The organism is Nonomuraea rubra (assembly GCF_014207985.1).
Classification (GTDB): domain Bacteria; phylum Actinomycetota; class Actinomycetes; order Streptosporangiales; family Streptosporangiaceae; genus Nonomuraea; species Nonomuraea rubra.
This window is the reverse complement of the sequence record NZ_JACHMI010000001.1, coordinates 7,678,792-7,736,106: the sequence shown is the minus strand read 5'-3', so window position 1 is coordinate 7,736,106 and position 57,315 is coordinate 7,678,792. Positions and strand designations below refer to the sequence as shown.

Below are 57,315 nucleotides of genomic sequence, written 5' to 3'. Positions count from 1 at the left end.
AGGCGGCGCGGGAGCTCGGACGGCTCGGCGCGGTCGTGCTCAACCCGCGCCGCCGCGACTTCCCGATCGGGGATCCCGCGCAGGCGCCCGTCCAGATCGCCTGGGAGCATCACCACCTGCACCTGCCGGGGGTGCTGACCATGTTCTGGTTCCCGCCGGGGGAGAGCACGCAGCCGATCGCGCTGCTGGAGCTGGGGGCGGCGCTGGACAACCCGGCGCGGCGGATCGTGGTGGGGGCCGATCCGGGTTATCCGCGGGTGGAGGACGTGCGCTGCCAGACGAGCCTGGCCAGGCCCGGCGAGGTGGTGCGCACGACGCTCGCCGCCACCCTGGCCGCCGCCCGCGACCTGCTCTGAGCGGCCGGCGGGCGACCTCGCGGCCTCCCGCCGGCGGGGGTCACGCCTGGACGCCGGACTCCTTGGCGGCGCGCTCGATGGTGGCCAGCTCGTCCTCGGTGAAGTCGAGCCGGTCCACGGCCGCCACGTTCGCCTCCAGCTGCTCGGGGCTGGAGGCGCCGACGAGCACCGAGGTGATCCGCGGGTCCCGCAGCGCCCACGCCAGCGCGAGCTGCGCCACCGTCTGCCCGCGCGAGTCCGCCAGCTCCGACAGCGACCGCACGAACGCCAGCACCTCGGGCGTCACCCGGTCAGGCGTCAGGAACCGGCCCTCGGCCGCCCGCGAGTCGGCCGGGATGCCGTTCAGGTAGCGGTCGGTCAGCAGGCCCTGCGCCAGCGGCGAGTACACCACGCACCCGACGCCCTCCTCCTCCAGCACGCCCAGCAGCGAGTCCTCGATGCCCCGGTTCAGCAGCGAGTACGACGGCTGGTGCACCAGCAGCGGCGTGCCGAGCGAGCGCAGCAGGCGGGCGGCCTGGGCGGTGCGCTCGGGGGAGAAGTTGGAGACGCCGACGTAGAGGGCGCGGCCGGTGCGGACCATGTGGTCCAGCGTGGCCACCTGCTCCTCCAGCGGCGTCTCCTCGTCGTCGCGGTGCAGGTAGAAGATGTCCACGTAGTCGAGGCCGAGCCGCTGCAGCGAACGGTCGAGGGTGGCCAGCAGGTGCTTGCGCGAGCCGCCCACGCCGTACGGGCCGTCCCACATGGGGTTGAAGCCCTTGGTGGTGACCACCACCTCGTCACGCAGCGAACGCGGCAGGAGCCTGCCGAAGGCCGCCTCGGCGGCGCCGATGGGCGGGCCGTAGCGGTCGGCGAGGTCGAAGTGGGTGATGCCGAGGTCGAAGGCCTTGTGCAGGATGGCGCGCTGGCCGTCGAGCGGCTTGCCCTCGCCGAAGTTGTGCCACAGGCCGAGCGACACGGCGGGCAGGAGCAGGCCGCTGCGGCCGCACCTTCTGTACGGCTGGCGTTCGTAATCCAAGGGGGACCTTCCGCAGAGATCGCAATGAAACGATTTACGACCCCAGTTAAGCACCTCGGAGCGTTACAAGAGGGATCCAAGTGACGTACTGCCCGGGTCAAGGCGAGCACCCGGTGACCTGCCGGTAACGCCCGGAAGGGTGGCGGCGCGGCCGCCGCCCTTCCCCGGCGGCTTCGCGGGCCGCCACTCTTCCCCCGGCGGCTTCGCGGGCACACAGTGAGAGGGACCGCGCGGCACCGGGAGTGTGGGATGGCCGATTCTTCGATGACCCGGTTCTACCGGGACCACGGTTACCTGCTGGTCAGAGGGCTGATCGGCAAGGACGAGGCGCGGGCCTACCGCGAGGAGTGCCACGCGGTGCTGTCGCGGTTACGCCCGTACGACCCCACCTGGGGCAGCGCCAGGCGGCTGGCCGGGATCGCCACCGAGCTGCGCCACTGCCACGACGCGCAGTTCCACTCGGCCGCGTTCGCCCGGCTCATGCTCGACCCGCGCTTCACCGACGTGGCGGCGGCCCTGATCGGGTCGGAGAACGTCCAGCTCCACCACACCAAGATCTTCGTCAAGCCAGCGGAGAAGGGCTCGCCGTTCCCGATGCACCAGGACGCCGCGCACTTCCCGCACACCCGCCACACGGTCGGCGCGGCCATCTTCCACTTCGACGACGCGCCCGAGGAGAAGGGCTGCGTGCGGGTCGTGCCGGGCAGCCACAGGGACGGGCCGCTGCCACACGTCGAGGAGGGCGGCTGGCACCTGCCGCCGGAGCGGTGGCCGCTGGAGAAGGCGGTGCCGGTCGAGGCGGAGGCGGGCGACGTGCTGTTCATCGGCTACCTGACCGTGCACGGGTCCGGGATCAACCGGTCGGGCGAGGCCCGTACGACGCTGCTCGTGCAGTTCCGCGACCCCGAGGACCGGCCCGCCGACGACGTGCACCGATCACGCGGCCAGGGCATGATGCTGCGCGGCTTCGACCCCCTGGCCGGGCGATGAGGGCCAGGGCAGCACTCGTGGCGGTGCTCGTGGTGGCGGCCCTGGGCTGCACACCCGCTCCGGCGCCGCCCGCGGCCCAGGTGGACGGCGCGCGGATCGTCGAGCGGGAGCCGGTGGGCGAGCGCGGGCAGGCGCTGACCGTGGCCTCGCGCGCGCTCGGCCGCGAGACCCCCGTACGCGTGCTGCTCCCGCGCGGCTGGACCCGCGGCTCGGGCCCCTGGCCGGTGCTCTACCTGCTGCACGGCTGCTGCGGCGCCGGCCACCTCGGCTGGGTGGACGAGGGCGGCGCGGAGCGGCTCACCGGCGAGCTGCCCGCCATCGTGGTGGTGCCCGAGGGCGGCCGCGTCGGCTTCTACTCCGACTGGGTACGCGGCCCGAAGTGGGAGACCTTCCACATCGAGGAGCTGATCCCGCTGATCGAGGCCGAGTTCGGGGCGAGCCCGGACCGGGCGGTCGCCGGGCTGTCGATGGGCGGGCTGGGCGCCATGGTGTACGCCGCCCGCCATCCCGGCCTGTTCCGCGCGGCCGCGTCGTTCTCCGGCGTGCTCGACACCACCGGCGACCGCTCCGGCGTGCGGAGGCTGCTCCGGGAGAACGGCGAGGACCCCGCCGCCCTCTGGGGCGAGCCAGACGGGCAGGCATGGGACGAGCACAACCCCGCCCGCCTCGCGGAGAGGCTGGGCGGAGTCCCGCTCTACGTGTCCTGCGGCGACGGCGAGCCTGGGCCGCTGGACCCGCCGGGCGCCTCGGGCGACTTCGAGGGCGCGCTGCTGAGCCAGGCGAAGGTCTTCGCCGAGCGGGCGCGGGCGGCGGGCGCGGAGATCACCACCGACTTCTACGGTGCGGGCACGCACACCTGGCCCTACTGGGAGCGGGCGCTGGAGCGGGCCTTACCGATGTTGCGCGCCGCCATCGGCGCCTGATCACTTCCAGGTGGCGTCGATGGCCGCGGCGGAGGAGAGCGGGATGGCCTCGGCCGGGTTCCGGTTCTTCAGGGCGCCGATGGAGCCGGCGAGATGGACGTTCGTGCCCCAGGTGGTGGTGGCGTGCACGCCGAAGGTGACGGGGACCTGGGCGGGCGGCGTGGTCGTGCCGCCGGCGACGATCGCGACCGCGCCCCTGGCGGGCACGGTGACCGCGGCCTGGCCGCCGCCGTTCACGGTGACCGTGCCGGTGCCGGTGCCGGTGCCGGTCAGGTCGGCGTACGTGCCGGCGGGCAGGCCGGTCGGGAACGTGCCCGCGTACGAGCCGGTGCCGTTGTTGATCACGATCCAGCCCGCGGCGCCGCGGCTGAAGGCGATCACGTCGGGGTTCGGGGAGCTCCAGTTGGCGACCGGGGTGCCCCTGACCGCGTTGTGGAAGCGGACCATGCCGGTGATCGCCGGGTCGCGGTGCAGGCACTCCCAGCCGCTCCCGCACACGGCGTCGCGGACGAACCCGTTCGAGTGCGGCGGCCCCGCCTCCCTGTCGCTCCAGGTGAAGCCGTCGTACACCTGCGGCGTGCCGTGGTTCCAGGCGAGCTGGAAGATGGTGGCCAGCCGGTACACCGGCCCGTCCTTGTAGCTCAGCGCGCTGGTGCCGCGCTCGGTGTCGTGGTTGGCGACGAACGTGACGGACCTGCCCGACGGCTGCATGCCGTTCCAGCTCTCGCCGAACGTGCGCAGGTCCGCGATGCTGCCGTGGAACTTCTCGCGCAGGTAGCGGCCGTACTGGAACTCCAGCACGTCGCCGATCCCGGTGTACTGGCCGGGCTGCACCGCCTCGCCGGGGCCGTAGATGACCTCCTGGTAGATGTACGGCGAGCCGTTCAGCCTGCCGTAGATGTCACCCAGGTCGGCCGGGCTGGTGTGCTTGGCGGCGTCGACGCGGAAGCCGTCCACGCCCAGCGCGATGAGCCTGTTGAGGTAGCCGGCGATGGCGCCGCGGACGTACGGCTCCTCGGTCTCCAGGTCGGACAGGCCGACCAGCTCGCAGTTCTGCACGTTGCGGGCGCTGCCGGCGTAGTCGCCGTCGTGGATGAGGTTGTCGGAGTTGCCGCAGTCCTCTGAGTAGTAGTGGAAGTCGGCGGGGGAGTACAGGCCCGGGTAGTTGTACTTGGTGAAGCTCGCGCCGCCGTAGCTGGTGCTGCCCTGGCCGGTCATGTGGTTGACGACGGCGTCCGCGTAGACCTTGACGCCCGCGTCGTGGCAGGCCCGCACCATCGCCGCGAACTGGTCCTCGTTGCCGAACTTGCTGGTCAGGGTGTAGCCGGCGGGCTGGTAGACGTCCCACCAGACGGCGCCGCCCCTGGTGAGGGAGTCCTGGGGCGGGGAGACCTGGACGCCGCCGTAGCCGGCGGGGCCGAGGTGGCCGGTGCACTCCCTGGCCACGGAGTTCCAGTTCCAGCTCCAGAGGTTGGCGATCACGTCCCTGTCGCCGGGAGGGGCGGCCTGTGCCGCGCCGGTGGTGTCCACGAGAACGGCCGCCATGGTGAACAGGGCGGCGAGGCCTGCCTTCAGTCGTTTCATGGTGCACTCTCTTGGAGTTTCGGGGGATTGCCCGGAAGTTACCTAGCGCATGCAGGCTGTGCAAGGATGTTGCGGAAACTTTCTGCAAGCATTCAAGCCGCTCGGGGATCGTGACCATTCCGTTATCTGCCGGTGCGTATCGGCGCCCCCGATCCGCTCTCGTAGGCCACAGAAGGGAAGAACCGGAGGCGGCGCATGACCATCGACTACACCCCCGAAGCTCCCAGAACCGGCCCCACCGAGAAATTCGGGCCGTCGTGGCAGGGCTTCACCCTTCCCAGGGAGATCCTGGACCGGCACGGAGCCAAGGTCCTCGACCCGTGGGCCGTCGGCCTGGACGACGGCGAGACCCGGCCCGACTCGACCGTCTACCGCGCGGACGTGCTCCTCGTCCCCGGGCACCTGCTCGTCAACCGGGACGACACCGACTGGATCAACGCGGCGCTGTCCGGCGTCGGCCTCAAGCTGTCGGAGGAGAGCATCGAGCGGGCCCGCCAGCGGCAGGACGGCCGCGAGACCGCCTGGCTGCCCGCCGTCCTGACCGTCGCCGAAGGAGCCCGCGACGTCAAGGCGGACGCCTGGCCGGCCCTGCGGGCCGTCCGCCGCGCGCTGCGCGAGGAGCCCGCCGCCCTGGCCGGCAGGGCGGACATGGAGAAGATCTCGCTGGACCACCTGTTCGTGGGCTCGGCCACCAGCGGCATCGGCTCGCTCGACCTCGGCGGCGAGCCCGCCACCAGCGGGCACGCCGTCACCGAGGAGCCCGGCGGGATCGGCCGCCCCGGCTACGGCCGCATCCCCGTCACCGTGGTGGCCGGGCCGCCGCGCCGCCGCACGCTCGACGAGCTCGGCGGGCCCAGGATCACCGTGGTCACCCTGGACACCGGCGTGACCGCGCACCCCTGGTTCAAGCCCGTCACCGACCCCGACGCGTTCCTCACCGTCGACCCGGCCGGGCAGCAGCTCATCGAGGACACCCACCCCGCCTACCAGGGCCGCGACATCGCCAAGCTCGTCGGCTACGAGGACCTCGGCCAGCTGCCGAACCCGCTGGTCGGCACCCTCAACTCGCACACCGGCCACGGCCTCATGCTGGCCGGCCTCATCGCGCAGATCGCGCCCGACGCCCGCGTCCTGATGTACAAGGTCATGCACAGCGACGGCGTGGTGCCGGGCGAGGCCGTGCACGCGGCGCTCGACCGCCTGCTGCAGCTCCTGGACGACGGGCAGGCCGTGGACGTGCTCTGCTGCTCCTTCGGCGGCTTCGCCGAGACCGGCGACGCGGCCATGCAGGCGCTGTTCGACAAGGTCAACCAGCTCAGGGCCCGCGGCGTCATCGTCGTCAACGCCGCCGGAAACTACGCCACCACCAGGCCGTTCTACCTCGCCGCCCTCTCCGAGACCGCCGTCCCGGGGCCGCCGCTCGCGCCCATGCTCGGCGTCGCCGCCAAGAACCCCGACGGCACGATCGCCATCTTCAGCAACGAGCACCCCGCCGTACGGTGGCGGGCGCCCGGCGCCATGGTCGTCAGCACGTTCCCGCCCCAGTTCCGCGGCGCCCAGAACGCCATGCTCAGCACCGGCGAGCGCGCCTCGCTCGACTCCGACGCCGTGGGGGCGCACTGCGCCTGGAGCGGCACCTCCTTCGCCGCGCCGATCGTCGCGGGCGCCATCGCCGCCGAGCTGACCAAGACGGTCCAGCAGGTGGGCGTCGACCGGGTCGAACGGGCCAGGACGGTCGTCGACACGATGATCAACGACAAGGTGGCGCGGCCGGAAGTCGTACCGATCTGATGACCCGCGACCCCGCACTCGACCGTGCGCCCACCACCCAGAACACCGCCCAGAACACCGCCCGGAACACCGCGCGCTCCCAGCGCCGCGACCGGCTCGCCGGGCTGCTCGTCGAGGCGCGGCAGGGCAACAGCGACGCGCTCGACGCCATCGTCGCCGAGCTCACCCCCGTGCTCTGGCACACCGCGCGCAACCAGGGCCTGACCCAGCAGGCCGCCGAGGACGTCATCCAGACCACCTGGCTCACCCTGCTGCGGCACCTGCACGCCATCTCCGTTCCCGGCGCGCTGATCGAATGGCTCGTCACCACGACCCGCCGCGAGGCGTGGCGCGTCAGCCGCGCCTCGCGCAAGGACGACCTCCCCGGGGACGACACGTTCGACGAGCTGCCCGACGGCGTGCTCACCCCCGACGAGCTGCTCGTGGACGACGAGCGGCGCCGCGCGCTCTGGCACGCGGTCGAGAGCCTGCCCAAGCGGTGCGCCGAGCTGCTCAGGATCATCGCCTTCGTGCCGCGGCCCCACTACGACGCGGTGGCCGCCGCGCTCGGCATGCCGATGGGCAGCATCGGGCCCACGCGCGGCCGGTGCTTCGCGAAGCTGCGCCTCCTGCTCGCGAAGGACCCGGATTGGAGTTCCTGATGAACACGGCCCAGGGGGACCACCCCCACTTCACCCCCGAGGACCAGCACCTCGTCGACGAGATCGCGAATGTCTACCGCGTCGTCGACCCCGTGCCCGCCACGCTCGTCGAACGCCTGCGGTTCGCCCTGGCCCTGGAATCGCCCGAGTTCGAGGTGCTGCGGCCGCAGGAGGAGGACGTGCTGCCCGCGGGCGTACGCGGTGGTGAGGACAGCCGGACGATCACGTTCGACAGCGAGATCCTCACCATCATGATCAGCGTCAGCGCGCGTGACGAGCACGCCGTCCGCGTGGACGGCTGGCTCGCGCCGCCCGGCGACCACCTGGTGGAGCTGCGCTGCGGCGAGGGCGCGCACGTCGTCAGGGCCGACGATCAGGGGCGGTTCGTGCTCGACGTGGTGCCGCGAGGGCTGTCGCAACTCGTGGTGCGCCAGGGACTTGATGATCCGGCGCAGGCGACGATACTGGCTGTGACGCCCTCACTCATCCTCTGACCACCGCGAGGCCGGATGCGCGACAGCGGGCGTGCGGGCACTCTCCGGGAGCAGGCGGAGCGCCTGCACAGGCTCAGCGTCGAGGCGACCGACAACGGCCGCCCGGCCCTTGCCGCCCGCAGGCTCCGCCAGGCCCTCACCCTGCTCGGCTGGACCACCCCTGCCGGCGGCACCCCCGGCGACGATGGCCTGCTCGCCCGTCTGCTGACCAGCCTCGCGCACGCCGAGGCCGAGCAGGGGCGCAGCGAGCTCGGGATGGAGCTGCTCGACGAGGCCCAGCGCCGCGCCCCCGCCGGAGAGCTGGCCATCGTGCACGCCCAGCGCGGCCTGATGCACCTGCGCATGGGCTCCAGCACCCAGGCGCTGCGCGAGCTGGACATCGCCGCCCCCATGCTGCAGCTCGACGGCGACCGCGTCGAGCTGGCCAGGGTGCTGCTCAACCGGTCGGTCATCCACATCGCCACCGGACGCATCCGTCAGGCCAGGGACGACGCCCGCAGGAGCGCCCAGCTCGCCCACGCCCACGACCATCCCGTGCTCGCGGCCAAGGCCCTGCACAACGACGGCTACTGCGACCTGCTGCTGGGCGACGTGCCGGCCGCGCTGAGCGTGTTCGCCCGGGTGGAGCGGCTCTACCAGGACGTCAACCCGGGCTTCCTGCCCGTGCTCGCGCTCGACCGGGCCCGCGCGCTGCTCGCCGTGGGCCTGACCGACGAGGCCGGGCACACGCTCGACCAGGCCATCGACGGCTTCCGCAGGCAACGCCTGATGCAGGACTACGCCGAGGCCGAGCTGGCCAGGGCCCAGTGCGCGCTCGACGCCGGGCGGCACGCCGAGGCCCGCGACTGGGCCAGGCGCGCGGAGACCCACTTCCGCCGCCGGGGCAGCGCGGCCTGGGCGCGGCGGGCGGAGCTCATGCGCCTGCGCTCCGACCTGGCCCGCGGTGCCGCTCCCCGGTCGGTGGCCAGGCGGGCCTGGGACCTGGCGGCCCGCTTCGCCGAGCTCGACATGCCCGACGACGGCGAGATGGCCCGCCTGGTCTCGGTACGCGCCCTCATCGCCGCCGGCCACCTCACCGCCGCCGCCTCCACCGCCACCGCCCCACCCCCGACCCCACCACCCCCCGATCCCGCGCCCCACGCCCCGGCCCCGCCACCCGACGCTCCACCGGGCGAGCCCCCGCCGCACACCCCGGCCTCTGCCTCGCGCGCGCCTTCGGGCGGGCCGCCCCTGGATGGGCCGCCGCCGGACGGGCCGCCGCCGGACGGCATACTGGCTGCGGGTGCGGGGCAGGGGCCGGCACCGTTGTCGCGTACGGGAGGGCGGCCGCGCGGGGAGCCGCTCGATGTGCGGCTGATGCGGCGGCTGGCGGAGGCCGAGCTGGCCGGGGCCCAGGGCCGGCGCGGGCAGGCGCTGCGCAAGGTGCGCGAAGGGCTGGCGCTCATCGACTCCCACCGCGGCAGGCTGGGCAGCCTCGACATGCTCACCGGCGTGGCCGCCCTGGGAGCCGACCTGGCCGCCCACGGGCTGAGGGCGGCCCTGGCGGGAGGCTCGCCGCGGCAGGTGTTCGCGTGGTCCGAGCGGTGCAGGGCGCAGGCGTTCAGGTTCCGGCCGACGCGGGCGCCCGAGGACGAGCGGACCGCCGAGGCGCTGGCCGAGCTGCGCCAGCTCGCCCAGCAGATGCACGCCGACGAGGCCGCCGGCCACCGCCGCCCGGCCCTGCGCAGGCGCTGCCTGGAGCTGGAGCAGGTGATCAGGGAACGCGGCTGGCAGCTCCCGGGCGTCGGCGAGCGGCTGGCCCCCGCCCCGGTCGCGGCGGTGCAGGAGGCGCTGGCCGACGACGGGTTCGCCATGGTGAGCCTGCTGAACGTGGGCGGCGGGCTGCTCGCCCTGGTGCTCGTGGACGGCCGCTGCCACCTGCACAGGCTCAGCGCGTACGAACCGGTGGCGGAGGCGGCGCGCCGCCTGGCGGGCGACCTCAACGCCCAGGCCGGACGCAACCTGCGGCCCGCGCTGAGAGCGGTGATCGAGGCGTCCGTCGAGCGCCAGCTCGGCGTGCTCGCCGCCGCGCTGGGAGCACCGCTGCGGCAGGCGCTGTCCGGCGCCAGGGGCATCGTGCTGATCCCGACCATGGGCCTGTCCGCCGTGCCGTGGGGACTGCTGCCCGGCCTGCGCGGCAGGCCGCTGGCGGTGGCGCCGTCCGCGCTGGTCTGGCTGGCGGCCAGGCGCGCCGCGGAGCCGTTCGTCCGGGACGGCAGCTCCTCCGTCCTGGTCGCCGGGCCCGACCTGGAGCACGCCGAGCGGGAGATCCAGCGGCTGGGCGCGGTGCATCCGAAGGCACGCACGCTGCGGGGCGAGCAGGCCACCGTGTCGGCCACCCTGTCCGCGCTCGACGGCGCGTCCTTCGCCCACTTCGCCGCCCACGGCCACCACGAGCGCGAGAACGTGCTTTTCTCCCGCCTGGACCTGGCCGACGGCCCCCTGATGGCCCACGACTTGCAGCGCCTGGACCGGACGCCGGGACACGTGGTGCTGTCGGCGTGCGACGTCGGCCAGGCGGTGGTCAGGGCGGGCGACGAGCTGCTGGGCTTCACCGCGGCCCTGCTCTACCTCGGCACGTCCACCGTGATCTCCAGCCTCACCCGCGTGCCCGACGCCGTGGCCGAGCGGGTCATGACGGCCTACCACCGGGGCGTGGCACTCGGCGCGTCCCCCGCCGACGCGCTCGCGGCGGCCGGGGAAGGGGAGCCCGCGTGCACGTTCGTCTGCTTCGGCGCGGGCTGACCGGCCGGCCGGGTCAGCCGGGCAGCAGGCGGCGCTGCTCCTCCTCGACCACCTGCCTGGCCAGTGACTGCTCCGAGACGTCCACCGCGTCGCCCGTGGACTCGGCCAGGTCGCTGCGCCTGGCGTACGCGTCGAACAGCGCCGACTTGCGGCGCAGGATGTCCAGCATGCGCTGGTCCACCGAGTCCACGGTGAGCAGCCGGTGCACCTGCACCCGCCGCACCTGCCCCATCCGGTGCGCCCGCCCGGCCGCCTGCGCCTCGATGCTCGGCTTGACCTGCGGCTCGCACAGGATCACCACCGACGCCGCCTGGAGGTTCAGCCCCACCCCGCCCGCCTGCACCTGGCTGAGCAGCACCGCGTGCCCGGCGGCGGCGGAGAACTCGTCCACCACCTGTTGCCGCCGCTCGGCGCTCACGTCCCCGGACAGCGGCCCGTGCGCCCGCCCGTCCAGCGCCGCCCCCACGGTGGCGAGCACCGCGCGGAAGTAGGAGAACACCACCACCTTCAGCCCGTTGGCCTCGGCGTCCTCCACCAGCTCCAGCAGCCGCTTGAGCTTGGCCGAGGTGGCCGGCTCGGCGTAGGCGGCGCGGCGCATGGCCATGAAGTTGCCCGCGGCCACCGCCTCCCTGTACGCCTCGAAGTCGGCCCCGCTGAACTCCACCCACTCGTCGGCCTCCACCCGCTCCGGCAGCTCGGCCAGCACGTCCTGCTGGTTGCGCCGCAGGTAGACGGGCGCGACCGCCTTGCGGAACGCCTGCGCCCCCGCCACCACGTCGCTGCTGCGCAGCCCGGCGGCCAGGTCGGGCCGCAGGTACGCGATCAGCGTCCGGAACTCCTCCACCCGGTTCTCCATCGGCGTGCCGGTCAGGAACAGCACCCGCCGCGCCCGCCCGCACCAGGCGGCGACCGCCCGCGACCGCTTGGTCTCGGGGTTCTTCACGTAGTGGGCCTCGTCCACGACCAGCATGCCGAGCTCCGAAAGCTCGATGCCGTCCAGCCGGTGCAGCCCGTCCAGGGTGGCCACCGCGACGCCGCCCTGCCGCAGCCACTCCCGCTGGGCCGCGAGCCGGTCGGGCCCGTGCAGCGGGTAGGCGTGCAGGGTGCTGCGCGAGCCGATCTCCCGCACCCAGTTGATCAGCACGCTGGCCGGGCAGACCACCAGGAAGTGCGTGCCGCCGGTGGCCCGCAGGTGCGCCAGCGCCGCGATGGCCTCGATCGACTTGCCCAGCCCCATCTCGTCACCGATGATCACGCGCTCCTGGACGAGCGCGAAGCGGGCCCCGAACGCCTGGTAGCCGCGCAGGGACACCCGCCGGTGGCTGTCGTCCAGCGGCTGCGCGGCGACCTTGGCCGCCAGGTCGTCCGGCAGCAGCCCCTGCCCGGTGCCGAGCGGCTCGCCCGCCAGCTCCGCCAGCAGGGCGAAGTACTCCGGAGAGCGGGTCTCGAAGTCCGCCCACGCCTCGAAGTCGCGGGCCGGCGGGCGCAGCAGGTCGGTCGTGACCTGGGCGAGCAGCAGCCGCGTCGCGGCGGCGCCGTCCAGCAGGGCCTCGAGGTCCTCGACCGCCTCCCGGGCCCGCCGGCGCCGCACGGGCAGCGTGAACATCATCCGCAGCCTGCTGCGCGCGGGCCGCGCCTGCGCCAGCAGCGGCGCCAGCCGTCCGGCCAGGTCGCCGGCGGCGTCGAGCGCCCGCGGCAGGTCCGGTCCCGCCCCCACCAGGCGGTGCAGCGCGACCACCAGCTCCGTGGTGTGGTGGTCGGGCCGGTCCACGTCCAGCCGCAGGCTCGCGGCCTCGGCGGCGGCCTGCTCGATCTGCCGGGCGGCCGCGTGGATCTGCCCCGCCGTCCGCGCCCCGATCCCCGGCAACAGCTGCAGCTCGTACGGCGTGGCCTCCAGCACCTGCCGCACCGTGGCGAGCCCGGCCTTCTCCAGCGTGCCGATGCGCAGCCGCCCGCCGGTCACGTCCTTCAGCCGCGAGACCGGCACCGTGTCCAGCCCGGCCCTGGCCACGTCGCGGCGCAGCGCGTCGAGGGCGTGCAGCGCCTGCGCGCGGACGGAGGCGTGCTCGCTCAGCAGGGCCCGCGCGTCGGCCAGGAGCAGATCGGCGTTCCTGAAGTCCACCGGACCAAGAATGCCCACTCTGCCGCTCAGGCGACAACGGGGCCGGTCAGCTCAGGTGCACGCCGATGAGGCAGGTGTCGTCGTCGGTGTCGGAGTTGCAGTGGGTGAGCAGGTCGTCGAGGCGGTGGTCGAGCGTCGCGGCGGAGCGCCTGGCGATGGTCAGGAGCTGGTCCTGGGCGTGGCGCAGGTTGTGGTCGCGCCGCTCGATCAGCCCGTCGGTGTACAGCAGCAGCGTGTCCTCGGCCCGCAGCTGGAGCCGGCCCTCCTCGTACCGGGCGTCGGTGAACGCGCCCAGCAGCGGCCCCCTGACCATGGGCAGCTCGGAGCCGCTCCCGTCACGCAGCAGGATGGGCGGCAGGTGACCGGCCCTGGCCCAGCGCAGCATGCGGGTGGGCGGGTCGTACAGGGCGCACACGGCGGTCGCGGTCATCCGGTCGGCGAGGTGGTGGGCGACCTGGTTCAGCCAGTCCATGATCTGCGCGGGGCCCGCGCCCGTCGTGGCCAGGCCGCGCAGCGCGTTGCGCAGGATCACCATGCCCGTGGCCGCCTCCACGCCGTGCCCGGCCACGTCGCCCACCGACAGCAGCACGCGCCGGGACGGCAGCGCGACCGCGTCGTACCAGTCGCCGCCGACCAGGTCCTCCTTCTGCGCCGGCCGGTAACGCACGGCGATGTGCAGGCCGAAGGAGTCCATCGTGCCGTGCGAGGGCGGCATGATCGCCTGCTGGAGCTGCAGGGCCAGGCGGTTGCTCGCGGCGGAGCGCTCCTCGGTGTGGGCGAGCTGGTCGCGGGTGACCGCCAGCGCGACCTCCGTCCAGTGCTGCGAGGAGATGTCCTGGTACGCCCCCCGCACCGCCATGAACCGCCCCTCCGGCCCGAAGACCGGCTCGGCCACCACCCGCATGTGGCGGGTGATCCCGTCGGGGCGCACCAGCCGGAACGCCACGGCCGCGAACCGCCGGTGGTGCAGCACCGTGCGCAGGAAGCGGCCGATGGCGACCTCGTCGTCGGGATGGGCGTGGTCGCGCAGCCGCTCCAGCGGGACCGGGCGATCGCCGGGGGCCAGGCCGTACAGGGAGTAGAGCTGGGCGTTCCAGGTGATCTGGCCGGTCACCCCATTCTCCTCGAAGCCGCCGATGCGGCCCAGCCGCTGGGCGTGCGCCAGCAGCCCGGCCATCCGCGCGTCCTCGTCGTGGTCGCGCCACACCATCAGCACGCTGTCGCCGTGCCGGGTGAGGCTCACGTCGGCCACCCCCGTCGTGCTCAGGCCGAGCGCCATCCGCTCGGCGCGGAACGGCCGACCCGTGGCGTGCACCTGCAGCAGCCGCGTGAGCAGCCCGCCCGCCGCCCGGGGGTAGGTCTCCAGCAGCAGCCCTCCCGCCACCAGCGGGTACGCCTCCAGCAGCAGCCCGTCGCCGCCCGAGATCCGCTCGTTGACGTGCCTGATCCGGAAGTCGGCCGGCTCGCCCCTGGCGTCCAGGTGCGCCTGCAGCACCAGGGCGGGATCGGGCAGCGCGTCGGCCAGGTCCACGACCTCCGCCAGCGCGGGAGCGGACGGCGCCAGCGGCGCGAACGGCGCGTCCAGCGTGTGCGCGCACAGCTCGGCCATGGCCTCGATCTGCCGTTCGAGCCTGGGCGGGTGCGGGGGCAGCGCGTGCGGCCAGCAGATCTCCAGCACGCCGAGCACCCGGCCGGCCCTCGTCATCGGCACCGTGACCCTGCCCCCGCCGGCGACGGGCCGGCCGACGGCGGGCAGGCCCGCGTCGGCGTGCCAGATCGTCCGCCGCTCCGTCAGCGACCGCCCGGCAGGGGTGAGCACGCCCGGCGGGACGTGCCGCCACCGCCTGGCCTCCTCCGGGCCGAAGCCGGCGTACCCGGCCAGGCTGAGCGCGGCTCCCGGCTCGGCCGCCCACACCGCCACCGCCGTGGCGCCGAGCGGGGCCAGCGCGTGCTCCAGCAGCGCGACGGCCACCACCTGGGTGTCGCGGGCCCCGAGCGCGGCGCTCTCGGCTGCGCGCAGCCGTACCGAGATCGCCGGGTCGGACTCGCCGGCCTCGCCGATGCGGTCCCTGGCGACCTCGTTGACGAGGTCGGCGGCCACCTCCAGCCGGGACACGCCTGCCTTGCCGGCCAGCGTGGCGAGCTGCTCGGCCGCCTGCGCGGGGCCGCACTGCAGGCGTTCCAGCAGGACGCCCTTGGCCAGCTCGATCAGGGCGTGGCCGGCGGCCTCCCGGCGCGCCCGCTCGGCCTGCCGCCGCAACCGCTCGACGGTCGCCGCCAGCCTCCCCAGATCACCTTCCCCCACGGCCTCCTCACGGCCGTCATGCTCGTCATGCTCGTCATGCTCGTCGGAGGCGCGCGGGTCGGGGTGAGGAGTCGCCTGGTCGTCTGAGTGCACGTCGCCGCTCCTCGCGAGCTCGTCAGGACGGGTTCATCCAGTGCTGGATGCGTTCGATGAGATGGTCGGCGTCCACCGGCTTGGTCACGTAGTCGCTGGCCCCCGCCGCCAGGCTCTTCTCCTGGTCGCCCGGCATCGCCTTGGCGGTGACCGCGATGATCGGCAGGTCGGCGTACTGCGGCATGGACCTGATCGTCTCCGTCGCCGTGTAGCCGTCCATCTCCGGCATCATCACGTCCATTAGGACCAGGTCGGTCTCCGCGTGCGCGGTCAGCGTGTCGATGCCCCGGCGGCCGTTCTCGGCGTGCAGCACGTTGATGCCGTGGATCTCCAGCATGCTCGTCAGCGCGTACAGGTTGCGGGCGTCGTCGTCCACCACCAGCACGGTGCGCCCGGCGAGCGTGTTGTCGATCTCGCGGGCGGCGGCCGCGCCCACGGTCCCGGTCCTGACCAGGGGCAGCACGTCGCCCGGCTGGTCGGCGGTCAGGTGCAGCGCGATGCGCTCGCGCAGCTCGTCCAGGCTGGACAGCAGCTCCAGCGGCTGGTGCTCCAGGCTGACCTCCTGCTGCGCGTGCGAGCGCCAGCTGTTGTACGCGAGCACCGGCACGCCGTGCAGGCGCGGGTCGCGGTCCATGAGGTCCAGCAGGTGATAGGCCGACAGGTCCGGCATGCTGAGGTCCAGCACGATGCAGTGGCAGGGAGCGCCGTCGAGCAGGGCGGCCGCCTCCTCCGTGCCCGCCGCCGTGACGACCTCCATCGTCCCCTCGTGGTCGTGCGTGCCCGCCAGGTCCCCCACGACGCTCTCGGAGACCAGCGACAGCAGCCCGTTGCGCCGTTCCTCGATGACCAGCAGCCGCCGCGCGGCCACCGGCGCCCGCTCCGCCGGCTGCGCGGGCTCGCCGCCCCCCGCCGGCACGACCCCCTCACCCGGCTCGAACCCCGGCCGCGCCACCGGCAGGAACAGCGTGAACACGCTGCCCTGGCCCGGCGCGCTCTGCACGGTGATGGCGCCGCCCAGCAGGTAGGCGATCTCGCGGCAGATCGACAGGCCGAGCCCGGTGCCGCCGTACTTTCGGCTCGTCGTGCCGTCCGCCTGCTGGAACGCGCCGAAGATGACCTCCAGCTGCTGCTCGGGGATGCCCACCCCGGTGTCGGCGACGCGCAGCGCGAGGGCCGGGCCGTTCGCGCGTACGGACGCGGGCAGCTCGGACGGCGCGGCCGGCTCGATGCGCAGCTCCACGCTGCCCGTCTCGGTGAACTTGACGGCGTTCGAGAGCAGGTTGCCCAGCACCTGCCGCAGCCGCGAGTCGTCGGTGAGCAGCTCGGCGGGCACGCCCGGCGCGGTGGTGACGCGGAAGGCGAGGCTCTTCTGGCCCGTCATGGGCCGGAAGGTGGCCTCCACGTAGTCGAGCAGCTTGCGGAGCTGTACCCACTCGGGGTTGATGTCCATCTTGCCCGCCTCGACCTTCGACAGGTCGAGGATGTCGTTGATGAGCTGGAGCAGGTCCGAGCCGGCCGAGTGGATGATCCCGGCGTACTCCACCTGCTTGGGCGTCAGGTTGCGGGTGTGGTTCTGGGCCAGCAGCTGGGCCAGGATGAGCAGCGAGTTGAGCGGGGTGCGCAGCTCGTGGCTCATGTTGGCGAGGAACTCGCTCTTGTACGTGGAGGCCAGCGAGAGCTGGTGCGCCCGCGCCTCCAGCTCCTGCCTGGCCTGCTCGATCTCCAGGTTCTTGGTCTCGATGTCCTGGTTCTGGCGGGCCAGCAGCGTCGCCTTCTCCTCCAGCTCGGCGTTGGAACGCTGCAGCTCCTCCTGCTGGCTCTGCAGCTCCTCCGAGCGGGCCTGCAGCTCCGAGGCCAGCCGCTGCGACTCCTTGAGCAGCTCGTCGGTACGCGCGTTGGCCACGATCGTGTTGAGGTTGACGCCGATGGTCTCCATGAGCTGGTCGAGGAAGGCCCGGTGCACCGGCGTGAACGCCTGCACCGAGGCCAGCTCGATCACGCCCAGCACCTGCTCCTCGACCACGATGGGCAGCACGATCACCGACGTCGGGTCGGCGCTGCCCAGCCCCGAGGAGATCGTGATGTAGCCGGGCGGCAGGTCGGTCATCGCGATCGTCCTGCGGCTGCGCGCCGCCTGCCCGACCAGCGCCTCGCCGATCCTGAACCGGGTCGGCCGCTCCGGGTCGGCCGGGTAGCCGTAGGCGCTGATGAGCTGCAGCTCGCTCTCGTCGGCCAGGAAGAACGCGCCGTACTGGGCCGAGACCAGCGGCGCCAGCTCGTTCATCACCAGCTCGGCCACCGTGGCCAGGTCGCGGTGGCCCTGCATGAGGCCCGACATGCTGGCCAGGTTGGACTTCAGCCAGTCCTGCTGCTCGTTGGCGCTGGTCGTCTCGCGCAGCGACTTCACCATCGAGTTGATGTTGTCCTTCAGGTCGGCCAGCTCGCCCTCGGCGTCCACGGTGATCGACCTGGTCAGGTCGCCGGAGGTGACCGCGCTGGTCACCTCGGCGATGGCGCGGACCTGGCGGGTGAGGTTGCCCGCCAGCTCGTTGACGTTCTCCGTCAGCCGCTTCCAGGTGCCGGACACGCCCTCGACCTCGGCCTGGCCGCCGAGCCTGCCCTCGCTGCCGACCTCCCTGGCCACCCTGGTCACCTCGGCGGCGAACGACGAGAGCTGGTCCACCATCGTGTTGATCGTGGTCTTCAGCTCCAGGATCTCGCCGCGGGCGTCCACGTCGATCTTGCGGGTCAGGTCGCCCCTGGCCACCGCCGTGGTGACCTGGGCGATGCTGCGTACCTGGTTGGTCAGGTTGTCGGCCATGGAGTTGACGTTGTCGGTGAGGTTCTTCCAGGTGCCGGCCACGTTCGGGACGCGGGCCTGGCCGCCGAGCTGGCCCTCGGTGCCGACCTCGCGGGCCACCCTGGTCACCTCGTCGGCGAACGCGCTGAGCGTGTCGACCATCGTGTTGATCGTCTGCGCCAGGGCCGCGACCTCGCCCTTGGCCTCGACGGTGATCTTCTGCGACAGGTCGCCGCGGGCCACGGCGGTGGCCACCTGGGCGATGCTGCGTACCTGGTTGGTCAGGTTGGAGGCCATGACGTTGACGTTCTCCGTCAGGTCCTTCCAGGTGCCGGACACGCCCCTGACCGTGGCCTGGCCGCCCAGGTTGCCCTCGGTGCCGACCTCGCGGGCCACCCTGGTCACCTCGTCGGCGAACGAGGAGAGCTGGTCGACCATCGTGTTCAGGGTGTTCTTCAGCTCCAGGATCTCGCCGCGGGCCGAGACCGTGATCCGCTGCGACAGGTCGCCCCTGGCCACGGCGGTGGCGACCTGGGAGATGTTGCGTACCTGGTCGGTGAGGTTGCCGGCCATGAAGTTGACCGAGTCGGTGAGCGCCCGCCAGGTGCCGGCCACGCCCTTGACGTCCGCCTGGCCGCCGAGCCTGCCGTCGGTGCCGACCTCGCGGGCCACCCGGGTGACCTCCGCGGCGAACGAGGAGAGCTGGTCGACCATCGTGTTGACGGTGTTCTTGAGCTCCAGGATCTCGCCGCGCGCGTGCACGGTGATCTTCTGCGACAGGTCGCCCCTGGCCACCGCCGTGGTGACCTGGGCGATGCTGCGTACCTGGTCGGTGAGGTTGCCCGCCATCGCGTTGACGGACTCGGTGAGGTCCTTCCAAGTGCCGGAGACCCCCGGCACCTCGGCCTGGCCGCCCAGCCTTCCTTCCGTGCCGACCTCGCGGGCCACCCGCGTCACCTCGGAGGTGAACAGGGAGAGCTGATCCACCATGCCGTTGAAGACCGAGGCGATCTCGCCGAGCAGCCCGTCGGCGTCGTCGGGGAGCCTGGTGCGGAAGTCGCCGTCCCTGACGGCCGTCAGCCCCGCCAGGAGCCGGCGTAGCTCGGGCTCCTCGCCGGCCTCTCCAGGGCCTCGGGCGCGCTTGCCACGCGCGGACGAATGGGACGTGCCGACGGTGGAGTCGCCCATGACCGGTCCTCCGTACTCGCCCGGGCTTCCTCAGGTAGCGGAGACATTAGCCGGATGTGCCCGTGGTGCGCGCTAACCCCAGGTTGTCATCTATCTATCACAGGACGTACACGCGGGGGTGAGCGTAATTTCGGCCGGTACGGAAGTGAATTGGCCCACTCGCACATTGTGCCTTGTTGCGACTATCTTGCAATAGCGAGTGCATCGCTTTAATGTCGCCACCATGAGGCGAAGATCGGCCCTGTTCGGGGCAATTGTCCTGATGCTGAGCGCGTGTTCGGCTCCCTCGCAGGGGCCGTCCGGCGCTCCGGCCGCCACGCGGGACACCGCCGTGCTGGGCCTGGGCTCGGAGCCCGACTCGCTCAACCCGGTGCTCGGCTACTCGGTGGACGGCGGCTCGCTGATGTACGACGGCCTCGTCCGGCGCACGCCCGACCTGAAGCTCCAGCCCGCGCTCGCAGAGTCGCTGCCCGAGGTCGAGGGGACGGAGGTGACGTTCAGGCTGCGGCAGGGGGTCACCTTCCACGACGGCAGGCCGCTGACCGGGGCCGACGTCGCCTACACCTACGCGCAGGTGCTCGATCCCGCGAACAACTCGCCGATCAGGGGTGACTACGCCGCCATCGAGAAGGTGGAGTCGCCCGACGCGCGCACGGTGGTCTTCCGTCTCAAGCATCCGTACGCGCCCATCCTCCAGCGCACCACCCTCGGCATCATCCCCGACAAATCCGATATATCCGGTAACCCGGTCGGGACCGGGCCGTACACCTTCGTCTCCTGGGCCAAGGGCGACAAGATCACCCTCAGGGTCAACGACCGCTACTGGGGCGAGCGGCCCGCGATCAGGAACCTCGTCCTCGCGTACACCACCGACGACAACGCCCGCGCCACCAGGATGGCGGCCGGCGAGTTCACCGCCACCGAGCTGCCGCCCAAGGCCGTGGCCCGGTTCAGGAACCAGCAGGGCGTCACCGTCCACGAGGTGCCCAGCGCCGACTACCGGGGCGTCATGTTCCCGCTGGAGCGGCCCGTCACCGGCGACCTGGCCATCCGCGAGGCGCTCGGCCTGGCCGTGGACCGGGGCGCCATGGTCTCGGCGATCCTCGCCGGCGCCGGCGAGCCCGCCTACGGGCCCATCGCGCCCGGCACCGACTGGCACAACCCCGCCGTCACCGGCTCCGCCGCCCCCGACCGGGCCAGGGCCACCGCCACGCTGGAGAAGGCCGGCTGGAAGACCGGCGCCGACGGCATCAGAGTCAAGGACGGCACGGCCGCCAGGTTCACCCTCATGTACCCGGCGGGCGACTCCCTGCGCAAGGAACTGGCCCTGGCCGTGGCCTCCGACGCCAAGCAGATCGGCATCGACGTGCGCCTGGCCGGGCTCGACTGGGACGCCATCGACCAGCGCCTGTCCCAGGACGCGCTGATCATGGGCTGGGGCAGCCCGTACGACCCGGACTACACCAACTTCGAGCTGTTCCACTCCGCCTACGCCGGCCAGGGCTACTTCAACCCGGGCCACTACCGGAACCCCGAGGTGGACCGGCTGCTGGAACGGGGCCGCGGCACCGCCGACGCCGCCGCCCGCAAGCAGGTCTACGACCAGGTGCAGCAGCGCATCAGCGACGACGCCGTCTGGCTGTACCTGGTCTACCTCAAGCACACCTACGTCGTACGCGGGAACTGGAGCGGCCTCACCCCCGGCGTCGAGGCCCACGAGCACGCCACCGGCGGCCTGCTCGGCACCGTCGTGAACTGGAAGCCCGCCCCGTGATCTGGATGCGGATCGTGCTGTGGCGGCTGGCGTTCGCCGTGCCGCTGCTGCTGGCCGTGACGTTCGCGATGTTCGCGCTGGCCAAGGCGTCCCCGTTCGATCCCGTACGGCAGTACCTGGGGGAGCGGGCCATGGTCACAGACCCGTGGATCACGGCCGAGATCAGGGCGAACTGGGGGCTGGACCGGCCCCTGCTGGAGCAGTACACGACCTGGCTCGGCAACCTGCTCACCGGCGACCTCGGCGAGTCCCGCTCGCTGCGGCTGCCCGTCGCCCAGGTCATCGGCGAACGGCTCGGCTGGACGCTGCTGGTCGTCGGCTGCGCCCTGGTCGTCATGCTGGTGGCCGGGCTGGCCGCCGGCACGCTGGCCGCCTGGCGGCGCGACTCCTGGCTGGACCGGCTCGTCACCGGCACGGCCTTCACCAACGAGGCCGCGCCGGTGTTCTGGGTGGGGCTGCTGGCGATCTGGGTGTTCTCCGTGACGCTCGGCTGGCTGCCCGCGGGCGGGCTCACCGACGCCGCCTCCACCACCGTCACGCTGCCCGACCTGGCGCGGCACCTGGTGCTGCCGGTCGCGGTGCTCGCGTTCTCGCAGTCGTCGTGGCTGCTGCTGTTCGTCCGCGAGTCGGTCATCGGGGTGCTCCGGGAGGACTTCGTCACCGGGGCGCGGGCGCGCGGGCTGCGCCCGCGTACCGTCCTGCTGCGGCACGCGCTGCGCTCGGCGCTGCTGCCGTTCGTCACGATCATGGGGGCGCGCGTGCCCGAGCTGGTCACCGGGGCGATCCTGGTGGAGTCCGTGTTCTCCTGGCCGGGAGTGGCCGGGACGACGATCAAGGCGGCCCTGGCGGTGGACTTCCCGCTGCTGGCCGCGCTGACCCTGCTGGCCACGGTCGCCGTGGTCGCCGGGAACCTGCTGGCCGACCTGGCGTACACGGTGGCCGATCCGCGCGTGCGCGTGCTCGGGGTGAGCTGATGAACGCCACCCGGACGGGCAGGGCGCGGCGGCGGGCCGGGGCCGATGGAAGGGCGCGCCGGCCCGCTCGCCGTCACCGCCTCGCGCTGGGCACGCTGGCCGTGCTGGTACTGGCCGTGCTGGTACTGGCCGTGGTGCTGGTGCCGCTCGTGGCGGGCCTCGACCAGCAGCTCGTGGACCTGCGCTCGGCCGGCCTCCCGCCGTCTCCCGCCCACCCGTTCGGCACCGACGAGGTCGGGCGGGACGTGCTGCTCCGCTCCGTCTACGGCCTGCGCGTCTCCATGCTGGTCGGACTGGCGGCGGCGGTGGTCAGCGTGTTCATCGGCGGCCTGGTCGGGCTCGCCGCGGGCGCCGCCGGCGGGCTCGCCGACCGGCTGCTGATGCGGGTCGTGGACGGGTTCAACTCGCTGCCCCACCTGCTGTTCGGGATCTTCATCGTGGCCCTGTTCGCGCCGAGCGCCACCGCCGTGGTCGTGTCCGTGGCCATCACCCACTGGACGACCGCCGCCCGGATCGTCCGCTCGGAGGTGCTGTCGCTGCGCGGCCGGCCGTTCGTGGACGCGGCCATCTCCGGTGGGTCCGGGCGGCTGCGCGTCGTCGTCCGCCACTTCCTGCCCAACCTGGCGCCGCAGCTGCTGCTGGCGACCGTACTGATGATCCCGCACGCGATCTGGCACGAGACCGCGCTCAGCTTCCTCGGCCTCGGGCTTCCGGCCCACCTGGCCTCGCTCGGGAACATGATCAACGATGGGCAGCGGTCGCTGCTGGCGGGCGACTGGTGGTCCAGCCTCTTTCCCGGGCTGCTGATCCTGGTGCCGACGCTGGCGGTGTCGTCGCTGGCCCAGTACGTACGCGACCGCGCCAACCCGCGGTGGAGATCGGAGCTCGACCTGTGAAGCTGCGTGTGGACGGCCTGTCGGTGCGCTTCCACCTGCCCGGCGCGGAGGTGCGCGCCGTCACGGACGCCCGGTTCGAGCTGCGGGAGGGGCGGTGCCTGGCGCTGGTGGGGGAATCGGGGTGCGGCAAGTCCGTCATGGCCCACGCCCTGCTCGGCCTCCTCCCCGGCAACGCCACCGTCACCGGCCACGCCTGGCTGGACCCTTCCGGCCCCGACGCCGCCTCTGGTGACGCCGCCTCTGGTGACGCCGCCTCTGGTGACGCCGCCTCTGGTGACGCCGCCCCGGACCTCGTCCCCGGCTCCTCGCCCGGCGACGGGCCCCCGTTCGGGGGTGGCTCGCTCGATCTCGTCACGGCGCCGGAGAAGGTGCTGGCGCGGCAGGTGCGCGGACGGCTCATCGGGCTGATCCCGCAGAGCCCCGCCGCGCACCTCACCCCGGTCCGCACCGCCCGTGCCCAGCTGGCCGAGACGCTGCGGGAGCTGGGCCGTCCCGAGACCCCGGACCTGCTCGCCGCCCGCGCCGGACTGCGCCCGGAGGACCTGGACCGTTACCCGCACCAGCTCTCGGGCGGCATGGCGCAGCGCGTCGCCAACGCGCTCGCCCTGGCCGGCGACCCGCCGCTCATCGTCGCCGACGAGCCCACCACGGGCCTGGACCGGCCGCTCGTGGACGCCACCATGGCCGAGCTGCGCCGCCTGTGCGACGAGGGCCGCGCGGTGCTGGTCATCACGCACGACCTGCGCGCCGCCGAGCGGGTGGCCGACGAGATCGCCGTCATGTACGCCAGCCGCATCGTCGAGCTGTCGCAGGCGGGGCCGTTCTTCGCGGGCCCGCGCCACCCCTACGCGCGCGGCCTGCTGGACGCGCTGCCCTCCCGCCGCTTCGTCCCCATCCCCGGCCGCCCGCCGGAGCTCACCCGCCTCCCGGACGGCTGCGCCTTCCTGCCCCGCTGCCCCCTGGCGACCGACGCCTGCGAGAAACAGCCGCTCATGAACGGGAAGAAGGTGGCCTGCCACCATGCCTGACACCAGCGGGCCTGACACCGTGCCTGAAGCCACCGTGCCCGCGGTCGCCGAGCCCGACGCCACCAGCCTCGAAGCCCGCGGAATCACCGTCTCCTTCGGCCGCCACCGCGTGCTCGACGGAGCCTCGCTGTCCCTGCGCCGGGGCGAGGTCCTCGGCCTCGCCGGGCCGAGCGGATGCGGCAAGTCCACGCTGGCCCGCGTGCTGGCCCTGCTCCTGAAACCGGCCGCGGGCACGGTCACCGTGGACGGCCGCGCGGTGACGGGCTGGCGGCACCGGGCGCCCCAGCGTACGGCGATCGGCCTGATCTTCCAGCAGCCCCGCCTGGCCGTCGACCCCCGCTTCACCCTCCTCGACGTGATCGCCGAGCCGCTGCGCGCGGCCAGGCGCCCCCTGGACCGGGCGCACGAGCTGGCGGAGGAGCTGGGGCTGACACCCGAACTGTTCGGCCGCCGCCCGCACGAGGTGTCGGACGGGCAGCTCCAGCGGGCCTGCGTGGCGCGGGCACTGACCCTGGAGCCCCGCTACCTGATCTGCGACGAGATGACCACGATGCTGGACGCCTCGACCCAGGCCCACCTGGTGGGACGGATCGAGGCGTATCGGGAGCGCACGGGGGCGGGGGTCCTGGCGATCAGCCACGACGCCGAACTGCTGCACCGCTGGACGGCCGGCAACGTCCGCGACTGGGACCGGACCCCGTCCCCGGCCGCCCGCTGACACCGGCCGTGCGGCCCCGGCCGGGCGGTGATCAGTGGCCGGAGGCCGCGGCGCGCTCGCGGGCCAGCCGCTCCTCGCCCGACAGCGTGGCGAGCGGCTTCTCCTTGATGAACAGCACCGCCACCAGCGCCAGCACCGTCAGCGGCACGCCGATGAGGAACAGCTCGGCCGTGGCCGTGGCGTACACGTCCTGGATGATGCGGACGACGGGAGCGGGCAGCTTGGAGATGTCGGGCACGGCGTGCGTGTCCGCGCCGCCGCCACCGGCGGCGGCCATCGGGCCGAGCTTCTCCGTGAGGAGCGAGGTGACCCGGTTGGCCAGTACGGCGCCCAGGGCGCTGACGCCGATGGTGCCGCCCATGCTGCGGAAGAAGGTCAGCACCGAGGTGGTGGAGCCCAGGTCCTGGGCGGGCACGTCGTTCTGGGCGGCGAGCACCAGGTTCTGCATGAGCATGCCGACGCCGATGCCGAGCACCGCCATGTAGACGCCGAGCATCACCGTGCCGGTCTGCCCGTCGATGGTGGCGAGCAGGCCCATCCCGCCGAGCATGACGACGCCACCGGCGACCAGGAAGCCCTTCCAGCGGCCCGTCTTGGTGATGAGCTGGCCCGCCACGGTCGAGGAGACCAGCAGACCGAACACCATCGGCAGGCTCATCAGGCCCGCGACCGTCGGCGACTTGCCGAGCGCCACCTGGAAGTACTGCGACAGGAAGACCGTGCCGCCGAACATGGCCACGCCGACCAGCGCGCTGGCGATGGTGGCGAGGGCGACGGTGCGGTTCCTGAAGATGGTGAGGGGGATGATCGGCTCGGCCGCCCGCGACTCGACGAAGATCGCCAGCGCGAGGACGACCAGACCGCCGCCGACGAGCACGGCCGTCTGCCAGGAGCCCCAGTCGAACTGGTTGCCCGCCAGCGACGACCAGATCAGCAGCGTGGAGACACCCACCGTGATCAGCAGGGCGCCCAGGTAGTCGACCTTGACCTGCTTGCGCACGACCGGCAGGTCGAGGGTGCGCTGCAGCAGGATGATGGCCACGATCGTGAACGGCACGCCGAGCAGGAAGCACCAGCGCCAGCCGAGCCAGGAGGTGTCCACGAGCACGCCGCCGATGAGCGGCCCCGCCACGGTGCCGATGCCGAACACGGCGCCGAAGATGCCGGAGTAGCGGCCCAGCTCACGCGGCGGGATCATGGCCGCCATCACGACCATCGACAGCGCGGTCATGCCGCCCGCGCCGACGCCCTGGACGGCACGGCTGACGATCAGGATCTCCACGTTCGGCGTCAGGCCCGCGATCAGCGAGCCGGCCACGAACAGCCCGAGCGAGAGCTGGATCAGCAGCTTCTTGTTGTAAAGGTCGGCCATCTTGCCCCAGAGCGGCACGGTGGCCGTCATGGCCAGCAGCTCCGTGGTGACGATCCAGGTGTAGACGGTCTGCGTGCCTTGCAGGTCGGTGATGATGCGGGGCAGGGCGTTGGCCACGACGGTCGAGGCCAGGATGGACACGAACATGCCCACCATCAGCCCCGACAGCGCCTGCAGGACCTTTCTTCTGGACGTGGGCGTCGCGGCCGCGGGCTCGGGCTGCGCGCTGGTGGTTGTCATCTTTCCTCGTTCTCTCAGGCTGAAATCTGTCAGGCAGGCAGGGCCCGCGCGCCGCGCGGGCTCCTGGGGACGATCGGCGTTACGAAAACGTTTACGTTCGCGGAACAGTCGTGCGGGGACGGGTGACCGGGGCGGTCACGGGTTCGGCAGGCCGGCGGCGAGCTGGTCGAACGCCTCGTCCACCAGGTCCGCCAGGGACGTGTGCCCGTTTGCGGCGCTCCAGCGCAGCATCGCCACGCGGAAGGCCGCCATGGCGGCCGCGGTGGCGAGCTCGGGATAGCCGCTCGTGCACGGCGCGACGCCGGCCCGGCGGGCCACGGCGGCCATCACGGCCCGCTCGGTCTCGCTGCCGCTGGCGACGAGCCGGGGGAGCAGCGACGGGTTCTGTTCGAACACCTTCAGCCGCAGCAGCCACCGCTCCCGCTGCTCCTGCACGCGCTCGGCCTCGGCCCGCGCCATCAGGCGCAGCGCCTCCAGGACGGGCGCCTGCGCGGGCACGGCCTCCAGCATCCGGCAGAGCTCGGCCGCGGACGCCTGGCCCGAGCCGATGAGCGCGTCCTCCTTGGACGGGAAGTAGTTGAAGAACGTACGGGAGGAGACGTCGACCGCCTCCGCGATGTCCTCCACCGTGACCGCCGCGAGGCCGCGCTCGGCGACCAGCGTCAGGGCAGCGTGCTCCAGGGCCGCACGGGTCTCGAGCTTCTTTCGATCCCGGCGACCCAACTCCTCAGCACTGTCCACGATGGTCACAATGCTGAGACTAAGGGAAAAATTTCAGGATCTGCAATGTTTCAGGATCTGAAGTGCCGCAGATCACAGCGGTGACGGGCCGGCGGAGGACTGCGGGTGAGGTCGTGCCCGAAGGTCTCGCTCCAGCCCCGCGTCACGAACGCCATCTCGCCCGACCCCGCCGCCAGGGCGGGCAGCACGCGGGTGCGCCTGGTCATGACAGGACGTGATCGGGCGGGAGCGGCATGCCCTCACCCAACTCGACCGGAAAGGTTAGCCTTGCCTATATTCGGGTGGTGCCATCTTCTGAGATCCGTACGGTGACGACCGAGGCCGAGCTCCGCGAGATCGTGAACGAGCCGCCGCAGACCATCTGGGACAAGGACATCGCGCGGATCGACGAGCACGCGCGCACGATCATCGCGCATTCGCCGTTCCTGCTGCTCGCCACCTCCAGCCCCGACGGGACCTGCGACGTCTCGCCCCGCGGCGACCCCGCCGGCTCGGTGCTGGTCCTCGACGACCAGCGGCTCGTGCTCGCCGACCGGCCCGGCAACCACCGCCTCGACAGCCTGCGCAACGTGCTGCTCAACCCGCACGTCGGCCTGCTGTTCATCGTGCCGGGCATGAACGAGACGCTGCGCGTGAACGGGCGCGGGACGCTCGTGTCGGACGCGCCGTTCTTCGACGACCTCGTGGTCAAGGGCAAGCGGCCCCGGCTGGCGCTGCTCGTCGAGGTCCAGGAGCTGTACATGCACTGCGCCAAGGCGTTCCTGCGCTCGTCGTTGTGGAAGCCGGAGACCTGGCCGGACCGCAAGAGCCTGCCCACGCTCGGGCAGATCGCCAAGGACCACATCGGCATCAAGGACGTGCCGGCCACGGTCATCGACGAGGGGCTCGCCATGGACGCCAAGATGAACCAGTACTGACTCCGGAAATGACGAGCTTCACGAGCCCGTGAAAGCATAGGCTGGCAGGATGACGGACCGGGACGATCACACCCCCTCCCAGAGCAGTCCTTCCAGTCCCACGCAAGCGCATGACGCCGACCAGCCCAGCCTCAAGAGGGTCATGGGCCCCGGCCTGCTGCTGCTCTTCATCATCGGCGACATCCTCGGCACCGGCATCTACGCCCTGACGGGCCAGGTCGCCGGTGAGGTCGGAGGAGCGGCCTGGCTGCCGTTCGCCATCGCCTTCGTGGTCGCGGCGATCACCGCCTGCTCCTACCTCGAACTGGTCACGAAGTACCCGCAGGCGGCGGGTGCCGCGCTCTACGTGCACAAGGCGTTCCGCCTGCACATCGTGTCCTTCCTCGTCTGCTTCACCGTGATGTGCTCCGGCATCACCTCCGCCTCGGCGGCCTCGCGCGCCTTCGCCGCGAACCTCGCCGCCGGGTTCGGCCTCGACGTCGGCAACACCGTCATCCTGGCGATCGCCCTGGGCTTCATGCTCCTGGTGCTGGCCGTGAACCTGCGCGGCGTGGGCGAGAGCGTCAAGATCAACGTGGTGCTCACGTCGATCGAGCTCTCGGGCCTGCTGCTGGTCATCCTGCTCAGCATGTGGTTCATCGCCGGGGGCGACGCCGACTTCTCCCGGGTCGTCGCCTTCGAGACCGCGACCGACAAGAGCGTGTTCCTGGCCGTCAGCACGGCGACGTCGCTGGCCTTCTTCGCCATGGTCGGGTTCGAGGACTCGGTCAACATGGCCGAGGAGACCAGGGACCCGGCGCGGATCTTCCCCAGGATCATGTTCACCGGCCTCGGCGTCACCGGGGTGATCTACGTCCTGGTGTCCATCTGCGCCGTGGCCGTGGTGCCCGTCGGCGTCCTCGCCGAGAGCGAGACCCCGCTGGCGACCGTGGTGCAGACCGCCACCCCCGGCTTCCCGATCGCCGACCTGCTGCCGTTCATCTCGATGTTCGCCGTCGCGAACTCCGCGCTGATCAACATGCTGATGGCCAGCCGGCTCCTGTACGGCATGAGCAAGCAGGGCGTGCTGCCGGTCTTCCTGTCGAAGGTGAACCCCCGGCGGCGCACGCCGGAGGCGTCGATCGTGTTCACCACCGTCATCGCCCTGGGGCTCATCACCTTCGTCTCGCTGGACCCGGAGAGCCCGGTCGTCGCGCTGCTCGGCGGCACCACCTCGCTGCTCCTGCTCGCCGTCTTCGCCGCCGTCAACCTGTCCGTGCTCGTCCTGCGCAAGGACCAGTCCGCGGTCAAGCACTTCAACGCGGGCCGCGTCCTGCCCGTGCTGGGCACGATCACCTGCCTGTACCTGGTGCTGCCCTGGTCCTCGGGCCGCCCGGCCGGCCAGTACCAGATCGCGGGGGTGCTCCTGGCGATCGGCCTGGTCCTGTGGCTGGTCACCTGGGCCGCCCGCCGGAGGGAGAGCGCGGGCGGCTGACCCGGCTCAGCGGGTCGTCGCGTTGACCAGGAGGAACGACAGCACACCCGTCGCCAGCAGGACCGCGAACAGCACGATCATGCCGATCACGACGAGCGCGCGACGCCATCCGGTGGGTTCCCGCGGGGGCGTCGCGCCGTGCTCCGCACCCTCTGACATGCTCCGACGCTAACAGGACAGGTCCGGGAGCAGGGCGCGCGGCACTCCTTCAGCCTCGTAGCAGTGGGAGCAGCCGGTCGCCCTGGCGTTCGAGCTCCGCCAGCCAGGTGGTGCCGGCGCCGCCCACGTCGCGGGCGACGGCGCCCCGCGCCATCCTGGCGACCTTGGCCTCGGCGTCCGCCCACGCCTGCTCGGTGGTGTCGCGGACGAGTGTGGTGACCCGCGGCCCGAACTCCAGCGGCGGGAGCTCGCGTCCGAGCCGCTCGCCGGCCTCCGAGGCGCCGCCGAAGGAGAGCCGGGTGTGCCTGCGCTCGCCCATCACCACCGGGCGCGGCACCGCGGTGGAGCCGGTGACGCCGTAGTGCTCGCCGTGGTGGGTGACGTCCTGCTCGGTCCACCGAGACGATGTTGACCAGCACCCGGCCGCCCGTGAGGTGGTCCAGGGTGGCGGCGGCGGAGGCGAAGTGGGCCGGGCGCCGGTAGCCGGGCCGCACCGCGATCAGCGGCTGGAACGTGGTCGTGCGCGCGGCCAGCGCGGTGGCCACGGTGAAGGTGTCGGGCCGCGCCCAGCCGGTGCCGATGAGCGCCCCGTCCCAGCCGTGCCGCTCCAGCGCCTCGGCGTGGCCGCTCAGGTCGCCAGGCTGTTGTGGCCTGCGACGGCGCCGTCACCCCTGAGCCCTGGCCGGGCCTCGTTGGGGATGTACCAGAGGAACTGGAGGCGCATGCGGGCCTTCCTGTCTGCGGCTTTCCCTAAAACCTGTAGGTAAAGTTCGATATCGCGCTTGACTCTGCCGTTACGTCAACTCCTACCGTCGTGAACGAGCCGGAAGATCCGGCTCGGTGACGAGCGGGGATGGGAGAGTCCATGGCGTGGTCGATCGCGCAGGTGGCGCGGATGTCGGGCGTGACGTCGAGAACGCTGCGCCACTACGACGAGATCGGCCTGCTGCGGCCGGCCTGGGTCGGCGCGAACGGCTACCGCCACTACGAGGAGGACCAGCTCCTGCGGCTGCAGCAGATCCTCGTGCTGCGGGAGCTCGGGCTCGGCCTCACCGAGATCGCGCAGATCGTCGACCGGCACACCGACCCCGCGGCGGCGCTGCGCGAGCACCACCAGCGGCTGCTGGCGGAGCGCGACCGGCTCGACGCGGTGGCCCGCCTGGTCGCCCGCACCATCACCGAACTCGAACAGAGCGAAGGGAAGAGCGGCATGTCCAGAATCAGCAGACCGGAGAACCTGTTCGAAGGCTTCGACGCCGCGCGTTACGGCGCGCAGGCCCGCGAACGGTGGCCGGAGCACTGGGAGCGGTCCGGCCAGCAGCAGCTCCTGGACACCGTGTCCCCGGAGGAGCTCGGCCGCATGCAGCAGGAGGCGACGGCCGCGATGATCGGCCTGGCCGAGCTCATGGCAGCCGGCACGCCGGCCGGGGACCCCGCCGTGCTCGCCGTGCTCGACGGCCATTACCGGGAGCTGACCCGGTTCTGGACGCCGAGCGCGGCGGAGTACACCCGGCTGGGGCGGATGCAGGTCGAGGACGAGCAGTTCAGGGCCAACTACGAGCAGGTGGCCGAAGGGCTGGCCGCGTACATGCGCGACGCCATGGCCGCGTACGCGCGGGCCCGCCTGAGCTGAGGAGCCCGGGCTCAGCCCCGTACGGTCGTGACGCGCAGCCGCGGGTCCGCCGCGATCTCCGCCTCGGTGAAGCGCTCCGTGACCCACTGCCCGCGCGCGAACAGCGTGGTCTGGTCGGTGTGGTGCGGCGAGGAGGGGTTGGCGGACAGCGAGTAGGTCAGGATCGTACGGGTCCGCGGGCCCGCCGGGGTGAGCTCGACGGCCATCATGAAGCTGGAGCCGGTGTCCACCTCGGGATAGCGCCCGTCCGCGCCCAGCGGGTCGCCCGTGCGCACCCGGTCGAAGCAGCCCTCGAACTCCGTGCAGCCGGGGACGGGGAGCGAGGAGTAGTGCTGCGCCTGGCCAGGGGTGAGGGTCAGGGGGATGCCGCCGGCCTGGAACCGCTGCACGGCGTCGGCCAGGGCCCGCCGCACGGCGGGGTCGTCGCGGTCGAGGCCGCGCGGGGTGGTGAGCGGCTGCTCGGGGTCGAACGGCACCCGCCACCAGGGCTGCGCGGGCTCTCCCGGCCTGACGGGGCGCTGCAGCCCGGTGTAGAACTCGCGCCACAGGATCGCCCCCTGCCCGTCCAGGGTGGCGCGCCCGTTCCAGGCCGTCAGCGTCCGGCACGCCTGGCGCAGGTCCACGCGCCGGCCGTCGGACGCGGTCGCCCTGGGGTGGTCACGGCACAGCGCCGCCACGTCAGAGCGCAGGAGTTCGAAGGTGTAGTTGCGCTTGGCCTGCGCGCTCGCCTGCAGGGTGGGCAGCGTGAAGCCGGGCGCGCCCAGGCCGTCCGTGCCGGACAGCCGCCGGGCGATCATGTCGAGGCTCACGCGGGGGCGCGTCTCGACGTCGGTACGGGTGGCGCCCCACACCTGGCCGTACGTCGTGAGGGGAGCGGCGGGGTTCGTCATCCACGGGGTGTTGTTGGAGTTGGCGACGTAGTCGGCCCTGGTCAGCCTCGGCTGGCTGCCGGGCCCGAACAGGCCGGGCACGACGGCGTCGCGATCCCTGCCCCACAGGCAGGCGGAGGTCGAGCCGTCCAGCGTGAACGCCTCCAGCGACGGGTCCGGCGCGGGCACGGCGCAGCGGCGCGCCCGGTCGTCACTCACGTGCGGGACGACCGAGGCGTCGGCGAAGGTGGCGGTCCCGCTCACGTCGGTGGCCAGCGTGTAGACGAACGGCAGGCCCTGGAAGGTGTCCTGGGCGGCGCGCAGCTCCGCGAGGTCCCCGGCCTTGGCCATGGCCAGCCACTCGTCGGCCGCGCGCAGGTTGGCGGCGTTGGCGTCGGCGAACGCGTAGGCGTACTCGTCGCTCCGTCCCTCCGCCAGCACGGGGCCGTAGCGGGAGGTGTAGAGGGTGCGATCGGTCAGCGTGCCGTCCTTCAGCGGCACCTCGATCCGCTGGCGGCCCATCGGCTCGGCCCGGCCGTCCACCAGGTAGGCGCCGTCGCCCGCGAGCCGCAGCCGGTAGAGGGTGAAACGGTGGGCGTGGGAGACGGTGTGCGTCCAGGCGACGCGCGCGTTGTGGCCGATCTGGACGACGGGGGTGCCGTACAGGCTGCCGCCCGAGACGTCGAGCACGCCCGGGATCGTGAGCTGCACCTGGTAGAAGCGGCGGATGCCGTTCCACGGGAAGTGCGGGTCGGCCAGCAGCATGCCGTGGCCGTCGCGGGTGGCCTGGCGGCCCAGCGCCCAGGCGTTGCTGCCCGGGGCCGGCGCGGGACCCTCGGGCTCCTCGCCTCCCACGATGGCCTCCTTGAGCCCGGAGCTGCCCGCCATGCGGTTGAGGTCGAGGAGGTTGGCCCACAGGTCGGCGGCGGTGATCGGGCCGACCCAGGACCTGCCCCGGCAGGTGGGGTCGGGCAGGTTCGCCACCCCGGTGTCCTCCAGGTAGCGGTTGTAGCCGGCGACGTAGCCGTCCACGAGCTCGCGCAGCTCGGCGGTGGGGCCCACCGGGGGCGGCTGCGCCAGCACCCGCCGGATCACGCCCGAGTCGGCGACGCTCCTGTAGTAGACGTCGCTGGTGAGGTTGTCGACCGGGCGGACCGGGTCGTCCGACCGTGCCTCCGGGCCGAACGTCCGCGAGCGTTCGCCCCGGAGCGTGATCACCCAGGAGGCCAGGACGCACAGGTTGTCCTGGGCGAAGGCGTAGCCGTAGCCGAAGCCGAGCCCGCCGTGGTCCTTGGCGGTCACGTGCGGGATGCCGTACTCGGTGCGGCGGATCTCGGCCGTGTAGCGCCCGGCGGGGGCCGGCACCACAGGGGTGCCCACAGGGGTGAAGGTCAGGGCGAGCGCCATGACCGTGGACAGCAGTTTCATGGAGCTCCTACTCGAAACGCGCGTGGTCCGGCGCGGTCATGCGCCGCAGCAGCGGCACGGCTGTGAGGATCACCAGCAGGGACGCGGCCAGGCCGCCGCCGACGGTCGCGAAGTAGACCGGCCCCGGCACGGCCAGGGACGCGCCCTTCATCGCCAGCGCGCCGATGAACGGCCCCGCCACGCCGAACCCCGCGCCGGCGGCGACGGCGGCGGCCAGGACGAGGGGGAGCGCCGACTCCAGCAGCACCACCGCCGCCAGGGTGCGGGCCGGCGTGCCCGCCAGCCGCAGCAGCGTGAACGGCTGCCTGCGCTCCATCAGCCCGCCGCCGACCGCCACGACCAGGCTGCAGCCGCCGGCGATCAGGGTCAGCGCGACCATCGCCAGCGCCAGGTTCTCCGCCTGCGTGTAGAGCGTCGCCCTGGCCTGCGCGACCTCGGCGAACGTCATCGGCGCGCCGGCGCCGTAGCGGGCCAGCAGCGTGCGAAGCTCCTCCAGCGTGCCCTGGTCGTCCATGCCGACCAGGACGGCCGCCAGGCTGAGGCCGCCGGTGGAGACCGTCTGGCCGGTGGGGGCGGCGAGGGGGAGCAGCTTGTCGACGGTGAGCGGGTTGTCGGCCTCGACGAGCCGCTCGAAGTAGCCCGTCACGGCCTGCGCGCCCGCCGGGCACCGGCCGAGCACGGGGAAGCGTGCCAGGTCCGCGCAGCCGGCGGCGGTCCTGGGCGGCGGAGGGCCGTCGGGCCCGGGAGGCGGGGGATCGCCCGGGAGGGTGTAGATCGGCAGGACGGCGACGCCGGGGTGAGCGCGCAGGCGGGCGAGCAGGTCGGTGGCGGCCTGTGGCGCGAGGCCGCCGGTGCCGGGCTGGTGGGTGAGCGGGGCGCGCAGCACCCCGTTGAGCGCGCCGCCGGCCACCGCCTGCTGCCCCGCGACCACGGCCGGGACGATCCCCGCGATCGCCGTGCCCAGGAACGCCGCCAGCACGAGCCCGCTCACCGACCGGAAGGCCGCCTTCGGGTCGGCCGCCATCCGCTGCGCGGCCAGCAGGGTCGCCGCGCCCCCGGTCACGCGGGCGGCGAGCCGGGCGGCCAGCATCGTCAGCCACGGGCCCGCCAGGATCAAGCCGATCATGATGAGCGCCACGGCCGCACCGGCCAGTAACGCGTCCGGCTCGCGATCGCCGCCCCGGAACACCGGCCCGGCGAACAGCGCCAGCCCCGCCGGCAGCGGGATCACCCGCCACGCCCGGGGCGGGCGCCCGGCGGCCTTCCTGGCCGCGCCCAGCGGGGAGATCCGCACGCGGCGCAGCGACCAGAGCGCCGTGCAGGCCGACAGGACCGGGACGCCGGCGAGCACGGCCGCGTACTGCCAGAGGGCCGGGGTGACCAGCTCGGGGAAGAACCGCGAGCCGGTGACGCGGACCAGGGCCACGGCGGGCCGTACGAGCTGGAACAGCGCGGCGCCGAGCAGCGCGCCCAGGAACGCGCCGAGCGCGGCCTCCACCGCGGCGAGCACGTTGACCTGCCGGGACGTGGCGCCGGCCAGCCGGAACGCGGCGAATCGCGCCTCCCGGCGGGCGGCGGCCAGCCGGGTGGCCGCGTTCACCAGCACCAGAAGCGGGACGAACAGGCCGATGGCGGCCACGGCGAAACCGAACCGGTAGAGGTCGGTGTTGTCGTCGAGCAGGGCCGCGGCGGACGCGGTCTCCACCGTGTCCACCTGCCGCGCCCCCGCCATGGCGGCGACGTCCTGCGGGGTCCGGCCCACCACGACGGCCAGCTCGTCCGGCCCGGACAGCGCGGCCTGGCCGAGGGTTCCGGCGCGGGTCCCGGGGAAGCGGCCGGCCAGGCGTTCGCGCGGCACCGAGTCCAGCAGCCGGGCCAGCGCGGGGGAGACGTAGTACCGGCCCGGGCCGGGCATGCTCGCCAGGCCGGGGATGACCGGGGCCCGCTCGCCGAGCGCGGCGGCGTCCAGGCGCTTGATCGGCTGCCCGGCGTAGTAGTCCAGCCGGTAGCTCCACAGCGCGCCGGCGGCGGTGGTGTCGAGGGCCCAGCCGCTGGGCGCGGTGCCGGCGGTGCACTCCCAGCAGGGCCGTGCGGTGGTGGCCTGGAAGGCGTTGAAGAGGGAGAGCGTGGCCAGCAGCACCGTGACGCCGGCCGCCACCCCGGCCACGATCAGCACCAGCCTGGCCGCGGCCTCCCTGCCGCCGCGCAGCGACAGCCGCAGCCCCAGCGCGATCATCGCGCGGCCCCGGAGCTTTCCCGCTGCTCGGCGAAGGGGTCGGTGACGCGGCCGTCGCGGACGATGACCTCCCGGTCGGCGAAGGAGGCCACCCGGGCGTCGTGGGTCACCACGATCACGGTCGTGCCCTCCTCGCGCGCCAGCCCGACCAGCAGCTCCATGACGTGCTCACCGGTCAGCGAGTCGAGCGCGCCGGTCGGCTCGTCGGCGAACAGCACCCGCGGCCCCGTCACCAGCGCCCTGGCGATCGCCACCCGCTGCGCCTGGCCGCCCGACAGCTCGCTGGTACGCCGCCCGCCCAGCTCTCCCAGCCCCAGCCGCTCCAGCCACTCGCCGGCCCGCCGGTAGGCGTCCCTGCGCCGGGTACGGCCCAGCAACATCGGCAGCGCGACGTTGTCGGCCGCGGTCAGCTCCGGCACGAGCTGCCCGAACTGGAAGACGAACCCGAACGCGGTGCGCCGCAGCTCCGTGCGCCGGGCGTCGCTCATCGTGTCCAGCCGCCGGCCGCGGAACCACACCTCGCCGCTGTCGGGCGTGAAGATCCCGGCCAGGCAGTGCAGCAGCGTCGACTTCCCCGAGCCGCTGGGGCCCATGACCGCCACGATCTCCCCGGCGGCCACCGACAGGCCGGCCTCGCGCAGCGCCGGGGTGCGCCCGTAGGCGCGGCTGAGCTCGCGCGCTTCGATGATCATGACTCGCGCACCAGGGCCGCCAGCGCGCCCAGCCGTGCCTGGGTGACGTCGATCCAGCGCAGGTCCGCCTCCAGATGGAACATGCCGTGGTCGGCCAGCAGCGCGTCGGTCAGCGAGCCGGTGCGCTTGATCTGCGTGAACTCCCGCATGCGCCGCAGGTGCGTGGCCCGCTGCAGGTCGAGGTAGCCGGCCGCGTCCCGGCCCAGCATCAGCGCCAGCACGACCTTGGTGAACAGCACCGTCTGCAGGTACGGCTCCGCCGCCACCGGCTCCGACAGCCACGACTCCACCTCCCGCGTGCCGAGCGGGGTGATGGCGTAACGCTTGCGGTCGGGGCCGTCGCCCGGCTCGCTCTGCCCGGCCGTGACCTTGCCGTCCCTGGCCAGCCGGCCGAGCGTGGAGTACACCTGCCCGAACGGCAGCGGCTTGCCCTGGCCGAAGAACGTGTCGTAGTCGCGCTTCAGGTCGTAGCCGTGACTCGGCTCCCGCTCCAGCAGGCCGAGCAGCGCTAGGGGAACACTCATGATCGCAGACTATACACCGGAGGTATAAACTCGGCGTATAGCTACCCCGCGCGCCTGCCCTGTCCGCCTCCCCGCCCGCCTGCCGCGCCTCAGTGCGCGGCGGTCAGGTACCTGCGTGCCCAGTCGTCGAAGGACGTGAGCGGGATGCCGAGGGCCCGCGCGTACTCCGGCCGGGCGGGCTGGCCCGCCACGTTGAGGAACTCGTGCGAGGTGACGGCGTACTCCGGCATGCCCGCGGCGAGCGCCTCCTCCACGGTCATGGCGGGCGCGGTCAGCGAGGTGCCGAACGCGCGGGAGAGGACCCCGGCGATCTCCGTCATCGCCAGGTGGTCGGAGGCCAGTTCCAGCTCGACCTCGTGGAACCGCTCCGGCGCGGCGAACGCCGCGGCGGCCGCCGCGCCGATGTCGTCCACCGCGACGAGGGAGAGCCGCGTGCCGGGCCGCAGTACGGTCGCCAGGCCGCCCTCGACGCCGCGGGGGAGCAGGTAGGCCACGGACGGGAGGAAGTTCTCCATGAAGAAGCCCGGCTTGATGATCGTCCAGTGGGTGAAGCCGGCCGCGCGTACCAGGTCCTGGGCGCCGGCCTTGGCGGAGTAGGTGGGCTCCATCGCCGACCAGCGGCCTTCGGCCCAGCCGGGAGCCTCGACGTGCCGGCCCGCGCCGGAGACGGACGTGTGCACGAACTGCGGCACGCCCGCGGCCCGCGCGGCTTCGACCAGGTTGGCGGCCTGGGTCAGCTCGCCGGCGAAGTCGAAGGCGCCGTCCCTGATCGGGGGCATCTGAACGGAGAAGACGGCCCGGGCTCCTGCCGCGGCCCTGGTCACGGAGTCGCGGTCGTTCAGGTCGCCGGTGACGAGTTCGGCGCCGAGCGCCTCGATCGCCTTCGCCCGCTCGGTCGCGGGGTCGCGGACCAGGGCCCGGACGGGGGTGCCGGCCGCGAGCAGGGCGCGCGCGGTGGCGCCGCCCTGCTGGCCGGTGGCGCCGGTGACCAGGACAGGTGCGATGGGCATGAGGGATCTCCTGACGTGAGCGTACGCTAAGTGGCGGGGTCCGCCGTTTATCTTCCGGTAAGATACGGCGGACCCCGCCACTTAGCAAACGTGAGGTGATGCCATGCCCGTCCAGCGCGCGGACGCCCGGCGCAACTACGCGCTCCTGCTCACCGTGGCCAAGGACGCGATCGCCGAGTACGGTCCCGACGCGTCCCTGGAGCAGATGGCCCGCACGGCGGGCGTCGGATCGGCCACCCTGCGCCGGCACTTCCCCAGCCGGCAGGCGCTGCTGGAGGCGGTCTTCCGCGACCAGGTCGAGACGCTGTGCGGCCGCGCCCGCGAGCTGACCGCCGCACCCGACGCCCGGGCGGCGCTGCTGGAATGGCTGGGCGCGTTGACTTCGGCCGCCGCGACCATCAGAGGGCTGGCGATCGCGCTGACCCGCGAACGGGCGGCCCGCGACGGCGCGGCGGCGGAGGAGGCCTGCTGCTCCGCCCAGCTCACCGAGGCGGCCGACCCGCTGGTACGCCGCGCCGCTGACGCCGGCGCGCTGACGCCCGGCGTGACCACCGACGACCTGCTCACCCTGGTCACCGGCATCGCCCTGGCCTCGGAACACCACCCGGACCCGGCCGCCGAGGCGGAGCGGCTGCTGCGCCTGACCATCGCGGGGGTCAGCCCGCCTCAGCGGTGAGGCCGGCGTCCGGCACCGTCCGGTAGCCCCCGCCAACGCCATCGGGACGTACGGCCTCAGCCCGTGATCGGGAAGTTGGCGCGCACGACGCCGCCGGGATCGCGCTCACGCTTGATCCGCGCCAGCCGCGCCCTGGCCTCGGGGGGAAAGGCCTGGGCGGCGCTCTCGCCGGGGGCGAGGAAGGTGTACGGTTTGCGTCCGCTGACCGCCTCGCCCAGTTGCGCGATCAGGGCGGCCTGCTTGCCCCGCACCGCCTCGGCCAGGTGCGGCAGCCGCAGCCCGAGCAGGTAGAGCAGGTACGGTTCGCCGAGCGCGCCACCGGGACCGCCGTCCGGCCGCGCCTCGGCCAGTGCGCCCCCCAGGTGCCGGATCTGCACGTTCAGCAGCGGCGCGAGCTCGGCCCCTGCCAGGACGTCGACGGGCAGCTCGGTCAGCAGTTCGGTGCGTGCCAGCATCGGGCTGGGGTCGACGGGCTCGGCGGCGATGGCGCCCAGGTCGGCGACGTCCATGAGGCCACGGCTGTCGGACAGGCTGCCGCCGATCGCCGCCAGCGGAGCCAGCAGTTCCTCCGCCTCGGCCACCTCGCCGAGGAAGGTCACGTCGATGCCGACCGTCGCCGGGGCGGGCGGTGGCGAGACCATCCGGTTGAGCCACAGCGACAGCTCGCGCGGCGCGTCCGCCGTGACGGCCTGGAACGCCTCGAACACCTCGCCGGTGCGCGCGGCAGGCCACACGATGCGACCGCCGTACAGGCTGGGCACCTCGTACAGGCCCAGCTCGACGGCGGTGATGATCCCGTAGTCGCCGCCACCGCCGCGCAGTGCCCAGAACAGGTCGGCGTCGGAGCTCGCGGTGACGCGCACCCGCTCGCCCCCGGCGTCGACGATCTCGAACGCGCACACGGAGTCGGCGGCCCAGCCGTACTTGCGGCCGAACCAGGAGAGGCCCCCACCCGCCACGAACCCGGCGACGGACACCACCGGGCTGCTGCCCGCCGGCCCGGCCAGGCCGTGCTTGCCGGTCGCGGCCAGCACCTGCCCCCACCGCGCGCCCGCACCGGCCCGGACCACCCGCTCGTCCGGGTCGACCGCGATCTCGTCCAGGAGGCCGGTACGCAGCAGGATCGTCCCGTCGACGTCGCCCGAGGCGCCGTGCCCGGACGGCTGGGCGGTGACGGTCAGCCCGGCCTGGCGGGCATAGCGGACCAGTGCCACCACATCGTCGGCATCGGCCGCCTCGGCGACCGCGACCACCTGCTGGCGAACTCCCACGGCCCACGGCGCGGCGGCCCGTTCGAACCCGTCGTCGCCAGGCAGGAACACCTGGCCTCGCATGATTTCACGCATGCATGTCCTCCTCAGAAGGGGATGGGGCCTTCGTCCTGGACGAAGGCGGCGGTGGGGCCGTCGGGGCCGAGCAGCGCCATGGCCACGATCGGCGCGGCGCCCTCCTCGGGGGTCTTGATCCCGGCGCCGTGGTTGATGTCGGTCTTCACCCAGCCCGGGTCGACCGCGTTGACCTTGATCGGGGTGTCCCACAGCTCCTTGGCGTAGGACACGGTGATCATGTTGAGCGCGGCCTTGGACGAGCAGTAGGTGAGGTTGAGCATCGGCCACAGCGGGTGCCGCTGGTCCAGGGCACGGCCGATCGAGCCGCGCTCGCTGGAGACGTTCACGACGCGTCCCGCCGGCGAGCGGCGCAGCAGCGGCAGCATCGCGTTCGTGACCTCGATGACGCCGAACACGTTCGTCTCGTAGATGTGCCGGGCCTGCTCGGCCGTGGCCTGGCTCGGCGGCCCGTCGGGAAGGGTGATCCCCGCGTTGTTGACCAGAATGTCGAGCCTGCCGTACTCCCGCTCGATCCACCCGGCGGCGGCGCGGACGACGGCCGGGTCCGTGACGTCCAGGCGCACGCACGGCAGGCCGAGCCGCTCGGCCGCGGCCTCGTCCCGCACGCCGGCGATCGCGGTGACGCCGCGTTCGGCCAGCAGCCGGACGATCGCCAGGCCGATACCCCTGGTGGCCCCGGTGACGAGCGCGACGCTCACCATGCCGCACCCGCGACCTGCCGGGTGGCGGCGTTCAGCCGGTTCCACAGGTTGACGGTGGCGATCTGCAGCAGCAGGCCGGCCAGCTCCTGCTCGGAGTAGTGGTCGGCGGCCTCGTCCCACACCGCGTCGCCGACCTGGCCGCCGTCGGCCAGCCGGGTGGCCTCCTCGGCCAGGGCGAGCGCGGCGCGCTCGGCGTCGGTGAAGTACGGCGTCTCGCGCCACGCGGCCACGGCGAACAGCCGCTCGTCGCTCTCGCCCTGCTTGCGCAGGTCCTTGGCGTGCATGTCCACGCACACGCTGCACCCGTTGATCTGGCTGGCGCGCAGCAGCACCAGATCCACCGTGGTCTTGGGCAGCCCGGCCTGGTCGGCCGCCTTGCCGAGCGCGAGCAGCGCCTGCATCGCGCCCGGCAGGACCAGGGCGGGGTTCTTCATCCGTGCTTCCATGAGTGACTCCTCAGCAGGGTTGGGGTGACGCCTTCTGCTGACGAGTTTCGGCAAGGGCTCTGATGCGCCGGCTATGCGTGAGCTATGGAACGCCGATATGCCATGACTTGTACGATTCCGGGGTGTCTGCGCGCTTTCTGATCCTGGGGCCCGTGGAGGTCTCGGCCGGCGACCGGCCGTTGCCCGCGCTCGCTCCCCGCCACCGTGCCTTCCTCGGCTATCTGCTGCTGCACGCGGGGCGGGCCCAGAGCGTGGAGCGGTTGACCGAGGCGGTGTGGGGGCCGGCTCCACCGGACACCGCCCGCGCCCAGGTACACGCCGCGCTGGCGGCGATCAGGCGCGTCCTGCGCGCGGCGGGCGCGGCAGACCAGCTCCGGACGAGCGTGGCCGGATACGTGCTCACCACCCGGCCGGGGCAGCTCGACCTGGAAGGCTTCACCGCCCTCGCGACCACCACCGGGGACGATCCACGGCAGACCGCCGAGCGGCTGCGTACGGCGCTGGAGCTGTGGCGCGGACCCGCGCTCGCCGACGTGCAGGCGGACTACGCGCCCGCCGCCCGCGCGAGGCTGGAGGACCGGCGGCTGACCGCCGTCGAACGGCTGGCCGACCTGGAGCTCGCCGCGGGACGGCACGAGGACCTCATCGACCGGCTCGGTGCGGAGCTGGCCGGCCACCCGTTGCGCGAGCGGTTGACCGGGCAGCTCATGCTGGCCCTGCACCGCGCGGGACGGCAGGCCGACGCGCTCTCCGCCGGACGCGGCTACCGGGCCCGGCTGGTGCGTGAGCAGGGCCTGGACCCCGGTCCCGCGTTCCTGGCCGTGGAGGAGGCCGTGCTCCAGGGGGACGCCCGGCTCCAGGGGGACTCCGGGCTCCGGGGGGACTCCGGGCTCCGGGGGGACTCTGGGCTCCGGGGGGACTCCGGCCCGCACGCACGAGCCGCCGGGAGCCCGAAGGGGAAGACCGCGACGTTCCTGCCCTACGACGTCGCCGACTTCGCCGGACGTACCGCCGAGCTGACCCAACTGATCGCCGAGGACGACGCCGTGCCGTCGATCACCGCGATCGACGGCATGGCCGGCATCGGCAAGACCGCCCTCGCGGTGCGCGCGGCCCACCGCCTGGCCGATCACTACCCCGACGGCCGGCTCTTCGTCGATCTCCACGCCCACACGGCGGGCAGACAGCAGATGACCACGTCCGAAGCGCTGGAGGCCCTGCTGCGCCAGCTCGGCATCCGCGCCGAGGCCATCCCCGCCCGGCTGGAGGAGCGCGCCGCGTTGTGGCGAGCCGAACTGGCCGGCCGCCGCGTCCTCGTCGTCCTGGACAACGCCGCTGACTCCGCGCACGTACGCCCCCTGCTTCCCGGCCCCTCCGGCAGCCTCGTCCTCATCACCAGCCGCCGGCGGCTCACCGATCTCGACGGCGTCCGTTCCCTGCCCATGGAGGTGCTGCCCGCCTCCGACGCCACCGACCTCTTCACCCGGATCGTGGGCGAACGCGCCGTCCGGGAGCCGGACGCGGTCGCCGAGGTCCTCCTGCTGTGCGGCTTCCTGCCGCTCGCCGTACGCATCGCCGGGGCCCGGCTCCGGCACCGGCCCCGCTGGAGCGTCGCCTATCTGGCCCAGCGCCTGCGCGACGAACGGCGCAGGCTGTCGGAGCTGGCGACCGCCGAACGCGGCGTGGCGGCCGCGTTCGCCCTGTCCTACCAGCAGCTCGAGGACACCGAACGCCACCTGTTCCGCCTGCTCGGTCTCCACCCCGGCCGGGACGTCGCCCCGCACGCCGCGGCCGCCCTGGCCGGCCTCGACGTCGCCGAGGCCGAGGACACGCTGGAGGCGCTGCTCGACACGCACATGCTCCAGCAGCACGAACCCGGCCGCTACCGCTTCCACGACCTGCTGCGGCAGTACGCGCACGACACCGCCGCCGAAGAGCCACCCCACGAGCGGCACGCCGCCATGGCCAGGCTGCTGGACCACCACCTGAACACCGCCTCCGCGGCCATGGACCTGCTCTATCCCGACAGCGCGCACCGGCGGCCGGCGACCGGCCGCCCGGCGACCCCCTTCCGCGACGCCGCCGAAGCACGCGCCTGGCTGGACGCCGAACGCGGCAATCTCATCCGAACCGCCGCGCACGCCTGCGGCACCGACTGGCCGGCCCACACGGGCCCGCTGGCCACGACCCTCTACCGCTACCTGTACGACCACGCGCTGCACGACGATGCCCGCACCCTGTACGGCAAGGCGCTGGCCGCGGCCCGCCGCCTCGGGGACCTCGCGGGTGAGGGCCGGGCACTGACCGACCTCGGCTGGGTGCACCACCTGCAAGGCGACCACCGGCAGGCGGCGGAGCACTTCGAGCAGGCCCTGGCCGTCGGCCGCACCGCCGACGACCGCCGCGGCCAGGCGCGGGCCCTGACCGGCCTGGGCGATGTACGAGCCGCCGCCGGCGACCACGAGGCCGCGCTCCGCGCGCTGCACCGTGGGCTGGAGTTGTTCCGCGAGCTCGGCGACCGCTTCGGCGAGGCGGTGATCACGGACTACCTCGGCGTCGCACACGAGCGGCAGGGCCGCTTCGCCGAGGCCGCCGACCTGCACCGCGATGCGCTGGAGCTCTTCCGCGCCATCGGCAGCCGAGGCGGGGAAGCCGACGCCCTGCACCACCTCGGCACCGCCTGCCTGCGGCTGGACCGCCCGGCGGAGGCGCACGCGCACCACGGCAACGCGCTGGAGCTGTATCGCCGCTTCGACTACCGGCGCGGCGCGGCCAAGGCACTCAACGGCCTCGCCGCCGCCGCACTGGCCCTCGGCGAAGCCGACCGAGCCCGGCACCTCTACCGTGCTGCCCTCGACGCGGCCGTCGAGATGGGCGACCTCGCGGAGCAGTCCCACGCCCGCGCCGGCCTCTCCAGGCTGGTGCCCTAGATGGAGCGTTCCGATGAGCTCAGCGCGGCGGTGATGGCGTCCTCGACCCGCTCGTGCACCGGGAGGTGCGCCACCACGCCCGTGATCTCGAACAGCCGGGCGGGCAGGGGCTGCACGCCCGCCAGATGCACGACACCGCCGTCCCTCAGGCAGTCCGTGGCGCATTTCAGCAGGACATGCAGTCCGGAGCTGTCCATGAACGGCACTCCGGACAGGTCGAACACCAGCCGTTCCGTAGGGGCCGGGCCGGTCTCCCGGAGGTAGGCCTCGAGGTCGGCCCGGTTGGTGGCGTCCATCTCACCGGTCACCGCGATCACGGTCACCCCGGACAGGTGCTGGTGCGCCAGCGTTAATGGCGGCATCTGCGGAGTCACCGCTTCCGCCGGCAGAATTTGACCATCAATGAAGGATAGACCGCCGGAGTCATCGGCGATATCCCGGTTTTTGCTGGTGTGACGCGTCAGCCGCCGTACCCGTGACCGTGCCGCTGCGCCTGCCCCTGCGCCTGCCCCTGCGCCTGCTCCTGCGCGTGCCCCTGCGCGTGCCCGTGGCCGACGAATGCGGCTGCGGGTTTCCCGCCCGGCACCAGCCCGAGCGCGACGGCCCCGGCGACCCCCGCCACCACGGCGCACAGCGTGAACCCGGCCACGAACCCTCCGGCGCCCGCCGCCCCTGCCGCTCCGGCTGCTCCGGGTGCGAGGCCGGCGGCGGCCACCGTGGACACGACCGCCACCCCGATCGAGCCGCCGAGCTCGTGGAAGGTGTTGATGACCCCGGAGGCCACGCCGTTCTCGCCGGGAGGGATGTTCGCCATGGTCGTCGTGGTGGCCGTCACGAACGCCGGCCCGATGCCCAGCGAGGCCAGCACGAACCCGGGCAGCAGCGTGATGTAGACGCTGGTGCCGGGGGAGACCCGCGCCATCAGCGCCGCCCCCGCCGCGGTCAGCACGAACGCCGCCACCGCCACCGGCCTGCCGCCGACCCGCCCGATGAGGTGGCCGCCGAGCTGCGCGCCGGCCGTGATGGCGACCGCCGCCGGCAGGAAGATCAGCCCGGTCTCCAGCGGGCTGAATCCGAGCACGTGCTGCAGGTAGAGCGTGCTGAGGAAGAACAGGCCCAGCATCAGCCCGGTGGCCACCAGCATCACGAACGTCCCCGAGATCACCGGCCGCCGGGCGAGCGTCGCGGCCCGCATGAGCGGCGACCGTACGGACCGCTCGACGACGACGAACAGCACGTACAGCAGCACCGCCCCGGCCAGCGGCAGCACCGTGCCCGCGGCGGCCCACCCGGCGTCGCCCGCCGTGACCACCCCGTAGATCAGCAACGCCGTCGCCAGCGTCACGACCAGCGCACCGGGCACGTCCACCACCTCACGCCGCCCCGCGGCTGCCGGTACCACGGCGGGTACCGCGGCCAGTACCGCCAGCCCGATCGGCACGTTGACGAAGAACACCCACGCCCATCCGGGCCCCGCCGTCAGCAGCCCGCCGACCAGCACCCCCAGCGCAGCCCCCGTGCCACCGATCGCGGCCCACACGCCGAGCGCGCGTGCCCGCCGCTCGCCGTGGAAGGTGGCGACGATCACCGCCAGCGCCGCCGGCGACAGCAGCGCCGCGCCGACCCCCTGCAGCGCCCGCCCCGCGACGAGCACGGCCCCGCTCCCGGCCAGCCCGCACACCAGCGAGGCCGCCGTGAACACCCCCAGCCCGGCCAGCAGCGTCCCGCGCGCGCCGAACACGTCGGCGAGCCGCCCGCCGAGCACCATGAGCCCGCCGAAGCAGAGCGTGTACGCGGTCACCACCCAGGTCAGCGCCTCCCGGCCGAGCGCCAGGTCGGCGCCGATGGACGGCAGCGCGACCTGCACCACCGTGATGTCGACGATCAGCATGAACTGCGCCAGGCACAGCAGCCCCAGCACGACCCATCCGCCGCCCTTCGGCCTGTGGTGTCGATTCATTCGCAACTCCCTAACTCGAACAGTGGTGTTCAAGTTAACACATGCAAACGGTACGGGGGTACCGTGTCAAGAAGGCGGCGAGCGGAGCGGAAAAGCCCTGGCAGCCGGGCACGCGAGGCGACAGGATGCCTGGCATGCGCTTGCACCTCGACACCGACCTGGGCGGAGATCCCGACGACGTCTGCGCCCTGGCGATGGTCCTGGGCTGGCCGGGCGTGGAGATCGTCGGCGTCACCACCACCGGCGACCCCGACGGCCGCCGCGCCGGTTACGCCGAGCACTGCCTCCGGCTGGCCGGGCGCCCGGACATCCCGGTCGTGGCCGGGGCGGGAACGTCCACCACGGGCGTCCCCATGGGCGGCCTACCCGATCACGCGCGGTACTGGGGAGTGCCCGTAGACCCTCGCCCAGCACCGCCGGAAGCGGCGATCGACCTGCTGGAGCGCAGCATCGATCAGGGCGCCACCATCGCGGCCATCGGCCCCTTCACCAACCTGGCGCGGCTGCACCAGGCGCGGCCCGGCCGGCTCGACGGGGTGCCGGTGGTGGCCATGGGCGGATGGCTGCGACCCCTCGGCCCCGGCCTGCCCGCCTGGGGCCCGGACATGGACTGGAACACGCAGTGCGACCCCCGCGCCGCCGAGCTGATGGCCGGGCACGCCCGCCTCACCCTGGTCCCTCTGCCCGTCGCCGCCAGGTCGCACCTGCGGGCCGCCCACCTGCCCCGCCTGGCGGCCTCCGGACCCCTGGGCGAGCTGCTCGCCCGCCAGTGCGAGGCCTACGCCGTGGACGCCGGCATGACGGAACTCGGCCGCGCTCACGCCGGGCTACCCGACGACCTGGTCAACTTCCACTGGGACCCCGTCGCCTGCGCCGTGGCGCTCGGCTGGAGCGGCGCCGTCGTCCAGGAGCAGCGGGTGCGGACCGTCCTCGAAGCGGAGCAACTGCGGTTCGAGGACGACGCCGGCGGACGCCGGACGCACGTGCTCACCGACCTGGACGTGCAAGCCTTCGACGACACCTGGATCGAGGCCGTCGAGCGGGCTCAGCGGTAGCTGATCAGCGCTGCTCGTGCTGGGTGCCCGTGGAATGGGACAGCACGGACGAGGAGAAGACCCCGACGCTGTGAGCCCAGAAGTTGTGCCACCAGCTACCGTTGTGGCGAGACATCATCGCTCTCCTCTCCGCCGGACGTTCCGCGTCTTCTGCCGCGGAGCCTAATCGCTTCGCCTAGGATTCGGCGGCGGGCGAGAGGAGCAGCGACAACATCGTCTTGATCAGCACTTCCTCCACCTCCTCCGGCGCGAGCCGGTTCGCCTCGCGCTCCTGGGCGGCGCTGTGGATGAGGGAGAAGAACGCGGTCACCAGCCACGGCAACGGCAGGTCGTCGCGGAAGTCGCCGTCCCGTCGCCCCCGCTCGATGAGCCGTTCGACCCGCCGCAGCGGGGCCTCGTGGTGCTCCCTGATGCGCTCGGTGGCCAGCACCCGGTCGGCCGCCAGGAACAGCCGGCGGTGCCGGTCGAGGACCTCCCACGACGAGCGCAGCAGCCCCGCCATCGCCTCCGGCGCGGGCGCCGTGTCGATCGACTCGTCCTCCAGCACCGCGTCCGCCATGCCCACCGCGTGGTCGAGCACGGCGTCCACCAGCGCCTCACGCGACGGGAAGTGCCCGTACAGGGTGACCCGCCCCACCCCGGCGGCCTTGGCGATGTCGGCCACGCTGGCCGTGGGGTCGGCGCTGAGCAGCCGCGTCCCGGCCTCGAGGATCGCGGCGATGTTGCGCTCGGCGTCCGCGCGCCTGGCGGGTACGGGCTGTCGTGCCGCGGCCTTGACCATGAGACCAGCCTACGACCCCCACCCTCGAACTCCCCGGACGCCCACCCTCGCGCCGTTCGGCGCCCGGTCTCGGCTTCCCCGGACGCGCGTCATTGCGCCCGTTCGTGGCGTTACGCGCCGATCAGAGCTGGAGGGCGTGGTCGAGCAGTGACTGCAGCGTGACGGCCCCGATCAGCCTCTCCTCGTCCATCACCGCGACGAGCGGGCTCCGCGTACGCGCCATCAGCGCCGCCAGCTCCAGCACCGTCGCCTTGGCGTCGGTCACCGGCAGCTCGCGCGGCTGCTCCGGCAGGCACTCCCGCACGGTCTTGCCGCCGAGCCGGTGCAGGAACCGGTCCGCGTGGGCCTCGTCCACCACCCGGGCCAGCGCCGGATCGTCCTGGCAGTACGCCGGCACCGCCAGCCGCAACACCTGCGTGCCGGGCAGGATGCTGTGCGGCCGCCCGGCCTCGTCGACCAGGATGAGCCCGGGCAGGTCCCGGTCGGCCAGCAGCTTGGCCGCCTCCAGCGCCGGGGTGTCCAGGGTGACCGTCGGGAAGTCGACGGCTAGCTCACGTGCGCGCATCGTTCGCCTCCGACCCCCAGCGTAGCCGCCGCGGGCGCCGGGGAGCGCGGACGTCCGGAGTCTCGTGAGCCGAGCCCGCCTACGGCAGCTCGGCGAAGCGTTCGACCTGTTCGGTGGTGCCCGAGACCAGGACGATGTCGCCGTACGACAGCTCCGTCTCCGCCGTGGCGTAGGTGAACTCCTCGTCCGGCGGCTTCACCGCCACGATCGTGACCCCGTACTTGCGGCGCAGGTTGGAGCGGCCCAGGGGGACGCCCACGTACTCCTTCGGCGGGCTGGTCTTGGCGATGGCGAAGTCCTCGTCCACCTGCATGTAGTCGAGCATGCGGCCGCTGACCAGGTGGGCCACGCGTTCGCCCATGTCGTGCTCGGGGAAGACGACGTGGTGGGCGCCGATGCGGCTGAGGATGCGGCCGTGCTGGGTGCTGACGGCCTTGGCCCAGATGTCGTTGATCTCCAGCTCGACCAGCAGGGACGTGGTCAGGATGCTGGCTTCGATGTCGCTGCCGACGGCCACCACCGCCTGGTAGAAGTCCGGCACGCCGAGCTGGCGCAGCGCTTCCATGTCGGTGGCGTCGGCGGTGGCGATCTGCGTGATGCGGCCCGCGAGGCTCTGGGTGATCTTGGGACGGTGGTCGATGGCCAGGACCTCGGTGCCGCGCCGGGTGAGCTCCAGCGCCAGCGAGGTGCCGAACCGGCCCAGGCCGATGACGACGACCGGGTCGCCCTTGTACTCAACCAACGATGACACGCTCCTCGGGTAGCTCGTAGTGCCGGGCGCGCCTGTTGAGTGCCAGGGCGGAGCCCAGGGTGAGTGGGCCGATCCGGCCGATGAACATGAGCACGACCAGCAGCAGGTGCCCGGCCGTGCCGACGTTCGCGGTGATGCCGGTGGACAGGCCCGCCGTTCCGAACGCCGCGACCACCTCGAACAGGACCTGGTCGAGACTGTACGGGGTGAGGGCCAGCAGCAGGTACGTGGCCAGGCCCACGATCGTGACCCCCAGCGCCGTGATCGTCACGGCCTGGCGCTGCGCGGTGTCGGGCAGGCTGCGGTGGCCGATGTTCACCCGGCCCTCGCCGCGCAGCTCGGCCCACACGACGAAGGCCAGCAGCCCGATCGTGGTCACCTTGATGCCGCCGGCGGTGCCCGCGCTGCCGCCGCCGATGAACATCAGCACGTCGGTGGTCAGCCAGCTCGACGGGTGCATCTGGGAGATGTCGAGGGTGTTGAACCCGGCCGAGCGCGGCATGACCGCGGCGAAGAAGGCCGCCAGCACCTTGCCGCCCTCGTCGAGCGGCCCGAGCGTCCTGGGGTTGCGCCACTCGATCACCAGGAACGCCAGGGTGCCGAGCACCAGCAGGACGGCGGTCACCCACACCGTGATCTTCGTCAGGATGGTCCACCTGGCCGGGCGCCGCCAGGAGCGGGCCAGCTCGAACACCACCGGGAAGCCGAGCCCGCTGATGATGCTCGCGATGGCCACGGTCAGGCAGATCCACCCGTCGGACACGAACCGGATGAGGCTGTCGGGCCACAGCGCGAACCCGGCGTCGTTGAAGGCGCTGATCGCGTGGAAGACGCCGAGGTAGAGTGCGCTGCCGAACGGCTCGTCGTACCCGGTCATGAAGCGGGTGGTGAGCACGACAGCGGCGATGGCCTCGCACACCAGGCTGAACACGACCACCTTGCGCAGGACGTGCCGCACGTCGCTCATGCTCAGCGTCTTGGTCTCGGCCTGCACCGCGATCTTGGCCCGCAGCCCTAACCGGCCGGACAGCAGCAGCGTGAACACGGTCGCCATCGTCATGATGCCCAGGCCGCCCACCTGGACCAGCCCGGCGATCACCAGCTCGCCGAACACCGACCAGTGCGACTCGGTGTCCACGATCGCCATCCCCGTCACGCAGACGGCGGACGTCGCGGTGAACAGCGCGGCCACCCAGCCCGCGGACACGCCCTCGGCGGTGGAGATCGGCAGCGCGAGCAGGGTGGTGCCGACCGCGGCGGTCAGGCCGAACGCGGCCACCACGACCTGGGCGGGATGCCTGAACCGGGAGGTGAACGGCGTCAGCACGCCCATCACCGCACCCCGTCGCGGCAGTGACGACTGTCACGACATCGGCCACGCATTCGCGAACGCCTCCCCCGAACATCTGACCGGCAGTCCCTTGCCGACCAGACTTCCCGGCGCACTACCGTAACAGGCCCCGCGAGCGCCAGCGCACCCACGCCTTCTTGACGCAGAAACAATGGGAAAACGATGCGAAGTGGTGCTCATTTGAGCGGGGCGTGACCTCGCCCGGCGTTCTTCACCGCAGCGAGCCGAAGAACTCGCGCAGCTCCGTGACCAGCACCTCGGGAGTCTCCAGCGCCGCGAAGTGGCCGCCGTGACCCAACTCCGACCGGCGCACGACGTTGTGCACCCGCTCGGCCGGCGGCCGCACGGAGAAGTCCGTCGCGAACACCGCCACCGCCGTCGGCACGCTGCCGCGCTCCACCGGCCCCCACATGCTGAAGTCGTTGATCCGCTCGAAGTACGTGTGCGCCGACGACCCTGCCGTCTGCGTGAACCAGTAGACGCTTTCGGACGTTCCGGGTGGCTGGAGTCGGTCGCGCCGCGCAGCTCGCCGGGGGCCGGTCGCCTCACGCGGGCGGCCGGGCATACTGACGGTCATGCCCGATGACCTTCCGATGACCGTCGAGGAGCTGGTCGCCGCCGAGCGGCGCGGCCAGCGCCTGAAATATCTGTACTTCTGGGGGCACCAGCCTGCCCGTGACGGCGGCGTCGGCCAGGGCTGCCTGAGCCAGTGGTGGCCGGTCAGGTTCAGCGAGGGCGGGCACACGTTCGCCTCGGCCGAGCACTACATGATGGCGCACAAGGCGTGGCTGTTCGGCGACGAGGAGATCGCGGCCAGGATCCTCGGCTCCCGGCATCCCCGGCAGGCCAAGGAGCTCGGCCGCGCCGTGCGGGGCTTCGACCAGGCGAGGTGGGAGGAGTGCCGCTTCGACCTCGTCGTACGCGGCAACGTGGCCAAGTTCGGCGAGCACGCAGACCTGGCCGGTTACCTGCTCGGCACCGGCCGGCGCGTCCTCGTGGAGGCCAGCCCCCGCGACCGGGTGTGGGGCATCGGCCTGGCGGCCGGCGACGAGCGCGCCGCCTCCGCCGAGCGGTGGCAGGGCCTCAACCTGCTCGGCTTCGCCCTGATGGCCGCCAGGAGCGTCCTTCAGGACGGGAAGCGCAGGTAACCCGGCGGCACGTGGTCCACCAGCCACACCCCGTTCGCGCTGCGCAGGAACGCGTGCCCGTCGGCGTGCATCACCCCCGACGCCACCACCAGCACCACGGGCACGCCCCGCCGCGCCCCGACCCGCGTGGCCGTCTCCCGGTCGGGCGACAGGTGCACGTGGTGCCGGCCCATCGGCCGCAGGCCCTCCTGCCTGATCGCCGCCAGGAACCGCCCCACCGTGCCGTGGTAGAGCACCTCGGGCGGCTCGATCGCCGTCAGCCCGAGGTCCACCGGCACCGAGTGCCCCTGGCTGGCCCTGATCCGCCCCGACTCGATCGTGTACCGGCGCTTGTCGTTGCCGGCGACGACCACCCGCAGCTCCTCGGGCGTGATCGGGAACCCGTGCGCGGCGGCGGCCCGCAGCAGCTCCTCCACCTCCACCCAGCCGGCCGGGTCGAGCGCGAGGCCGATGCGCTGCGGATCGTGCCGCAGATGCCTGGCGAGATACTTGGAAACGCGTATCATGCGACGTTCGTCCATCACTGGTCATGGTGCCGCGTGCGGCGCCCCGCCGCCAATCGTTATCCCGCCATAGCGGACATTCAGGGCGCGCCTTGGCGTTGCGTTGGGGCTCGGCTGGGACGGCCAGGGTAAGGGCCGGGCATGGACACCCAGGTCACAACGCCCGTCACCCACGCGCCCCCGCCGCGCGAGATCGACGTCGAGACGCTGCGCCGGCGGCTGGAGGAGGCCGTGGACGGGGAGGTGCGCTTCGACACGGGCAGCCGCGCCGCCTACTCCACGGACGCCTCCAACTACCGGCAGGTCCCCATCGGCGTGGTGGTGCCGCGCCACCTCGACGCCGGGGTGGCGGCGGTGTCCGTGTGCCGGGCCAGGGACGTACCCGTGCTGTCCCGCGGCGGCGGCACCAGCCTGGCCGGGCAGTGCTGCAACGTGGCCGTGGTGATCGACTGGTCCAAGCACTGCGGTCAGGTCGAGTCCGTGGACGTGCCGGGGCGGCGGATCACCGTGCAGGCCGGAGCCGTGCTGGACCACGTCAACCACGTCCTGGAACGCGACGGGCTGATGGTCGGGCCCAAACCGTCCAGCCACCGCGCCTGCACCATCGGCGGCATGATCGGCAACGACTCGTGCGGGGCCTCCGCCCAGGCGTACGGGAAGATGGCCGACTCCGTGCTGCGCCTGGAGATCCTCACCTACGACGGCGTACGCGCGTGGGTCGGGCCGACCGGCGCCGACGAGTACGCCCGCATCCAGGCCGAGGGCGGCCGCCTGGCCGAGATCTACCGGCGGCTGCGCGACCTGCGCGACGACACCATGGAGCTGGTCCGCACCCGCTTCCCCCGGCTCGAACGGCGGGTGTCCGGCTACAACCTGGACCAGCTCCTGCCCGAGAACGGCTTCAACCTGGCCCGCGCCCTCGTCGGCAGCGAGGGCACGCTCGTCACCGTGCTGCGCGCCGAGCTGGCCGTGGTGCCGCGCCCGGCCGCCCGGTCGCTGGCCGTCCTGGGTTTCCAGGACATCTTCGCCGCCGCCGACGCCGTCCCCTCCGTCGCCGCGCATCGGCCGCTGGCGCTGGAGGCCATGGACGAGACGATGTACCGGCTGGCCCGGGCCGAGCGCCCGCACGACCCCGCGCTGCGCGACCTGCCGCCCGGGGCCGGATGGCTGCTCGTGCAGTTCGGTGGCGACACGGCCGACGAGGCGCGCCAGCGGGCCGAGGACATGATGCGCGACCTGTGCCGCAGCGACGGCAGGCCCGCGCCGTCGCACGCGTTCCTGGGCGACCCGGCCAGGGAGGACGAGCTGTGGCGGCTGCGCGAGTCGGGGCTGGGCGTGGAGGCGTACCCGCCGACCGGGCGGCAGACGTACGAGGGCTGGTCCGACGCGGCCGTCCCGCCCGAGCGGCTGGGCGCCTACCTGCGTGACTACGACCGGCTGCGGCACCGCCACGGCTACGCCCACTCGGCCCTGTACGGCCACTTCGGGCAGGGCTGCGTGCACGGCAGGCTCCCGCTCGACCTGCACACCGACGACGGCATCGCCCGATACCGCAGGTTCGCCGAGGAGGGCGCCGACCTCGTCGCCTCCTACGGCGGGTCGCTGTCGGGCGAGCACGGCGACGGGCAGGCGCTGGCCGAGCTGCTGCCGCGCATGTTCGGCGAGCAGGTCGTGGAGGCGTTCGGCCGCATGAAGGCCGTCTTCGACCCCCGCGACCGGATGAACCCCGGCAAGGTCGTCCACCCGCACCGCCTCGACGACGACCTGGCCCAGCGGCACTTCTACCCGCTGGAGCCCAGGCACACGTTCTTCGGCTACCCGGCCGACCACGGGCGGTTCGGGCACGCCGCCACCCGCTGCGTCGGGACGGGCAACTGCCGCAAGCACACCTTCGAGGGCGGCGTCATGTGCCCCAGCTACCGGGTCACCCGCGAGGAGGAGCACTCCACGCGCGGGCGGGCCAGGCTGCTGGAGGAGATGGTGCGCGGCGACCTGATCACCGACGGCTGGCGGTCCGAGGCCGTGCGCGACGCGCTCGACCTCTGCCTGGCCTGCAAGGGCTGCCGGGCCGAATGCCCGGTGAACGTGGACATGGCCACGTACAAGGCCGAGTTCCTCGCCCACCACTACCGGCACCGGCTGCGGCCGGCCGCGCACTACTCCATGGGGTGGCTGCCGCTGTGGGCGGCGCTCGCCTCCGCGGCCCCGCACGCGGTGAACGCCCTCACCCAGACGCCAGGGCTGTCACGGCTGGTCAAGGCCGCCGCGGGGGTCTCGGGACGGCGGGCGCTGCCGCGGTTCGCGGGGGAGCGCTTCACCGACTGGTTCAAGGGGCGCGGCGTGGTCGGGCCCGGCACGCGGGGGCGCGTGGTGCTGTGGGCGGACACGTTCTCCAACAACTTCGAGCCGCGCGTGGCGCGGGCGGCCGTGGAGGTGCTGGAGGCCGCCGGGTTCGAGGTGCACGTGCCGCCGGTGACGCTGTGCTGCGGGCTGACCTGGATCAGCACGGGGCAGCTCGGGATCGCCCGCCGGGTGCTGGCGCGCAGCGTGCGGGCGCTGCTGCCGTGGGCCGAGGCGGGGGTACCGGTGGTGGGCCTGGAGCCGAGCTGCACCGCCGTGTTCCGCTCCGACGGGCCCGAGCTGCTCAACACGGCGCAGACGCGGCTCGTGTCCGAGCGCACGCTGACGCTGTCGGAGCTGCTGGAGCAGCGGGCGCCCGACTGGCGGCCGTCCTCGCCGGGCGGATCGGTGGTGGCCCAGGTGCACTGCCACCAGAGCGCCATCATGGGGTACGACGCGGACCGGGCCGTGCTGGCGCGGTTCGGGTTCCGGACGAAGGTGCTCGACTCCGGGTGTTGCGGGCAGGCCGGGAACTTCGGGTTCGAACGGGATCACTACGACGTGTCGGTGGCCTGCGCCGAGGAGGGGCTGTGGCCCGCGGTGCGGTCGGCGAGCGACACGGAGGCCATCCTCGCCGACGGGTTCTCCTGCCGCACCCAGATCGCCGCCGCCCGCACCGGCCGCCAGGGCCGCCACCTGGCCGAGCTCCTGGCCGCCGCCCTCCGCCCGCGCTAGCCGTCAACGCCCGGCGCTTTCACCCGCGTTAGCGCCCGGGCGCCCTCCGCCCGTGTCGGTGCCCCGGCGGCCCGGCCTCATTCGAGGCTCAGCGCGAGCCTGCGCGCCAGGCCCGTGTTCCTGCGATGCCCCAGCCGGTGCACCGCCAGCTCCAGCGCCTCCCGCTGCCCCACCAGCACCACCCACGCCTTGGCCCGCGTCACCAGCGTGTACAGCAGCTTGCGGCGCAGCATGATCCCCCCGGACTCGGCCACGATCGGCGCCACCACGAACGGGTACTCGCTGCCCTGCGACCGGTGCACGCTGATCGCGTACGCGTGCGTCAGGTCGTCGAGCTCGTCGAAGCCGTACCGCACGCTCTCCCCGTCGTCGGTGCGGATCTCGATCATCCGCTCCTCCCGCACCACCGCCGTCACCGTGCCCGTCTCCCCGTTGAAGACGCCCTTGTCGTAGTTGTTGCGGATCGGCATCACCCGGTCGCCCACCCGGAACACCGTGGCGCCCGACCAGTGCTCGGGCTTGTCGTCGGCGGCCGGGTTGAGCTGGTCCTGGATCAGCCGGCCGAGTGCCGTGGCGCCCGTCTCGCCCTTGCGCATCGGGCACAGCACCTGCACCTGGTCGGGCTCGACGTCCTGCTTGCGGGGGATCGCCACCATCGCCAGGTGCGCCACGCGCCGCGCCACCTGCTCGGGATCGTCGAGCTCCTCGAACCAGAACCCGCCCCCGCCGGGCACGGCCGGCAGCCGGCCCGCGCGGATGCGGTGGGCGGCGCCGATGATGCCGCTGCCGTCCGCCTGGCGGAAGACGTGGGTGAGCTGGACCCGCGGGATCGCTGTCACCCGCAGCAGGTCGGCCAGGACGTCACCGGGGCCGATGCTGGGCAGCTGGTCGCCGTCGCCGATGAGCAGCAGGTGGCTGCCGGGCCGGACCGCCGAGGTGAGCCGGGTGGCCAGGTGCAGGTCGAGCATGGACGCCTCGTCCACCACGATCAGGTCGGCCTGCGACGGCCGCTCGTCGAACAGCGTCTCGGGGTCGGGATCGGGCTGCTGGGCGAGCATGCGGTGCACGGTCATCGCGGGCAGCCCCGTCAGCTCCGACAGCCGCTTGGCGGCCTTGCCGGTCGGGGCGGTGAGCGTCACCGAGCCGCCCGCGGCCCGCACGGTGGTGGCGATGGCCTTGACCGTGTGGCTCTTGCCGCACCCCGGACCGCCCGTGATGATCGAGACGGTGCTGGTCAGCGCCATGGTGAGGGCGGCGCGCTGGTCCTCGTGCAGGCCGGGGTCCTCGCGGTAGGCGCGCAGCGGCAGCGTCGAGCGGGCCCCCAGCAGCGCCGCGAGCTGGGCGGTGAGCGCCACCTCGCGGCTGTGCACGTGCTTGGCGTACGCGACCACCTGCCCCGGCTGGTCCGGCGCCGCCTCCACGACGAGCCGCCGGTCGGCCGCCAGCGCGTCGACCATCGGCCGCACGCTCTCCTGATCCTGCTCGATCAGCTCGGCCGCCTCCCTGACCAGCGTGGACACCGGCACGAAGCAGTGGCCGTCGCGGCTGCCCGCCGCCTCCAGCCGGTCGAGCAGCGCCGCCTTGATCCGCTCCGGGCTGCGCTCGGGCACCCCCGACTGCAGGGCGATCCGGTCGGCGATGCGGAACGCGATGCCCCTGACCCGCCCGATCAGCCGGTACGGGTCGGTGGCCAGCACCTCGTCGGCGTCCTTGCCGAACACCTGGTAGATCTTGGCGGCCAGCAGCGGGCTGACCCCGAGCCCCTGCAACGTCACCATGAGCGCGGCGATGGCCTTCTGCTCCTGCCACGCCTGCACGATCTGGCCCTGCCGCTGCGGCCCGATGTTGACGACCTCGGTGAGCCGCTCCGGCTCGCTGTCGATGACCTTGAGCGTGGCCTCGCCGAAGTGGTCGACGATCGCGTACGCCAGCCGCGGCCCGATGCCCCTGATCAGCCCCGACCCCAGGTAGATGCGGATGGCCCGGACGGACGACGGCGTCACCCGCTCGCACCCGGTGACCGCGAAGCGGCGGCCGTAGCGCGGATGCCGGCTCCAGTCGCCGAACAGCCGCAGCGTCTCGCCCGGCTGGATCCCGGCCAGCGCGCGCCCGGTGGCCACGAAGTCGGGCTCGCCGTCGGCGCTCATGCGCGCGACGGTGTACTCGTCCTCGCGGACGTAGACGAGCTGCTCGACGGAGGCCTCCACAGGGGAGATCAAACCATCCGCGACCGACAAACGCCTCGCCTGGCCG

General features: G+C 73.1%; 47 protein-coding genes and 1 pseudogene (1 of these 48 only partly in view). 20 read left to right on the top strand and 28 right to left on the bottom strand.

The genetic code is table 11. The features are described from left to right. Positions 1-356, top strand: partial view of a nucleoside 2-deoxyribosyltransferase domain-containing protein gene (locus HD593_RS35165; RefSeq protein WP_185106235.1) — the 3' portion only. The gene continues 106 nt to the left of window position 1, outside the view; only the last 356 of its 462 coding nucleotides appear in the window; its start codon lies off the left edge, out of view; its stop codon occupies positions 354-356. A 40-nt stretch (positions 357-396) separates the two neighbouring features. Here the strand turns inward: HD593_RS35165 and HD593_RS35160 are convergent, their stop codons facing one another. After that, on the bottom strand, positions 397-1,371 hold the full coding sequence (locus HD593_RS35160) for an aldo/keto reductase (RefSeq protein ID WP_185106234.1): 975 nt from the start codon (positions 1,369-1,371) through the stop codon (positions 397-399). A gap of 249 nt (positions 1,372-1,620) precedes the next feature. Here HD593_RS35160 and HD593_RS35155 point away from each other — a divergent pair, with 249 nt between their 5' ends. Both HD593_RS35155 and HD593_RS35150 read left to right on the top strand, forming a co-directional pair. Then, positions 1,621-2,361 (top strand): phytanoyl-CoA dioxygenase family protein, encoded by a 741-nt coding sequence (locus HD593_RS35155; RefSeq protein WP_185106233.1) that lies wholly within the window; start codon positions 1,621-1,623, stop codon positions 2,359-2,361. A gap of 17 nt (positions 2,362-2,378) precedes the next feature. Beyond that, complete coding sequence (locus HD593_RS35150) at positions 2,379-3,284, top strand: alpha/beta hydrolase (RefSeq protein WP_185106232.1); 906 nt, start codon at positions 2,379-2,381, stop codon at positions 3,282-3,284. Here HD593_RS35150 and HD593_RS35145 read toward each other — a convergent pair whose 3' ends face one another. Then, positions 3,285-4,868, bottom strand: coding sequence for an alpha-amylase family glycosyl hydrolase (locus HD593_RS35145; RefSeq protein ID WP_185106231.1), 1,584 nt, complete (start codon positions 4,866-4,868; stop codon positions 3,285-3,287). 195 nt (positions 4,869-5,063) lie between these two features. Here HD593_RS35145 and HD593_RS35140 point away from each other — a divergent pair, with 195 nt between their 5' ends. The 4 genes from HD593_RS35140 to HD593_RS63725 are packed head-to-tail and all read left to right on the top strand — an operon-like array spanning position 5,064 to position 10,578. Next, positions 5,064-6,659 carry a S8 family peptidase gene (locus tag HD593_RS35140; RefSeq protein WP_185106230.1) on the top strand — a complete coding sequence of 532 codons (1,596 nt, stop codon included), beginning with the start codon at positions 5,064-5,066 and terminating at the stop codon, positions 6,657-6,659. Next, positions 6,659-7,300, top strand: coding sequence for an RNA polymerase sigma factor (locus tag HD593_RS35135; protein ID WP_185106229.1), 642 nt, complete (start codon positions 6,659-6,661; stop codon positions 7,298-7,300). Before HD593_RS35140 ends, HD593_RS35135 begins: the two co-directional genes overlap by 1 nt. Beyond that, a complete protein-coding gene (locus HD593_RS35130; protein WP_185106228.1) occupies positions 7,300-7,794 on the top strand; it encodes a carboxypeptidase regulatory-like domain-containing protein in 495 nt (164 codons plus the stop codon). Before HD593_RS35135 ends, HD593_RS35130 begins: the two co-directional genes overlap by 1 nt. Before the next feature lie 15 nt (positions 7,795-7,809). Then, on the top strand, positions 7,810-10,578 hold the full coding sequence (locus tag HD593_RS63725; RefSeq protein WP_185106227.1) for a CHAT domain-containing protein: 2,769 nt from the start codon (positions 7,810-7,812) through the stop codon (positions 10,576-10,578). Positions 10,579-10,591: 13 nt separating this feature from the next. Here the strand turns inward: HD593_RS63725 and HD593_RS35120 are convergent, their stop codons facing one another. From HD593_RS35120 to HD593_RS35110, 3 genes are read right to left on the bottom strand one after another with little or no spacing between them, the layout of a single operon-like run. Beyond that, on the bottom strand, positions 10,592-12,700 hold the full coding sequence (locus HD593_RS35120) for a DEAD/DEAH box helicase (RefSeq protein ID WP_312903932.1): 2,109 nt from the start codon (positions 12,698-12,700) through the stop codon (positions 10,592-10,594). A gap of 46 nt (positions 12,701-12,746) precedes the next feature. Then, positions 12,747-15,098: a SpoIIE family protein phosphatase gene (locus HD593_RS35115; protein WP_185106226.1), complete on the bottom strand. Its 2,352-nt coding sequence runs from the start codon at positions 15,096-15,098 to the stop codon at positions 12,747-12,749. Between the two features lie 22 nt (positions 15,099-15,120). Further along, the gene (locus HD593_RS35110; RefSeq protein WP_185106225.1) at positions 15,121-19,086 is read right to left on the bottom strand and encodes a HAMP domain-containing protein; all 3,966 of its coding nucleotides are present in this window, start codon (positions 19,084-19,086) and stop codon (positions 15,121-15,123) included. Between the two features lie 223 nt (positions 19,087-19,309). On the opposite strand from HD593_RS35110, the gene HD593_RS35105 reads away from it, so the two are divergent. From HD593_RS35105 to HD593_RS35090, 5 genes are read left to right on the top strand one after another with little or no spacing between them, the layout of a single operon-like run. Next, complete coding sequence (locus tag HD593_RS35105) at positions 19,310-20,860, top strand: ABC transporter substrate-binding protein (protein ID WP_246546871.1); 1,551 nt, start codon at positions 19,310-19,312, stop codon at positions 20,858-20,860. 5 nt (positions 20,861-20,865) lie between these two features. Then, on the top strand, positions 20,866-21,834 hold the full coding sequence (locus HD593_RS35100) for an ABC transporter permease (protein ID WP_185112321.1): 969 nt from the start codon (positions 20,866-20,868) through the stop codon (positions 21,832-21,834). Further along, a complete protein-coding gene (locus HD593_RS60595) occupies positions 21,834-22,730 on the top strand; it encodes an ABC transporter permease (protein WP_221525151.1) in 897 nt (298 codons plus the stop codon). The genes HD593_RS35100 and HD593_RS60595 overlap by 1 nt, the downstream gene beginning before the upstream one ends. Then, positions 22,727-23,758, top strand: coding sequence for an ABC transporter ATP-binding protein (locus tag HD593_RS35095; protein ID WP_221525150.1), 1,032 nt, complete (start codon positions 22,727-22,729; stop codon positions 23,756-23,758). Before HD593_RS60595 ends, HD593_RS35095 begins: the two co-directional genes overlap by 4 nt. Next, entirely contained in the window at positions 23,751-24,476 is a 726-nt protein-coding gene (locus HD593_RS35090; RefSeq protein WP_185106224.1) for an ABC transporter ATP-binding protein, read from the top strand. Before HD593_RS35095 ends, HD593_RS35090 begins: the two co-directional genes overlap by 8 nt. Positions 24,477-24,507: 31 nt before the next feature. On the opposite strand, the gene HD593_RS35085 is transcribed toward HD593_RS35090, so the two are convergent. The 3 genes from HD593_RS35085 to HD593_RS35075 form a co-directional block, all read right to left on the bottom strand. Further along, positions 24,508-26,088 carry an MDR family MFS transporter gene (locus HD593_RS35085; RefSeq protein WP_185106223.1) on the bottom strand — a complete coding sequence of 527 codons (1,581 nt, stop codon included), beginning with the start codon at positions 26,086-26,088 and terminating at the stop codon, positions 24,508-24,510. A gap of 135 nt (positions 26,089-26,223) precedes the next feature. Next, positions 26,224-26,838 carry an acyl-CoA-like ligand-binding transcription factor gene (locus tag HD593_RS35080; RefSeq protein ID WP_312903931.1) on the bottom strand — a complete coding sequence of 205 codons (615 nt, stop codon included), beginning with the start codon at positions 26,836-26,838 and terminating at the stop codon, positions 26,224-26,226. Positions 26,839-26,879: 41 nt separating this feature from the next. Then, positions 26,880-27,035 (bottom strand): hypothetical protein, encoded by a 156-nt coding sequence (locus tag HD593_RS35075; protein ID WP_185106222.1) that lies wholly within the window; start codon positions 27,033-27,035, stop codon positions 26,880-26,882. 78 nt (positions 27,036-27,113) lie between these two features. Between HD593_RS35075 and HD593_RS35070 the strand changes: the two genes are divergently transcribed. Both HD593_RS35070 and HD593_RS35065 read left to right on the top strand, forming a co-directional pair. Further along, complete coding sequence (locus HD593_RS35070) at positions 27,114-27,746, top strand: pyridoxamine 5'-phosphate oxidase family protein (protein ID WP_185106221.1); 633 nt, start codon at positions 27,114-27,116, stop codon at positions 27,744-27,746. Between the two features lie 49 nt (positions 27,747-27,795). Further along, a complete protein-coding gene (locus HD593_RS35065; protein WP_221525148.1) occupies positions 27,796-29,220 on the top strand; it encodes an APC family permease in 1,425 nt (474 codons plus the stop codon). 6 nt (positions 29,221-29,226) lie between these two features. Here HD593_RS35065 and HD593_RS35060 read toward each other — a convergent pair whose 3' ends face one another. The 3 genes and pseudogenes from HD593_RS35060 to HD593_RS65300 form a co-directional block, all read right to left on the bottom strand. Beyond that, on the bottom strand, positions 29,227-29,379 hold the full coding sequence (locus HD593_RS35060; protein WP_185106220.1) for a hypothetical protein: 153 nt from the start codon (positions 29,377-29,379) through the stop codon (positions 29,227-29,229). 49 nt (positions 29,380-29,428) lie between these two features. Next, positions 29,429-29,716: a hypothetical protein gene (locus tag HD593_RS62200; protein ID WP_246546869.1), complete on the bottom strand. Its 288-nt coding sequence runs from the start codon at positions 29,714-29,716 to the stop codon at positions 29,429-29,431. A 121-nt stretch (positions 29,717-29,837) separates the two neighbouring features. Then, positions 29,838-29,990, bottom strand: a pseudogene (locus HD593_RS65300) (LLM class flavin-dependent oxidoreductase); the annotation flags it as partial. 254 nt (positions 29,991-30,244) lie between these two features. Here HD593_RS65300 and HD593_RS35050 point away from each other — a divergent pair. After that, positions 30,245-31,012 (top strand): MerR family transcriptional regulator, encoded by a 768-nt coding sequence (locus tag HD593_RS35050; RefSeq protein WP_185106219.1) that lies wholly within the window; start codon positions 30,245-30,247, stop codon positions 31,010-31,012. 11 nt (positions 31,013-31,023) lie between these two features. Here HD593_RS35050 and HD593_RS35045 read toward each other — a convergent pair whose 3' ends face one another. From HD593_RS35045 to HD593_RS35025, 5 genes are all read right to left on the bottom strand, one after another. Next, on the bottom strand, positions 31,024-33,309 hold the full coding sequence (locus tag HD593_RS35045; protein WP_185106218.1) for a penicillin acylase family protein: 2,286 nt from the start codon (positions 33,307-33,309) through the stop codon (positions 31,024-31,026). A 7-nt stretch (positions 33,310-33,316) separates the two neighbouring features. Further along, complete coding sequence (locus HD593_RS35040) at positions 33,317-35,545, bottom strand: FtsX-like permease family protein (protein WP_185106217.1); 2,229 nt, start codon at positions 35,543-35,545, stop codon at positions 33,317-33,319. Beyond that, positions 35,542-36,237 carry an ABC transporter ATP-binding protein gene (locus HD593_RS35035; RefSeq protein ID WP_185106216.1) on the bottom strand — a complete coding sequence of 232 codons (696 nt, stop codon included), beginning with the start codon at positions 36,235-36,237 and terminating at the stop codon, positions 35,542-35,544. Before HD593_RS35035 ends, HD593_RS35040 begins: the two co-directional genes overlap by 4 nt. Next, positions 36,234-36,761: a PadR family transcriptional regulator gene (locus tag HD593_RS35030; protein WP_185106215.1), complete on the bottom strand. Its 528-nt coding sequence runs from the start codon at positions 36,759-36,761 to the stop codon at positions 36,234-36,236. The genes HD593_RS35035 and HD593_RS35030 overlap by 4 nt, the downstream gene beginning before the upstream one ends. An 89-nt stretch (positions 36,762-36,850) precedes the next feature. Then, positions 36,851-37,771, bottom strand: coding sequence for an NmrA family NAD(P)-binding protein (locus HD593_RS35025; RefSeq protein WP_185106214.1), 921 nt, complete (start codon positions 37,769-37,771; stop codon positions 36,851-36,853). A gap of 103 nt (positions 37,772-37,874) precedes the next feature. On the opposite strand from HD593_RS35025, the gene HD593_RS35020 reads away from it, so the two are divergent. Continuing rightward, positions 37,875-38,447 carry a TetR/AcrR family transcriptional regulator gene (locus HD593_RS35020; RefSeq protein ID WP_185106213.1) on the top strand — a complete coding sequence of 191 codons (573 nt, stop codon included), beginning with the start codon at positions 37,875-37,877 and terminating at the stop codon, positions 38,445-38,447. Positions 38,448-38,503: 56 nt separating this feature from the next. On the opposite strand, the gene HD593_RS35015 is transcribed toward HD593_RS35020, so the two are convergent. From HD593_RS35015 to HD593_RS35005, 3 genes are read right to left on the bottom strand one after another with little or no spacing between them, the layout of a single operon-like run. Beyond that, on the bottom strand, positions 38,504-39,793 hold the full coding sequence (locus tag HD593_RS35015; RefSeq protein WP_185106212.1) for an FAD-binding oxidoreductase: 1,290 nt from the start codon (positions 39,791-39,793) through the stop codon (positions 38,504-38,506). An 11-nt stretch (positions 39,794-39,804) separates the two neighbouring features. Further along, a complete protein-coding gene (locus HD593_RS35010; RefSeq protein ID WP_185106211.1) occupies positions 39,805-40,497 on the bottom strand; it encodes an SDR family oxidoreductase in 693 nt (230 codons plus the stop codon). Beyond that, positions 40,491-40,943, bottom strand: coding sequence for a carboxymuconolactone decarboxylase family protein (locus HD593_RS35005; RefSeq protein WP_185106210.1), 453 nt, complete (start codon positions 40,941-40,943; stop codon positions 40,491-40,493). The genes HD593_RS35010 and HD593_RS35005 overlap by 7 nt, the downstream gene beginning before the upstream one ends. Positions 40,944-41,065: 122 nt before the next feature. On the opposite strand from HD593_RS35005, the gene HD593_RS63720 reads away from it, so the two are divergent. Then, a complete protein-coding gene (locus HD593_RS63720) occupies positions 41,066-43,873 on the top strand; it encodes an AfsR/SARP family transcriptional regulator (RefSeq protein ID WP_185106209.1) in 2,808 nt (935 codons plus the stop codon). On the opposite strand, the gene HD593_RS34995 is transcribed toward HD593_RS63720, so the two are convergent. Both HD593_RS34995 and HD593_RS34990 read right to left on the bottom strand, forming a co-directional pair. Beyond that, complete coding sequence (locus HD593_RS34995) at positions 43,870-44,235, bottom strand: STAS domain-containing protein (protein WP_185106208.1); 366 nt, start codon at positions 44,233-44,235, stop codon at positions 43,870-43,872. The two genes, HD593_RS63720 and HD593_RS34995, sit on opposite strands and share 4 nt — an antisense overlap. A 98-nt stretch (positions 44,236-44,333) precedes the next feature. Further along, positions 44,334-45,833 (bottom strand): MFS transporter, encoded by a 1,500-nt coding sequence (locus HD593_RS34990; protein WP_185106207.1) that lies wholly within the window; start codon positions 45,831-45,833, stop codon positions 44,334-44,336. A 134-nt stretch (positions 45,834-45,967) separates the two neighbouring features. On the opposite strand from HD593_RS34990, the gene HD593_RS34985 reads away from it, so the two are divergent. Then, entirely contained in the window at positions 45,968-46,888 is a 921-nt protein-coding gene (locus HD593_RS34985; protein ID WP_185106206.1) for a nucleoside hydrolase, read from the top strand. Between the two features lie 175 nt (positions 46,889-47,063). Here HD593_RS34985 and HD593_RS34980 read toward each other — a convergent pair whose 3' ends face one another. The 5 genes from HD593_RS34980 to HD593_RS34960 all read right to left on the bottom strand — a co-directional run bounded on the left by HD593_RS34980 (position 47,064) and on the right by HD593_RS34960 (position 50,913). Further along, a complete protein-coding gene (locus HD593_RS34980; RefSeq protein ID WP_185106205.1) occupies positions 47,064-47,669 on the bottom strand; it encodes a TetR/AcrR family transcriptional regulator in 606 nt (201 codons plus the stop codon). 121 nt (positions 47,670-47,790) lie between these two features. After that, a complete protein-coding gene (locus HD593_RS34975) occupies positions 47,791-48,234 on the bottom strand; it encodes a CBS domain-containing protein (protein ID WP_185106204.1) in 444 nt (147 codons plus the stop codon). A gap of 79 nt (positions 48,235-48,313) precedes the next feature. After that, positions 48,314-48,985, bottom strand: coding sequence for a potassium channel family protein (locus HD593_RS34970; RefSeq protein ID WP_379478842.1), 672 nt, complete (start codon positions 48,983-48,985; stop codon positions 48,314-48,316). Further along, entirely contained in the window at positions 48,969-50,318 is a 1,350-nt protein-coding gene (locus HD593_RS34965) for a TrkH family potassium uptake protein (RefSeq protein WP_185106203.1), read from the bottom strand. The genes HD593_RS34970 and HD593_RS34965 overlap by 17 nt, the downstream gene beginning before the upstream one ends. Before the next feature lie 229 nt (positions 50,319-50,547). After that, entirely contained in the window at positions 50,548-50,913 is a 366-nt protein-coding gene (locus tag HD593_RS34960; RefSeq protein WP_185106202.1) for an alpha/beta fold hydrolase, read from the bottom strand. On the opposite strand from HD593_RS34960, the gene HD593_RS34955 reads away from it, so the two are divergent. Next, positions 50,912-51,484, top strand: a complete 573-nt coding sequence (locus tag HD593_RS34955) for an NADAR family protein (RefSeq protein WP_185106201.1) — start codon at positions 50,912-50,914, stop codon at positions 51,482-51,484. The two genes, HD593_RS34960 and HD593_RS34955, sit on opposite strands and share 2 nt — an antisense overlap. Here HD593_RS34955 and HD593_RS34950 read toward each other — a convergent pair. Beyond that, a complete protein-coding gene (locus HD593_RS34950) occupies positions 51,463-51,990 on the bottom strand; it encodes an RNA 2'-phosphotransferase (RefSeq protein WP_379478841.1) in 528 nt (175 codons plus the stop codon). The two genes, HD593_RS34955 and HD593_RS34950, sit on opposite strands and share 22 nt — an antisense overlap. A 138-nt stretch (positions 51,991-52,128) precedes the next feature. Here HD593_RS34950 and HD593_RS34945 point away from each other — a divergent pair, with 138 nt between their 5' ends. Further along, positions 52,129-55,062 (top strand): FAD-binding and (Fe-S)-binding domain-containing protein, encoded by a 2,934-nt coding sequence (locus HD593_RS34945; RefSeq protein ID WP_185106199.1) that lies wholly within the window; start codon positions 52,129-52,131, stop codon positions 55,060-55,062. Between the two features lie 77 nt (positions 55,063-55,139). Here HD593_RS34945 and recD2 read toward each other — a convergent pair whose 3' ends face one another. Beyond that, positions 55,140-57,269 carry an SF1B family DNA helicase RecD2 gene (gene recD2 / locus HD593_RS34940; protein WP_312903930.1) on the bottom strand — a complete coding sequence of 710 codons (2,130 nt, stop codon included), beginning with the start codon at positions 57,267-57,269 and terminating at the stop codon, positions 55,140-55,142. Positions 57,270-57,315 lie beyond the last annotated feature (46 nt).

Coding starts and splice junctions, on each gene's coding strand:
- HD593_RS35155 (WP_185106233.1), top strand. CDS start 1,621: ATGGCCGATTCTTCGATGACCCGGTTCTACCGGGACCACGGTTACCTG.
- HD593_RS35145 (WP_185106231.1), bottom strand. CDS start 4,868: ATGAAACGACTGAAGGCAGGCCTCGCCGCCCTGTTCACCATGGCGGCC.
- HD593_RS35140 (WP_185106230.1), top strand. CDS start 5,064: ATGACCATCGACTACACCCCCGAAGCTCCCAGAACCGGCCCCACCGAG.
- HD593_RS35135 (WP_185106229.1), top strand. CDS start 6,659: ATGACCCGCGACCCCGCACTCGACCGTGCGCCCACCACCCAGAACACC.
- HD593_RS35130 (WP_185106228.1), top strand. CDS start 7,300: ATGAACACGGCCCAGGGGGACCACCCCCACTTCACCCCCGAGGACCAG.
- HD593_RS63725 (WP_185106227.1), top strand. CDS start 7,810: ATGCGCGACAGCGGGCGTGCGGGCACTCTCCGGGAGCAGGCGGAGCGC.
- HD593_RS35110 (WP_185106225.1), bottom strand. CDS start 19,086: ATGGGCGACTCCACCGTCGGCACGTCCCATTCGTCCGCGCGTGGCAAG.
- HD593_RS35105 (WP_246546871.1), top strand. CDS start 19,310: ATGAGGCGAAGATCGGCCCTGTTCGGGGCAATTGTCCTGATGCTGAGC.
- HD593_RS35100 (WP_185112321.1), top strand. CDS start 20,866: ATGCGGATCGTGCTGTGGCGGCTGGCGTTCGCCGTGCCGCTGCTGCTG.
- HD593_RS60595 (WP_221525151.1), top strand. CDS start 21,834: ATGAACGCCACCCGGACGGGCAGGGCGCGGCGGCGGGCCGGGGCCGAT.
- HD593_RS35090 (WP_185106224.1), top strand. CDS start 23,751: ATGCCTGACACCAGCGGGCCTGACACCGTGCCTGAAGCCACCGTGCCC.
- HD593_RS35085 (WP_185106223.1), bottom strand. CDS start 26,088: ATGACAACCACCAGCGCGCAGCCCGAGCCCGCGGCCGCGACGCCCACG.
- HD593_RS35075 (WP_185106222.1), bottom strand. CDS start 27,035: ATGACCAGGCGCACCCGCGTGCTGCCCGCCCTGGCGGCGGGGTCGGGC.
- HD593_RS35065 (WP_221525148.1), top strand. CDS start 27,796: ATGACGGACCGGGACGATCACACCCCCTCCCAGAGCAGTCCTTCCAGT.
- HD593_RS35060 (WP_185106220.1), bottom strand. CDS start 29,379: ATGTCAGAGGGTGCGGAGCACGGCGCGACGCCCCCGCGGGAACCCACC.
- HD593_RS35050 (WP_185106219.1), top strand. CDS start 30,245: ATGGCGTGGTCGATCGCGCAGGTGGCGCGGATGTCGGGCGTGACGTCG.
- HD593_RS35045 (WP_185106218.1), bottom strand. CDS start 33,309: ATGAAACTGCTGTCCACGGTCATGGCGCTCGCCCTGACCTTCACCCCT.
- HD593_RS35040 (WP_185106217.1), bottom strand. CDS start 35,545: ATGATCGCGCTGGGGCTGCGGCTGTCGCTGCGCGGCGGCAGGGAGGCC.
- HD593_RS35035 (WP_185106216.1), bottom strand. CDS start 36,237: ATGATCATCGAAGCGCGCGAGCTCAGCCGCGCCTACGGGCGCACCCCG.
- HD593_RS35030 (WP_185106215.1), bottom strand. CDS start 36,761: ATGAGTGTTCCCCTAGCGCTGCTCGGCCTGCTGGAGCGGGAGCCGAGT.
- HD593_RS35025 (WP_185106214.1), bottom strand. CDS start 37,771: ATGCCCATCGCACCTGTCCTGGTCACCGGCGCCACCGGCCAGCAGGGC.
- HD593_RS35020 (WP_185106213.1), top strand. CDS start 37,875: ATGCCCGTCCAGCGCGCGGACGCCCGGCGCAACTACGCGCTCCTGCTC.
- HD593_RS35015 (WP_185106212.1), bottom strand. CDS start 39,793: ATGCGTGAAATCATGCGAGGCCAGGTGTTCCTGCCTGGCGACGACGGG.
- HD593_RS35010 (WP_185106211.1), bottom strand. CDS start 40,497: ATGGTGAGCGTCGCGCTCGTCACCGGGGCCACCAGGGGTATCGGCCTG.
- HD593_RS35005 (WP_185106210.1), bottom strand. CDS start 40,943: ATGGAAGCACGGATGAAGAACCCCGCCCTGGTCCTGCCGGGCGCGATG.
- HD593_RS34995 (WP_185106208.1), bottom strand. CDS start 44,235: ATGCCGCCATTAACGCTGGCGCACCAGCACCTGTCCGGGGTGACCGTG.
- HD593_RS34990 (WP_185106207.1), bottom strand. CDS start 45,833: ATGAATCGACACCACAGGCCGAAGGGCGGCGGATGGGTCGTGCTGGGG.
- HD593_RS34985 (WP_185106206.1), top strand. CDS start 45,968: ATGCGCTTGCACCTCGACACCGACCTGGGCGGAGATCCCGACGACGTC.
- HD593_RS34980 (WP_185106205.1), bottom strand. CDS start 47,669: ATGGTCAAGGCCGCGGCACGACAGCCCGTACCCGCCAGGCGCGCGGAC.
- HD593_RS34975 (WP_185106204.1), bottom strand. CDS start 48,234: ATGCGCGCACGTGAGCTAGCCGTCGACTTCCCGACGGTCACCCTGGAC.
- HD593_RS34965 (WP_185106203.1), bottom strand. CDS start 50,318: ATGGGCGTGCTGACGCCGTTCACCTCCCGGTTCAGGCATCCCGCCCAG.
- HD593_RS34955 (WP_185106201.1), top strand. CDS start 50,912: ATGCCCGATGACCTTCCGATGACCGTCGAGGAGCTGGTCGCCGCCGAG.
- HD593_RS34960 (WP_185106202.1), bottom strand. CDS start 50,913: ATGACCGTCAGTATGCCCGGCCGCCCGCGTGAGGCGACCGGCCCCCGG.
- HD593_RS34950 (WP_379478841.1), bottom strand. CDS start 51,990: ATGATACGCGTTTCCAAGTATCTCGCCAGGCATCTGCGGCACGATCCG.
- HD593_RS34945 (WP_185106199.1), top strand. CDS start 52,129: ATGGACACCCAGGTCACAACGCCCGTCACCCACGCGCCCCCGCCGCGC.